Annotated in this window: 57 protein-coding genes and 1 pseudogene (2 of these 58 cut by a window edge); 24 read left to right on the top strand and 34 right to left on the bottom strand. The window is 68.8% G+C overall.

Annotated elements, in window-relative coordinates:
• The 12 genes from ACLJO0_RS20960 to ACLJO0_RS20905 form a co-directional block, all read right to left on the bottom strand.
• Nucleotides 1-210 carry the 5' portion of a ribonuclease HII gene (locus ACLJO0_RS20960; protein WP_410580326.1) on the bottom strand. The gene continues 570 nt to the left of window position 1, outside the view, so the window shows 210 of its 780 coding nt (coding positions 1-210); its start codon is at nt 208-210; its stop codon lies off the left edge, out of view.
• 58 nt (nt 211-268) lie between these two features.
• Nucleotides 269-1198, bottom strand: a complete 930-nt coding sequence (gene lepB / locus ACLJO0_RS20955; protein WP_125792732.1) for a signal peptidase I — start codon at nt 1196-1198, stop codon at nt 269-271.
• Between the two features lie 31 nt (nt 1199-1229).
• Nucleotides 1230-1598, bottom strand: coding sequence for a 50S ribosomal protein L19 (rplS, locus tag ACLJO0_RS20950; RefSeq protein ID WP_125792731.1), 369 nt, complete (start codon nt 1596-1598; stop codon nt 1230-1232).
• Between the two features lie 159 nt (nt 1599-1757).
• Complete coding sequence (trmD, locus tag ACLJO0_RS20945; RefSeq protein WP_125786506.1) at nt 1758-2522, bottom strand: tRNA (guanosine(37)-N1)-methyltransferase TrmD; 765 nt, start codon at nt 2520-2522, stop codon at nt 1758-1760.
• Nucleotides 2522-3034 carry a ribosome maturation factor RimM gene (gene rimM, locus ACLJO0_RS20940; protein WP_125792730.1) on the bottom strand — a complete coding sequence of 171 codons (513 nt, stop codon included), beginning with the start codon at nt 3032-3034 and terminating at the stop codon, nt 2522-2524. Before rimM ends, trmD begins: the two co-directional genes overlap by 1 nt.
• Nucleotides 3035-3050: 16 nt before the next feature.
• The gene (locus ACLJO0_RS20935; RefSeq protein WP_003103110.1) at nt 3051-3290 is read right to left on the bottom strand and encodes an RNA-binding protein; all 240 of its coding nucleotides are present in this window, start codon (nt 3288-3290) and stop codon (nt 3051-3053) included.
• Nucleotides 3287-3733 (bottom strand): 30S ribosomal protein S16, encoded by a 447-nt coding sequence (gene rpsP, locus ACLJO0_RS20930; protein ID WP_005154724.1) that lies wholly within the window; start codon nt 3731-3733, stop codon nt 3287-3289. Before rpsP ends, ACLJO0_RS20935 begins: the two co-directional genes overlap by 4 nt.
• A 158-nt stretch (nt 3734-3891) precedes the next feature.
• The gene (locus ACLJO0_RS20925; protein WP_410580141.1) at nt 3892-4698 is read right to left on the bottom strand and encodes a CPBP family intramembrane glutamic endopeptidase; all 807 of its coding nucleotides are present in this window, start codon (nt 4696-4698) and stop codon (nt 3892-3894) included.
• Nucleotides 4699-4755: 57 nt separating this feature from the next.
• Nucleotides 4756-5505 (bottom strand): CPBP family intramembrane glutamic endopeptidase, encoded by a 750-nt coding sequence (locus ACLJO0_RS20920; RefSeq protein ID WP_125786934.1) that lies wholly within the window; start codon nt 5503-5505, stop codon nt 4756-4758.
• A gap of 130 nt (nt 5506-5635) precedes the next feature.
• Nucleotides 5636-6709 carry an amidohydrolase family protein gene (locus tag ACLJO0_RS20915; RefSeq protein WP_410580140.1) on the bottom strand — a complete coding sequence of 358 codons (1074 nt, stop codon included), beginning with the start codon at nt 6707-6709 and terminating at the stop codon, nt 5636-5638.
• 3 nt (nt 6710-6712) lie between these two features.
• Entirely contained in the window at nt 6713-8260 is a 1548-nt protein-coding gene (gene ffh, locus ACLJO0_RS20910; RefSeq protein ID WP_410580139.1) for a signal recognition particle protein, read from the bottom strand.
• Nucleotides 8261-8371: 111 nt separating this feature from the next.
• Complete coding sequence (locus ACLJO0_RS20905) at nt 8372-8863, bottom strand: MarR family winged helix-turn-helix transcriptional regulator (protein ID WP_410580138.1); 492 nt, start codon at nt 8861-8863, stop codon at nt 8372-8374.
• Between the two features lie 70 nt (nt 8864-8933).
• Between ACLJO0_RS20905 and ACLJO0_RS20900 the strand changes: the two genes are divergently transcribed.
• Nucleotides 8934-9791 (top strand): NAD(P)H-binding protein, encoded by an 858-nt coding sequence (locus ACLJO0_RS20900; protein ID WP_410580137.1) that lies wholly within the window; start codon nt 8934-8936, stop codon nt 9789-9791.
• A gap of 243 nt (nt 9792-10034) precedes the next feature.
• Here ACLJO0_RS20900 and ACLJO0_RS20895 read toward each other — a convergent pair whose 3' ends face one another.
• The 6 genes from ACLJO0_RS20895 to ACLJO0_RS20870 form a co-directional block, all read right to left on the bottom strand.
• Complete coding sequence (locus ACLJO0_RS20895) at nt 10035-10895, bottom strand: Ku protein (protein WP_410580136.1); 861 nt, start codon at nt 10893-10895, stop codon at nt 10035-10037.
• Between the two features lie 50 nt (nt 10896-10945).
• Nucleotides 10946-11338: a hypothetical protein gene (locus ACLJO0_RS20890; RefSeq protein ID WP_125786515.1), complete on the bottom strand. Its 393-nt coding sequence runs from the start codon at nt 11336-11338 to the stop codon at nt 10946-10948.
• A gap of 90 nt (nt 11339-11428) precedes the next feature.
• Nucleotides 11429-12061: an EamA family transporter gene (locus tag ACLJO0_RS20885; protein WP_410580135.1), complete on the bottom strand. Its 633-nt coding sequence runs from the start codon at nt 12059-12061 to the stop codon at nt 11429-11431.
• Nucleotides 12062-12101: 40 nt separating this feature from the next.
• Nucleotides 12102-14411, bottom strand: a complete 2310-nt coding sequence (locus ACLJO0_RS20880) for a [protein-PII] uridylyltransferase (protein WP_410580134.1) — start codon at nt 14409-14411, stop codon at nt 12102-12104.
• A gap of 9 nt (nt 14412-14420) precedes the next feature.
• Nucleotides 14421-14759: a P-II family nitrogen regulator gene (locus tag ACLJO0_RS20875; protein WP_125786517.1), complete on the bottom strand. Its 339-nt coding sequence runs from the start codon at nt 14757-14759 to the stop codon at nt 14421-14423.
• Entirely contained in the window at nt 14756-16150 is a 1395-nt protein-coding gene (locus ACLJO0_RS20870) for an ammonium transporter (RefSeq protein WP_410580133.1), read from the bottom strand. The genes ACLJO0_RS20875 and ACLJO0_RS20870 overlap by 4 nt, the downstream gene beginning before the upstream one ends.
• Before the next feature lie 175 nt (nt 16151-16325).
• Here ACLJO0_RS20870 and ACLJO0_RS20865 point away from each other — a divergent pair, with 175 nt between their 5' ends.
• Nucleotides 16326-17186 (top strand): putative RNA methyltransferase, encoded by an 861-nt coding sequence (locus ACLJO0_RS20865; RefSeq protein WP_410580132.1) that lies wholly within the window; start codon nt 16326-16328, stop codon nt 17184-17186.
• Nucleotides 17186-17800: a (2Fe-2S)-binding protein gene (locus ACLJO0_RS20860; protein ID WP_410580131.1), complete on the top strand. Its 615-nt coding sequence runs from the start codon at nt 17186-17188 to the stop codon at nt 17798-17800. The genes ACLJO0_RS20865 and ACLJO0_RS20860 overlap by 1 nt, the downstream gene beginning before the upstream one ends.
• 535 nt (nt 17801-18335) lie before the next feature.
• On the opposite strand, the gene ACLJO0_RS20855 is transcribed toward ACLJO0_RS20860, so the two are convergent.
• Entirely contained in the window at nt 18336-18761 is a 426-nt protein-coding gene (locus tag ACLJO0_RS20855) for a response regulator transcription factor (protein ID WP_125786520.1), read from the bottom strand.
• A gap of 223 nt (nt 18762-18984) precedes the next feature.
• Here ACLJO0_RS20855 and ACLJO0_RS20850 point away from each other — a divergent pair, with 223 nt between their 5' ends.
• The 7 genes from ACLJO0_RS20850 (at nt 18985) to ACLJO0_RS20820 (ending at nt 26086) form a co-directional block, all read left to right on the top strand.
• Entirely contained in the window at nt 18985-19887 is a 903-nt protein-coding gene (locus tag ACLJO0_RS20850) for a hypothetical protein (RefSeq protein WP_410580130.1), read from the top strand.
• A complete protein-coding gene (locus ACLJO0_RS20845) occupies nt 19871-21214 on the top strand; it encodes a hypothetical protein (RefSeq protein WP_410580129.1) in 1344 nt (447 codons plus the stop codon). Before ACLJO0_RS20850 ends, ACLJO0_RS20845 begins: the two co-directional genes overlap by 17 nt.
• Nucleotides 21211-21675: a hypothetical protein gene (locus ACLJO0_RS20840; RefSeq protein WP_125792718.1), complete on the top strand. Its 465-nt coding sequence runs from the start codon at nt 21211-21213 to the stop codon at nt 21673-21675. Before ACLJO0_RS20845 ends, ACLJO0_RS20840 begins: the two co-directional genes overlap by 4 nt.
• Nucleotides 21672-23051, top strand: a complete 1380-nt coding sequence (locus ACLJO0_RS20835; protein WP_410580128.1) for a hypothetical protein — start codon at nt 21672-21674, stop codon at nt 23049-23051. Before ACLJO0_RS20840 ends, ACLJO0_RS20835 begins: the two co-directional genes overlap by 4 nt.
• A gap of 24 nt (nt 23052-23075) precedes the next feature.
• The gene (locus ACLJO0_RS20830; RefSeq protein WP_410580127.1) at nt 23076-24260 is read left to right on the top strand and encodes a hypothetical protein; all 1185 of its coding nucleotides are present in this window, start codon (nt 23076-23078) and stop codon (nt 24258-24260) included.
• A 63-nt stretch (nt 24261-24323) separates the two neighbouring features.
• On the top strand, nt 24324-25613 hold the full coding sequence (locus ACLJO0_RS20825; RefSeq protein ID WP_410580126.1) for an O-acetylhomoserine aminocarboxypropyltransferase/cysteine synthase family protein: 1290 nt from the start codon (nt 24324-24326) through the stop codon (nt 25611-25613).
• Entirely contained in the window at nt 25610-26086 is a 477-nt protein-coding gene (locus ACLJO0_RS20820; RefSeq protein WP_410580125.1) for a CoA-binding protein, read from the top strand. The genes ACLJO0_RS20825 and ACLJO0_RS20820 overlap by 4 nt, the downstream gene beginning before the upstream one ends.
• 4 nt (nt 26087-26090) lie before the next feature.
• Here the strand turns inward: ACLJO0_RS20820 and ACLJO0_RS20815 are convergent, their stop codons facing one another.
• Nucleotides 26091-28208 carry an RICIN domain-containing protein gene (locus ACLJO0_RS20815; RefSeq protein ID WP_410580124.1) on the bottom strand — a complete coding sequence of 706 codons (2118 nt, stop codon included), beginning with the start codon at nt 28206-28208 and terminating at the stop codon, nt 26091-26093.
• Between the two features lie 107 nt (nt 28209-28315).
• Here ACLJO0_RS20815 and ACLJO0_RS20810 point away from each other — a divergent pair, with 107 nt between their 5' ends.
• Nucleotides 28316-28492, top strand: coding sequence for a hypothetical protein (locus ACLJO0_RS20810; protein WP_199746417.1), 177 nt, complete (start codon nt 28316-28318; stop codon nt 28490-28492).
• A gap of 9 nt (nt 28493-28501) precedes the next feature.
• Here the strand turns inward: ACLJO0_RS20810 and alc are convergent, their stop codons facing one another.
• Nucleotides 28502-29518 (bottom strand): allantoicase, encoded by a 1017-nt coding sequence (gene alc / locus ACLJO0_RS20805; RefSeq protein WP_410580123.1) that lies wholly within the window; start codon nt 29516-29518, stop codon nt 28502-28504.
• Between the two features lies 1 nt (nt 29519).
• On the bottom strand, nt 29520-30848 hold the full coding sequence (gene allB, locus ACLJO0_RS20800) for an allantoinase AllB (RefSeq protein WP_410580122.1): 1329 nt from the start codon (nt 30846-30848) through the stop codon (nt 29520-29522).
• A gap of 105 nt (nt 30849-30953) precedes the next feature.
• Between allB and ACLJO0_RS20795 the strand changes: the two genes are divergently transcribed.
• From ACLJO0_RS20795 to pucL, 4 genes are read left to right on the top strand one after another with little or no spacing between them, the layout of a single operon-like run.
• Nucleotides 30954-31430 carry a helix-turn-helix domain-containing protein gene (locus ACLJO0_RS20795; RefSeq protein WP_125792711.1) on the top strand — a complete coding sequence of 159 codons (477 nt, stop codon included), beginning with the start codon at nt 30954-30956 and terminating at the stop codon, nt 31428-31430.
• Between the two features lie 58 nt (nt 31431-31488).
• The gene (gene uraD / locus ACLJO0_RS20790) at nt 31489-31980 is read left to right on the top strand and encodes a 2-oxo-4-hydroxy-4-carboxy-5-ureidoimidazoline decarboxylase (RefSeq protein ID WP_410580121.1); all 492 of its coding nucleotides are present in this window, start codon (nt 31489-31491) and stop codon (nt 31978-31980) included.
• Nucleotides 31977-32294, top strand: a complete 318-nt coding sequence (gene uraH, locus ACLJO0_RS20785; RefSeq protein ID WP_410580120.1) for a hydroxyisourate hydrolase — start codon at nt 31977-31979, stop codon at nt 32292-32294. Before uraD ends, uraH begins: the two co-directional genes overlap by 4 nt.
• A 6-nt stretch (nt 32295-32300) precedes the next feature.
• Complete coding sequence (gene pucL / locus ACLJO0_RS20780; protein ID WP_125792708.1) at nt 32301-33179, top strand: factor-independent urate hydroxylase; 879 nt, start codon at nt 32301-32303, stop codon at nt 33177-33179.
• On the opposite strand, the gene ACLJO0_RS20775 is transcribed toward pucL, so the two are convergent.
• Together ACLJO0_RS20775 and ACLJO0_RS20770 are read right to left on the bottom strand one after the other, a co-directional pair.
• A complete protein-coding gene (locus ACLJO0_RS20775) occupies nt 33176-34681 on the bottom strand; it encodes an alpha/beta hydrolase (RefSeq protein ID WP_410580119.1) in 1506 nt (501 codons plus the stop codon). The two genes, pucL and ACLJO0_RS20775, sit on opposite strands and share 4 nt — an antisense overlap.
• Nucleotides 34682-34795: 114 nt before the next feature.
• Complete coding sequence (locus ACLJO0_RS20770) at nt 34796-35794, bottom strand: SGNH/GDSL hydrolase family protein (protein WP_410580118.1); 999 nt, start codon at nt 35792-35794, stop codon at nt 34796-34798.
• A gap of 146 nt (nt 35795-35940) precedes the next feature.
• Between ACLJO0_RS20770 and ACLJO0_RS20765 the strand changes: the two genes are divergently transcribed.
• Together ACLJO0_RS20765 and ACLJO0_RS20760 are read left to right on the top strand one after the other, a co-directional pair.
• Complete coding sequence (locus ACLJO0_RS20765; RefSeq protein WP_410580325.1) at nt 35941-36492, top strand: TetR/AcrR family transcriptional regulator; 552 nt, start codon at nt 35941-35943, stop codon at nt 36490-36492.
• A gap of 102 nt (nt 36493-36594) precedes the next feature.
• Entirely contained in the window at nt 36595-37284 is a 690-nt protein-coding gene (locus tag ACLJO0_RS20760) for a hypothetical protein (RefSeq protein WP_410580117.1), read from the top strand.
• Nucleotides 37285-37345: 61 nt separating this feature from the next.
• Here ACLJO0_RS20760 and ACLJO0_RS20755 read toward each other — a convergent pair whose 3' ends face one another.
• The 7 genes from ACLJO0_RS20755 to ACLJO0_RS20725 are packed head-to-tail and all read right to left on the bottom strand — an operon-like array spanning nt 37346 to nt 44668.
• Entirely contained in the window at nt 37346-37717 is a 372-nt protein-coding gene (locus tag ACLJO0_RS20755; protein ID WP_125792704.1) for a gamma-glutamylcyclotransferase, read from the bottom strand.
• Nucleotides 37708-39150: an NCS2 family permease gene (locus ACLJO0_RS20750; protein ID WP_396564310.1), complete on the bottom strand. Its 1443-nt coding sequence runs from the start codon at nt 39148-39150 to the stop codon at nt 37708-37710. Before ACLJO0_RS20750 ends, ACLJO0_RS20755 begins: the two co-directional genes overlap by 10 nt.
• A gap of 34 nt (nt 39151-39184) precedes the next feature.
• Nucleotides 39185-39679 (bottom strand): nucleoside deaminase, encoded by a 495-nt coding sequence (locus tag ACLJO0_RS20745; protein ID WP_410580116.1) that lies wholly within the window; start codon nt 39677-39679, stop codon nt 39185-39187.
• A gap of 33 nt (nt 39680-39712) precedes the next feature.
• Entirely contained in the window at nt 39713-41995 is a 2283-nt protein-coding gene (pucD, locus tag ACLJO0_RS20740) for a xanthine dehydrogenase subunit D (protein ID WP_410580115.1), read from the bottom strand.
• A complete protein-coding gene (locus ACLJO0_RS20735; RefSeq protein ID WP_410580114.1) occupies nt 41992-43341 on the bottom strand; it encodes an 8-oxoguanine deaminase in 1350 nt (449 codons plus the stop codon). The genes pucD and ACLJO0_RS20735 overlap by 4 nt, the downstream gene beginning before the upstream one ends.
• Nucleotides 43338-43808 (bottom strand): (2Fe-2S)-binding protein, encoded by a 471-nt coding sequence (locus tag ACLJO0_RS20730; RefSeq protein ID WP_410580113.1) that lies wholly within the window; start codon nt 43806-43808, stop codon nt 43338-43340. The genes ACLJO0_RS20735 and ACLJO0_RS20730 overlap by 4 nt, the downstream gene beginning before the upstream one ends.
• A complete protein-coding gene (locus ACLJO0_RS20725) occupies nt 43799-44668 on the bottom strand; it encodes an FAD binding domain-containing protein (protein ID WP_410580112.1) in 870 nt (289 codons plus the stop codon). The genes ACLJO0_RS20730 and ACLJO0_RS20725 overlap by 10 nt, the downstream gene beginning before the upstream one ends.
• Nucleotides 44669-44804: 136 nt before the next feature.
• Between ACLJO0_RS20725 and ACLJO0_RS20720 the strand changes: the two genes are divergently transcribed.
• The 5 genes and pseudogenes from ACLJO0_RS20720 to ACLJO0_RS20700 all read left to right on the top strand — a co-directional run bounded on the left by ACLJO0_RS20720 (nt 44805) and on the right by ACLJO0_RS20700 (nt 49234).
• Nucleotides 44805-46226, top strand: coding sequence for a PucR family transcriptional regulator (locus tag ACLJO0_RS20720; RefSeq protein WP_410580111.1), 1422 nt, complete (start codon nt 44805-44807; stop codon nt 46224-46226).
• 1 nt (nt 46227) lies between these two features.
• A complete protein-coding gene (locus tag ACLJO0_RS20715) occupies nt 46228-46710 on the top strand; it encodes a MarR family winged helix-turn-helix transcriptional regulator (RefSeq protein ID WP_410580110.1) in 483 nt (160 codons plus the stop codon).
• Between the two features lie 36 nt (nt 46711-46746).
• Nucleotides 46747-47361, top strand: a complete 615-nt coding sequence (locus ACLJO0_RS20710) for a DsbA family protein (RefSeq protein ID WP_410580109.1) — start codon at nt 46747-46749, stop codon at nt 47359-47361.
• Nucleotides 47362-47371: 10 nt separating this feature from the next.
• Complete coding sequence (locus tag ACLJO0_RS20705; protein WP_410580108.1) at nt 47372-47851, top strand: GNAT family N-acetyltransferase; 480 nt, start codon at nt 47372-47374, stop codon at nt 47849-47851.
• Between the two features lie 130 nt (nt 47852-47981).
• Nucleotides 47982-49234: pseudogene (locus tag ACLJO0_RS20700) on the top strand (DUF222 domain-containing protein).
• Nucleotides 49235-49527: 293 nt separating this feature from the next.
• Here the strand turns inward: ACLJO0_RS20700 and ACLJO0_RS20695 are convergent.
• A complete protein-coding gene (locus tag ACLJO0_RS20695; protein ID WP_410580107.1) occupies nt 49528-50724 on the bottom strand; it encodes a DUF6986 family protein in 1197 nt (398 codons plus the stop codon).
• 4 nt (nt 50725-50728) lie between these two features.
• Nucleotides 50729-52315 carry a malate synthase A gene (aceB, locus tag ACLJO0_RS20690; protein ID WP_410580106.1) on the bottom strand — a complete coding sequence of 529 codons (1587 nt, stop codon included), beginning with the start codon at nt 52313-52315 and terminating at the stop codon, nt 50729-50731.
• Between the two features lie 105 nt (nt 52316-52420).
• Here aceB and ACLJO0_RS20685 point away from each other — a divergent pair, with 105 nt between their 5' ends.
• Complete coding sequence (locus ACLJO0_RS20685) at nt 52421-53197, top strand: IclR family transcriptional regulator (protein ID WP_125786550.1); 777 nt, start codon at nt 52421-52423, stop codon at nt 53195-53197.
• On the opposite strand, the gene ACLJO0_RS20680 is transcribed toward ACLJO0_RS20685, so the two are convergent.
• Entirely contained in the window at nt 53187-53918 is a 732-nt protein-coding gene (locus ACLJO0_RS20680; protein WP_410580105.1) for a TetR/AcrR family transcriptional regulator, read from the bottom strand. The two genes, ACLJO0_RS20685 and ACLJO0_RS20680, sit on opposite strands and share 11 nt — an antisense overlap.
• Nucleotides 53919-54025: 107 nt before the next feature.
• On the opposite strand from ACLJO0_RS20680, the gene ACLJO0_RS20675 reads away from it, so the two are divergent.
• On the top strand, nt 54026-55464 hold the 5' portion of the coding sequence (locus tag ACLJO0_RS20675; RefSeq protein WP_410580104.1) for an MFS transporter. The gene runs 61 nt beyond the window's last position; the window shows 1439 of its 1500 coding nt (coding positions 1-1439); its start codon is at nt 54026-54028; its stop codon lies beyond the right edge, outside the window.

Below are 55464 nucleotides of genomic sequence, written 5' to 3'. Positions count from 1 at the left end.
GTAAACCCGGTCGCGGGCCTTGGCCGTGAGCACCTTCGAATCGGTGAGCTCGGGCAGCCGCGCGGCATCGCCGGGGCGCAGCACACAGGCGGCCACGACGAGCGGGCCGGCGCAAGCACCGCGCCCTGCCTCGTCGACACCGGCGACGGGCCCGAGGCCCCGCCGGTCCAGCGCACCCTGCAACCCCCAGAAGAGGTCACCACGCACCACTGCCCGCGGCGGCCGAAGCGGCTCGGCCGGTGTGAGCGGAACAGGAACTCTCAAGGCCTTACCGCCTCCGGTCGACCGCCTTGCGCACTCCGGACGACATTCGCCTGCCGAGGAAGACCACGGGCCACGCCGCGGCGACACCGACACCCAGGGGAAGACCCTGCTGCCATGCGGGCGCGCCGAGCGCCAGCGGCTGGGCGTTCGCCTGCGGGTTGTGGTCCGAAACGCCACCCCAGCGGCCGGGCGGGAGCACGATGACGCGCGCCTTGCCGATGATGTTGTCGACCGGTACGGCGCCGTTGACGCCACCGCCGCCCTGGAAGCGGGAGTCGCTCGAGTTGTTGCGGTTGTCGCCCATCACCCAGACGTATCCGGCAGGCACCTTGACCGGCTCGAACGTCTTCTCGGTGGGCGCCATGCCCTCTTCCCAGTGGACGTACGGCTCGTCGAGTGCCTTGCCGTCCACGACCACGCGGTTGTTGTCGCAGCACTGCACCGTCTGGCCGCCGACCGCGATGATCCGCTTGACGAAGTCGCGCTCGTCCGGCGGGGCGAACCCGATCAGGGATCCCAGCGCGCGGAAGCCGCTGACGAAGATGTTACTGGACTCCGGCGTGTCGATCTCGCCCGCCCACGCCGGCGGTCCCTTGAAGACCACCACGTCGCCGGGGCCGGGATCGGTGAAGTCGTACGTGATCCGGTCGACCAGGATCCGGTCTCCCGTGCATCCCGCGCAGCCGTGCAGAGTGGACTCCATGGACCCCGAGGGGATCATGTAGACCTTGGCGAGGAACTGCTGGATCAAGATCGTCAGCACGAGCGCGACGACGATCAGGATCGGCAGTTCCTTCCAGAACGACCGCTTCTTGTTGACCTTGCCGAATTTCTTGGACCCGGACCGGCCCCGTCGGGAGGCCCTGGTCGGGCGCTCCTCTTCGGGGCGATCGGGCTCATCTTCGGACGTGTTCTGTGACACGGGTTCGACCACGACGCCAGGTTACCTGTAACCGCGAGGCTACTCAGGAAGCGGAGGTCTTCTCGCGGTTTTCGCGGCGTTCCTTGATCTTGGCGGCCTTGCCGCGCAGCTCGCGGAGGTAGTACAGCTTCGCCCGGCGGACGTCGCCGCGCTTGTAGACCTCGACCTCGGCGATGTTCGGCGAGTGCACCGGGAAGGTGCGCTCCACGCCGATGCCGAACGACACCTTGCGGACTGTGAAGGTCTCGCGGATGCCGCCGCCCTGGCGACGCAGCACGACGCCCTGGAAGATCTGGTTACGCTCGCGGTTGCCCTCGATGACGCGGACGTGAACCTTGAGCGTGTCGCCCGGTCGGAAGTCCGGGATGTCGGAACGCAGTGACTGCGCATCCAGCGCGTCCAGGGTGTTCATCGGTGGTCCGTCCTCGTCTTCGTATGGCTTACGTGCAGCTTGGGCGCGCAGTATCGGGACTGCGACCTACCCGGGGGCTGATGGCGTTCCGGTGTACGGCGCCGACTCGAAAGCCGCGCGTCCACTCACGCCAACCTGTCAAGTATTGCAGACCGGGACTCAGGTACTTGACCCGGCCTGGCCGGTGTCCTCGTGCAACCGCTCGAGGACCCCGAGATCGTGCTTGTCGAGACTACCTTCCGGCAGTTGCCCGATCAGTTCGGGCCTGCGCCGGACGGTGCGTTCCAGCGCCTGGTCACGGCGCCAGCGGTCGATCAGCGCGTGGTTCCCCGAGCGCAGGACGTCCGGCACGGCCAGGTCCCTCCAGACCTCCGGCCGGGTGTAGCTGGGGCCTTCGAGCAGGCCGTCGGAGAACGAGTCCTCCTCGGCGGAGCGGGCGTTGCCGAGGACGCCGGGCAGCAGCCGGACGACGGCCTCGACCATCACCAGCACCGCGGCCTCGCCGCCCACCAGCACGTAGTCGCCGATCGAGACCTCGTCGACGGGCATCCGCTTCGCGGCGTCGTCGATCACCCGCTGGTCGATGCCCTCGTAGCGGCCGCACGCGAACACTAGGTGCTCCTCGGCGGCGTACTGGTGGGCCATGGCCTGGGTGAACGGCCGCCCGGCCGGGGTGGGTACCACGAGGCGGGTGTTCTCGCCGCAGACGTCGTCCAGGGCGGGGCCCCAGATCTGCGGTTTCATCACCATTCCCGGCCCGCCGCCGTACGGCGCGTCGTCGACCGCGCGGTGGACGTCGTGCGTCCAGTTCCGCAGGTCGTGCACGCCGACCTCGATGAGGCCGCGGTCGATCGCGCGGCCGAGCAACGCGGCGCGGAGCGGGTCGAGGTATTCGGGGAAGATCGTGACGACGTCGAGGCGCATCAGGCGTCCAGCAGGCCTTCCGGCGGGTCGACGACCACACGGCCGCCCGGGACGTCCACCGCCGGGACGATCGCCTTCACGAACGGCACCAGCACCTCACGTCCGTCGTGTTCGATCGAAAGCAGTTCCCCGGCGGGCGAATGCACGATTTCGAGCACCTTGCCGAGGACGGTGCCATCGGCGAGTTCGGCCCGCAGTCCTTCGAGTTCGTGGTCGTAGAACTCGTCGGGGTCTTCGGTCGGCGGCAGCGTCGAGGTGTCGGCGATCAGCAGCGCGCCGCGGAGGGTTTCCGCGACGTCCCTGGTCGGCACCTCTTCGAAACGCACCAGCAGCCGCCCGCTGTGCTCGCGGGCGGCTGCGATGGTGAGGTTTCTGCTACTGCCGTCACGCAGCTTCGTCGTGACGGCCGAACCGACCGCGAATCGCTGTTCCGGCGAATCCGTGCGCACGTCCACCGCGAGTTCCCCGCGGATTCCGTGCGCCTTGGCGATCCGGCCTACTACGACGTCCATCCCGTTGTGTCCTTGGTCAGCGATCGGTGTCGACGACGTCCACACGGACGCCGCGGCCACCGATGCCGCCCATGACGGTGCGCAGGGCGGTCGCGGTACGACCGCCCCGGCCGATCACCTTGCCGAGATCGTCGGGGTGCACATGCACCTCGAGCGTGCGGCCACGGCGAGTGGTCAGCAGCTCGACCCGGACCTCGTCCGGGTTGTCGACGATCCCGCGCACCAGGTGCTCGAGGGAGTCAGCGAGGAAGCTCACGCCTCGGCCTTGTCACCCTCGGCGGCCTCGGCCTTGTCGGCTTCGGCCTTCTTCGGGGCGGACTTCTTCTTCGGCGTGGTGGCCTCGGCGGAGGCCGAGTCACCGGCGGCGGCGAGCGCGGCGTTGAACAGGTCCTGCTTCGACGGCTTCGGCTCGGCGACCTTCAGGGTGCCCTCGGCGCCCGGCAGGCCCTTGAACTTCTGCCAGTCTCCGGTGATCTCGAGGATGCGCTGGACCGGCTCGGTCGGCTGGGCGCCGACGGACAGCCAGTGCTGGGCACGCTCGGTGTCGACCTCGATGAAGCTGGGCTCTTCCTTCGGGTGGTACTTGCCGATCGTCTCGATGGCCTTGCCATCACGGCGAGTGCGCGCGTCGGCGACGATGATGCGGTAGTACGGCGCACGGATCTTGCCGAGACGCTGCAGCTTGATCTTGACGGCCACGGGTGTGGGTACTCCTCAGTTCTCTCTGATGCAGGTGGAAGGCGTGCGCCAGCCGAGTGGGGAACGGCTGCGCACACCCGAAGGTCCGAAGCTCGGGCGCGGTGAGAGGGTCCGGCCAAAGCAGGCAAGCGTACATTCTGCCAGACGCCGACCGGCCGTCAGAACGCGGCTATCCCGAGCGAGGCGAGCAGGATCGTCACGGCCGGGAGGAAGTTGTTCACCTGATGGGCGACGACGCTGCCGAGCAGCCGTCCGGTGAACACCCTGGCGAGCCCGATCGGGATCGCGATCACCAGCAGCAGCGTGGTGCGCAGCGGTTCGAGGTGGCTCGCCGCGAAAACGGCCGTGGAGACCAGGAACGCCGCGATCCTCCCCCAGCGTTCGGTGCGCCACGTCAGCCGTTCCACCGCTCCCCACAGCAGGCCGCGGTAGATGATCTCCTCGCAGATCGGCCCGACCAGCCACAGGTAGATGAACATGACGACGGCGGCCGAGACCGACATCCGCCGGTCTTCCACGAGCGCGCTGATCGCCGACGTCGCGTTCTCATTGCCGACGACCTGCGTCCAGACGTAGGCGGCGAGCGAGGTGAACCCGAGCCCGAGCACACCGAGCTTGAGCCCGATTTTGACGTCGGCCCAGCTCCAGCCGATCCGCAGGTCGACGAACGGGCCGTTGCCACGCAACCGGGTGATCAGCAGCGCGACCCCGGCGGCGATCATCGTCGGCACCATGGTGCCCAGCAGCACCATGCGCATCGGCAGTGGCTGGCCGGGCTGGACGTCGCCGAGCAGGACGCTGATGAACGCCGCCGACGCCAGGAGGACGGCTTCCACCAGGAGGAAGGCCCCGAATCCCCAGCGATGCGACGGTGGCGTGTCGAGCGCGGCCACCTCACCTCCGGCAGGTGGTTCGTCCGGCGGCGCGGCCTCGGGGATCGGCTCCCTGGGCTGAGATACGGTCACGCCGATCCTCCGGTGATCGTTCGGTTACTCAAAGACTCTAACCGCCTTGACGGGCGATCACCTCGCCGCGAAGAGCAATACAGCCGGTGGGAGGTTGTTGGCCGCGTGCGCGATGACGGACGCGCTCACCCTGCCGGAAAGATAGCGGGCGAGGCCGATGGCGATGCCTTGGCCGAACAGCGCGATCGTGCGCGCGGCTTCCCCGTGCAGCTGGGCGAAAACCAGCGCGGTGACCAGCAGGATCACCCACGAGGGCAGGCGGTGGAAACCCATCGCGTTCCACAGGGTGCCGCGGAAGAGCAGTTCTTCGGTGACCGGGGCGGCGAGGACGACGATGACCGCGGCCAGCACCAGCCAGACCGTGTCGCCTTCGGTGGTGCCGGACAGTTCGGTGATCGGGCCGGGCGAGACGTCGGAAAAGGTCCTGTCGTCGCTGTCGGTCCCGTAGACGGCGAGCAGGAGCAGGTTGAGGAGGTAGCCGGCGGCGAGCGCGGCCGCTCCGCAGGCGAGTCCGATCCGGACGTCGCGCCAGGTGGGCTTGAGCCCGAAGTCTTCGCGAAGCCCCTGTCCCCAGAGGCGGGAGCCGACCGCCGGGCCGAGACCGAGTACGAGGGTCGGCAGGAACGCGAGGATCAGCAGCGGGCCGACGTCACGGAGTTCGAGGGGGTCGTAGCCGCCGAAGCGGCCTGACATCACGAAGCTCATGACGAGCGTGACGAGGTGGTATCCGGCGATGCCCGCGAAGAACGCTACGAAGCCCCAGTGCGCTCCGAGCACCAGACGCTCGCGAGCCTGCCCGTCGTCCACCACGCCTCCACGCTAAGTGCCGCTCCGGTGACGGATGGAGTCGGGTCAGGGAGCTGAAGGACGCTTTACCCGCATGCCATGGGGGTAAAGCGCCCTTCACCTCGTGAGATGCGGGGAAAGTCCCCTTCAGCTAGGCGTAGATCTTGCCACGCAGGACGATATGGCTCGGATGCCGCAGCACCGCGAGATCCTCACGCGGGTCGGCCGGGTAGACGAGCAGATCGGCCGAAGCGCCGTCCACGATTCCGGGCACGCCCAGCCATTCGCGGGCCGCCCACGAAGCCGAAGCCAGCGCCTGCTCGGCGGACATGCCCGCCTTGTGGAGTGCCTCGATCTCGTCGACGAGCCTGCCGTGTTCGACCATGCCGCCCGCGTCGCTTCCGGCGTACACCCGCACGCCCGCCTCGATCGCCGTCGACACCATCTCCCCCACGCCGGCGTGCAGCGCCCGCATGTGGTCGGCGTACACCGGGTATTTGCCCGCCTTGTCGGCGATCCCGGGGAAGTTCTCGATGTTGATCAGGGTCGGCACGAGCGCGATCCCGCGTTCGGCGAGGACGTCCAGCTGGTCCGGGAGGAGTTCCGTGCCGTGTTCGAGGCAGTCGATCCCCGCGTCGATCAAGCCCGGCAACGCGGCCTGGCCGAACACGTGCGCCGTCACCTTGGCGCCCGCGGCGTGCGCGACGGCGATGGCCTCGGCGAGGACGTCGTCGGGCCACAGCGGCGCGAGATCGCCGACGCCGCGGTCGATCCAGTCGCCGACGAGTTTGACCCAGCCGTCGCCCTCGCGGGCCTGTTCGGCGACCGCCTTCGGCAGTTCGGCCGGGTCATCGAGTTCGATGCCGAGGCCGGGGATGTAGCGCTTGCGCAGGGCGAGATGCCGTCCGGCGCGGATGATCCGCGGCAGATCGGCACGCTCCTGCAGCGGCCGGACGTCGATCGGCAGCCCGCAGTCGCGGATCAGCAGCGTCCCGGCGTCGCGATCGGTGATCGCCTGTTCGGTGGCCTCTTCGAGGGTGGTCGCGCCGCCGACCCCGATGCCGGGGTGACAATGCGCGTCGACCAGTCCGGGGACCAGAAAGCCTTCCCGGACCACGGTTTCCGCTCCGGCGACCGGCTCGGTGGTGATCCGGCCGCCGGTGACCCACAGCTCACGGTGCTCGCCGTCCGGCAGGACGACGCCTGCCAGGTGCAGCGCCTCCACAGGCTATTTGTCCTTCGGCAGCTTGAACTTCTTCGGGTCGAACCCGGGTACGTCGTTCATGCCGCCGAGCTGGGAGAGGTCGGGCATCCCGCCGCCGCCGGCGCCGCCGGGCATCCCGCCCGGGGGCAGCATCGGCATGCCGCCGGGGAAGCCGCCGCGGACCTTGGGCTGCGTCGGACCGCGCCCCTTGCCCTTCTTCCCCTTCTTGCCCTTGCGGTTCTTGCTGCCGCCACCTCCGCCGCCGAAGCCGAAGCGGCCCGCCATCTGCGCCATCATCTTGCGCGCTTCGAAGAACCGGTTGACCAGGTCGTTGACGTCGCGGACGGCGACACCGGACCCCTTCGAGATCCGGACGCGGCGCGAGGCGTTGATGATCTTCGGGTCCGCCCGCTCGGCGGGGGTCATGCCGCGGATGATCGCCTGCAGCTTGTCGAGCTGCTTGTCGTCGACCTGCGCGAGCTGGTCCTTCATCTGCCCGGCGCCGGGCAGCATGCCGAGCAGGTTGCCGATCGGGCCCATCTTGCGGACCGCGAGCATCTGCTCGAGGAAGTCCTCGAGGGTGAGCTGCCCGCTGCCGAGTTTGGCCGCGGTCTGCTCGGCCTTCTCCTGGTCGAAGTGCTGCTCGGCCTGCTCGATGAGGCTGAGCACGTCGCCCATGCCGAGGATCCGGCTGGCCATCCGGTCCGGGTGGAAGAGGTCGAAGTCTTCGAGCTTCTCACCGTTCGAGGCGAACAGGATCGGCTGGCCGGTGACCTGGCGGACCGACAGCGCGGCACCACCGCGGGCGTCACCGTCGAGCTTGGTGAGCACGACACCGGTGAAGCCGACGCCGTCGCGGAACGCTTCGGCCGTGGTGACCGCGTCCTGACCGATCATCGCGTCGACGACGAACAGCGTCTCGTCCGGCGAAACGGCGTCGCGGATGTTCGCGGCCTGCTTCATGAGCTCTTCGTCGACGCCGAGGCGGCCGGCGGTGTCGACGAGGACGATGTCGTGCTGGGCGCGCTTGGCCTCGTCGATGGCGCGGCGGGCGACGTCGACCGGGTCGCCGACCCCGTTGCCGGGCTCGGGCGCGAAGACCGCGACCCCGGCCCGCTCGCCGACGACCTGCAGCTGCGTGACCGCGTTGGGGCGCTGGAGGTCACAGGCGACCAGCATCGGCGCGTGGCCCTGCTTCTTCAGCCACATCGCGAGCTTGCCCGCGAGCGTCGTCTTACCGGCACCCTGCAGACCCGCGAGCATGATGACCGTCGGCGGGTTCTTCGCGAACGTGAGCCGCCTGGTCTCGCCGCCGAGGATGGTGACGAGTTCCTCGTTGACGATCTTGATGACCTGCTGCGCCGGGTTCAGCGCGCCGTGCACCTCGGCACCCTTGGCGCGCTCCTTGATCCTGGCGATGAAGTCCTTGACCACCGACAGCGCGACATCCGCCTCGAGCAGCGCGATACGGATCTCACGCGCGGTGGCGTCGATGTCGGCGTCGGAGAGCCTGCCCTTGCGAGACAGGGTCTGCAGGGCGGACGTGAGCCGATCGGAGAGGGTGTCGAACACGGGTGTGCACGCTCCAGCTGGGGTCGTCGTGGCTTGCCGGTACGGACCGACGGCTTTCCAGAGTAGTCGGTGTCCGGGGCCGGCGTTTGACGCGGTTGCGGACGAGGCCGCCTATCCGGATTCCCCGGAGAGGTCCCCGGTTGCGTCTTTCCCCGCCATGGTGGTGCGCCGCAGGAAATCGGCGATCAGGTCCAGCTCCGCGTCGGTGTAGCCGGCGCAGACGTCGTCCATCTTCGCGTTCATCCCCGCCAGGTGCCGGTACACGTCACCGTCGCGATCGCCGGTCGCCGAGACGACGACCGCGCGGCGGTCGGCCGCGTCCGGCGGCCGGTCACGGGCGATCCATCCCGCGCGCTGCAAACGGTCCAGCACCCCGGTCATGGTGGCTGGATGCAGGCCCGCCTGCTTCGCCAGCGCGCTCGGGCTCAACGGTCCGTGCAGGTTCAGCAGCTCGAGGCAGTCGAAGTCCACCGGCTTGAGCGCGACCTTGGCGCTGACCTGGTGATTGAAGAGCGAGAGCTGGTTGTTCAGCGCGCGCAACGCCCGTTTGATCACCGCGACCTTCCGTCGCCGAGGCCTGCCCTCAGGTGTTACGGAAGTCATATCATCTCGTTTCCATGTCCCAAAGTGATACGGTTTTCATATTGTATGACACTCAGCAAAGGAGCGGGTCATGTACCTGATCACTGGGGCGAGCGGGACCGTCGGACGGCCGTTGATCGACAGCCTCACCGCGGCCGGCGCACGCGTCCGCGCCCTGACTCGCGACGCCAAAGCCGCGTCCGGCTGGCCTTCGGGAGTCGAAGTCGTCGAAGGGGATCCGTCGCGCCCCGACAGCATCGCTCCCTTCATGGCGGGCGTCACCGGGATCTTCCTGCATTCACGGGCCGCGGCCGCCGCACCCTCCGAAGTGCTCGCGCTGGCGAAAGACCACGGCGTGCGACGGGTTGTCGCGTTGTCCGCCACCAACGTCGACGAGCCCGCGGACCACCAGCCGTCGCGTTTCCAGGGCGACCGGAACAAAGAGGTCGAAGAGGCCGCCGTCGCCAGCGGCCTGGAGTGGGTGAGCCTGCGGGCGTCCTTCTTCGCGGCCAACACCCGGCTGACCTGGGCAGGCCAGATCAGCGCGGGCGATGTCGTCTTCGGTCCCTTCGCGGACTTCGCCGAAGCGCCGCTGCACGAGCGGGACCTGGCAGACGTCGCGGCCCGCGCCCTGCTGAGCGACGAGTTCACCGGGCGGAAACTCGAACTGACCGGCCAACGGTCGCTCACCCACGCGGAAATGGTGGAGGTGATCGGCACGGTGCTCGGCAAAACCTTGCGGTACCAAGAAGTTCCGGCCGACGTGGCCGCGAAGACGATGATCGCGCGAGGCTTCCCCGAAGCGTTCGTCGAGGCTTTGATGAACAGGTACCGGCGGCTCGCCGGCCAGCCCGGCCTCGTCACCGACGGAGTGGCGGAGGCACTCGGGCGCCCGCCGCGAAGCTACGCGGACTGGGTCGCGGACAACGCCTCGGCGTTCCGGGACTGACGCAGAACAGGGCTCCGGGACCGGCCGCCCCTCGCAGACCGGTACCGGAGCCCCTACGGAAGGCTCGCTCCCCGCGAGCCGACCGTAAGCACACTTGGCGAGTTTCGCGGGAACCGGTTTCGCCAGACCCCCAGTACCAGGCGATTCGCTCCCGCGCTCTCTCCGCGCGATGACATGAGAATGCCCGGTCACCGCGGGGTCACGGCAGCGTGAAGACCCCCAACTATCCCTGGGTAGAACTACTCAGCTGGTCTTGGCAGACGATGAGGCCTTCTTCGCCCGCGTACGCGCCTGGCGCGCCTTCGCCGCCGCTTCCTTGGCCTTCTCGACCGGAGCGCGATCGGCTTCGACCGCGCTCTGCTGCAAGGCCGCCAGCAGTCGCGTGACGCCCTCCGCCTGTTCGGCCGCGGTCGGCTGCAGGACGTCGTCCCCGTCCACCTTGGCCTGGATCAGCGCTTCGAGCGCCTCCCGGTAGCGATCGGTGTACCGGCCGGGTTCGAAATCCCGCGTGAGGTCCTCGATCAGCGAGACCGCGTTCCGCAGTTCCCCGCGCCGCAGGTCGACGTCCTCGTGCAGGAACGGGAAGTCGGGTCGCCGGATCTCGTCGGGCCACAGCATCATCTCGAGCACGATCACCTGATCCCGGACGCGCAGCGCGGCCAGCGTTTCGCGTTGCCGCAGCGTCACCTTCACGATCGCGATCCGCCCGGACTGCTGCAGTGCCTCGCTCAACAGCACGTACGGCTTGGTGCCCGCCGGCTCCGGTTCGAGGTAGTAACTGCGCGCGAAGTACATCGAGTCGACCTGTTCGGCCGGGGTGAAACCGACGACGTCCATCGACTGGGTGGTCGGCGCGATCAGCGACGCGAAGTCCGCGGAAGTCAGCAGGACGACGTCACCGTTGGGGACGGGATGCCCTTTGACGATCTCGGCCGCGGGCACCTCGGCGCCGTCGACCTCGCAGACCCATTTCACCCGCACCCGGCCGCCGTCGGGCTCGTGCACCTGGTGGAGGGGGATGTCGTGCTCTTCGGTCGCGCTGTACGCCTTCACCGGAATGGCATAGGTCCCGAAGCCGATCGTGCCTTTCCACACCGCGCGCATGGCCCACCTCCGCCTGGTCAGCGTATCCACGCGCCGAAGCGGCGGGACAGCTACAAACGGGTGTCAGGGGCGACTGAATCGCTCACACATTCGAATGACGGACGCGATTCGGCGAGTGCTTCGGCCGAACAGTCGACAGCGGTGGCCGCCGCCCGGAGTACTTCCGCGACGACCTCGACGTCGATCATCGGGGCGGTGGCCAGCGCACCCTGGCCGCCACCTTCGACCCGGCCCGCCATCCCTTCGAGCGCGATGGCGAGCGCCTGCTGGCCCGCGACGAGGTGCCGGACCACTTTGAGCAGTTCGGGCACGGTCGCCGCGGTGCCCGACGCGGTCAGGCTGACGGCGAGGTCGTCAGCGCATGCGCGCAGGTGGGAGGCGACCACGGTCGGCGGCAGCGTGATCCGCTGTGGCCCGGGCGAATTCGGCTCGTGACCGAGCACGTGATCACCGCCCTCCGGATCCTTCGGGTCTCGACGGCGGACATCCTGCCACCATTACCCTCCGCCACTCGCGCGACACCCTGGTCGAGGTCAGCCGAAGCCGAGCACGACCACCGCGGCCGCCGCTCCGGCGAGTCCGGTGGCCTGGATCCTTGACGGCCGTTCACGCAACGCCACGATGCCGAGCACCACGGACACGACCGGGTAGAACGACGCGAGGACGACGGCGATCGTGGTCAGTCCCTCCCGGGTGGCGAACAGGTAGAGCATCAGCGAAAGCGCCGCGAAGCACCCGTTCAGCGCGGAAAGTGCCGCCAGGCGTGGAGGAAGGCGAAGGCTGCTTCCGGACGGCAGTGCCATGGGCAGGACCGTCAGCGTCGCGGCGAGTCTGCTCGCCACCAACGGCCAGAGACCGGCTTGCGGCGCCGCCTGCGCGAGGGCGAGGTACTGGACGGCGAAACCCACGCTCGCGATGAGCGCGACGCGGGCGGCGGGCGTCGCCCCCGGCCCGTCGCCGTGGCCGGAACGCGACACCGCCCACAGCGCGCAGATCGCCAGCCCGATTCCGAACCAGGCCGGCGCCGAGGGACGTTCGCCGAGTAACGCCACCCCGGTGATCACCGGCAGGGTCACGCTCCCCACCGCGCTGACCGGCACCACGATGCTCAACGCGCCACTGGCCATCGCCCGGAACAGGAAGACCATGCCGAAGCCCGTGCCCACCCCGGAAGCCGCGCCCCAGCCGAGATAACGATCAGCGGGGTCAGGACGCGGCGGCCAGCAACGCGGCTTCGATCTTCGACCGCCACGCCTGGTCGACGCGACCCGTCCGTGGCGCGATGGCGAACGAGTCGACGACCGCGCCACCGAGGGTGGCCACCTTCGCCCAGCGCACCTCGGCCTCACACCGCCGCAACGCGCCCGCGACCCGGTACAGCAGCCCGATCCGGTTCGCGGCCCGCAGTTCGACGACGACCGTGTCGTGCCCGCTGGTCTCGTCGTCGAACCAGATCACCTTCACGTTCGCCGTGGGAGTCTCGCCGTAGTCCCGTTCCTTCGCCGCGAGCCGCTGGGTGAGCGGGAGCGTCCCGGCCACCGCCCGCGCGAACTGCTCACGCAGCAGGGTGACGTCGGGCAGCGAGCCGAACTTCGGCGACGCCGTGAACACGCCCGCCCGTCCCCCGTCGTGCCCGCGCAGCACCGCCGCGTGGACCTCGAGCGAGTTCAACGCGAGTACCCCGGCCGCGGGGGCCAGCAGTTCGGCGCGCGCCGGGACGGCGAGCACCACGGTCACGACCTTGCCGGCGGCCGTGATGCGCACCTCGCCACGGCCGGACGCGACGGCTTCGGCGACGAGCTCCCGTTGCTCGGCGCCCATCGGCTCCGGTGGTACGAAGCCCTTGCCGTGCAACGCTTCCTCGCAACCGGACACGAGTTCGGCGAGCAGCCGCGCCTTCCAGTCGGTCCACACGCCCAGCCCGGTGGCCAGCGAATCGGCCGTCGTCAACGCGTGCAGGAGTTCCAGCAGGACCAGGTTTTCGTCGAGCGTCTTCGTCACCCGCTGGATCGTGGCGGGATCGCTGATGTCCCGCCGCGTCGCGGTATGCGGCAACAACAAGTGATGCCGGACCATCGCCGACACCAGCGCGGAATCCGCGGGCGACAAGCCGAGCCGCGCCGCCACCTGGGCACTGATCTTCGCGCCGAGTTCGGAATGGTCCGCGTCGCGTCCCTTGCCGATGTCGTGCAGCAGCGCGCCGATCAGCAACAGATCCGGCCGCGAAACGGTGGTCGTCAGTTTCGACGCCTCGACGGCGGCACGCACGAGATGTCGGTCGACGGTCCACGAATGCACCGGCGACCTCGGCGGGAGATCCCGCACCGCACCCCATTCGGGGAACAATCGCGCCCACAGCCCGGTGCGGTCCAGCGCCTCCACGGCGTCGACGAGCCCCTCGCCCGCGCCGAGCAGCTCCACCAGCGCCTTGAGGGCATCGGCCGGCCATGGCGCACGCAGTTCCGGCGCGGTTTCGGCGAGCGCCCGCAAGGTACCGTGCGAAATGGGCTTCCGGATCCGGGCCGAAGCCGCGGCGACCCGCAGCAGCAGCGCCGGATCCTTGGCCGGTACCGCGTCCCGCGCCAGCGCGACCTCGTTCCCGTGCAGGACCACACCTTCGTCGAGCGGGGAACGCACCGGCCGCCGCCCGAACCGCGCTTTGGGTTGCTCCACAGTGGACTGAAGTGCCACGTCGACCGCGTACGCGATCGTCCGCCCGGCGCCGGAAAGCTTGCGCGCCAAGGTGAACCGGTCACCGAAGCCGAGTTCACCCGCGACCGTCTCGGCCTCCGGCGCGCTCAGGATGTCCCGCTCCCGGCGCAGTTCGCGACGCAACTCCGTCCGGACGTCCAGCAACAGACTCTTGGCCGCCAGCAGTTCCTCACCGGGCCTCGCCGTCAGCTGAGCCGCCGCCAACGCCTCCAGGATGGCGAAGTCGCGAAGCCCGCCTCGGCCGTGCTTGAGATCCGGCTCGGCGGACTGCGCGATCTCACCACTGCGAACCCAGCGCTGACGCACCGCGTCCGACAGTTCGCCGAGCCTTTTCCTGGCGGTCCGCCGCCACTGGTCCCGTGCCGCGGCGGCCAGCCTGGCGGTGATCTCGGCGTCCCCGGCGATAGGCCGGATGTCGAGCAGTCCCATCGCGGTCCGCAGATCCTCGGACGCCACCTTCAGCGCCTCACCCGGTGTGCGGACCGAGTGGTCGAGGCCGATCTTGGCGTCCCACAACGGATACCAGATCGCGTCGGCGATCTCGCCGACCTTCGAGTTGCCGTTGTGCAGCAACAAGAGGTCGAGATCGGAGAAGGGCACCAGTTCGCTGCGCCCGAGGCCACCGACGGCGGCCAGCGCGACACCGGGTTCAGCGGTGTCGACGCCGGCCGCCGCGGCGCCCTTGCCCAACCAGAATTCGTAGAGGTCGACCAGGGCCGCCCGCAAAGCGGACGCCCCCAGCCTCCCGTGCCTGCCCTCGAGCAAACGCTCGGTGGCCTTGACCAGTTCACCCCCGTCGGCCATCCGTGACGCCTATAGCGCGTCCGAGCCGCGTTCGCCGGTGCGTACCCGGATCACCGTCTCGACCGACGTCACCCAGATCTTGCCGTCGCCGATCTTGCCGGTGTGGGCGGCCGTGGTGATCGCGTCGAGGACCTTCTCCACGTTGGAATCGTCGGTGACGACCTCGACCCTCAGCTTCGCCACGAAGTCCACGGAGTACTCCGCACCCCGGTAGACCTCGGTGTGGCCCTTCTGCCTGCCGTAGCCCTGTACCTCGCTGACCGTCATGCCGAGCACACCCAGCTGCTCCAGCGCGGAACGGACGTCGTCGAGCGTGAACGGCTTGACGATCGCGGTGATCAGCTTCATGCCTTGCTCTCCTCGAGTTTCGTGGCCGCGTTGCCGGTGGACGACTTGACCGGGATGGAACTCGGCTGGCCGAGGCCACCGCCCGATCCGGTGAAGTCGTACGCGCTCTCCGCGTGCTGGGCCTCATCGATACCACTGACCTCGTCCTCCGCGCTGACGCGGAACCCGCCGAGCTTCTTGATCACCCAGCCGATGACGAAGGTGAGCACGAACGAGTACAAGAGGACCGCGGCCGCCGCGAGCGCCTGCTTGCCGAGCTGGCCGAGGCCGCCGCCGTAGAAGAGGCCGTCGACACCGAGCGAGTTGACGCTGGTGGTGCCGAAGAAACCGATGAGCAGCGTACCGACGAGACCACCCACGAGGTGGACGCCGACGACGTCGAGGGAGTCGTCGAAACCGAAGCGGAACTTGAGGCCGATCGCCAGTGCGCACAGGGCACCGGCGATGAGACCGATGGCGATGGCCCCCAGCGGGCTGACGAACCCGGCCGCCGGGGTGATCGCGACGAGACCCGCGACGGCACCGGAAGCGGCGCCGAGAGTCGTCGGCTTGCCGACCTTGATCTGCTCGATGATCAGCCAGCCGAGGATGGCGGCCGCGGTCGCGACGGTGGTGTTGGTGAACGCGACGGCGGCGAGATCGTTGGCGGCCAGCGCCGAACCGGCGTTGAAGCCGTACCAGCCGAACCACAGCAACGCCGCGCCCAGCAGCACGAACGGCACGTTGTGCGGACGTCCGGTGCCCTTCGGCCAGCCCTTGCGCTTGCCGAGCACGATCGCGAGCGCCAGGCCGGCCGCGCCGGCGTTGATGTGGACCGCGGTACCACCGGCGAAGTCGAGCGCCTTGAGCTGGTTGGCGATCCAGCCGCCGACCGAATCGGCGCTGATGAAGCCGTTGAACGAGAACACCCAGTGCGCGACCGGGAAGTACACGACCGTCACCCACACCGCGACGAACAGCGTCCAGCCCCAGAACTTGGCGCGGTCGGCGATGGCACCGGAGATCAGCGCGGGCGTGATGATCGCGAACATCAGCTGGAACATCACGAAGGCGAACAGCGGCAGCGCGTCCGCGCCGGGCCACGCGACCTCGGGCGTACTACTGGTCGCGGCGGTCGCGAATCCGGCGAGTTTGCCGGAAATGGTCGAGAGACCCGCGAAGTCGAAATTACCGAGCAACCCGCCGCCCACGTCGTTGCCGAACGCCATCGTGAAGCCGTAAAGCGTCCAGAGGACGCCGACCACGGCGAGCGCGATGAAGTTCATCATCAACATGTTCAGGACGCTCTTCGCGCGGACCATGCCGCCGTAGAAGAACGCCAATCCCGGTGTCATGAGCATGACCAGCGCGGCGCTGATCAGTACCCATGCCGTGTCTCCTGCGTTCAGCACAATCTTCCTCCCGTGCCTGGGGTGTACTGCGCAGGAATTTTTGGACCGCGGTGTTTCCTCGGGCGGCGATTCAGGTTTCACCCGCGTGAACTGTCGGTGCGGCGTTGTTACGTCCAGGTTTCCGGAGACCTGGTGCGTTCTGTCCGGTTGCGAAACCTCGTGGTCGAATAGGGCCATGAACGCACGTGTATCCGGCCATGACCCGCTGCCACCGGAGATCGTCCGGTCGTTGCGGTGTTCGGTCTGCGGTGACCCGGTCGGGGCAGTCGACCGCACGGTGCGTTGCGGGAGAGGCCACTCGTTCGACGTAGCGAAGCAGGGTTACGTCAACCTTCTGCACGCGCGCATCCCGGCCGGCACCGCGGACACGGCGCCGATGGTCGCGGCTCGCGTCGACCTCCTCTCTTCGGGTGCTTACCTGCCTCTCGCCGACGCCCTCGCGAAGGTGGCTTCGGACCACGTCGAGAGCGGGATGGTCATCGACGCGGGCGCGGGCACGGGGTACTACCTCGCGCACGTGCTCGACGCCGTCCCCGCCGCGTACGGACTGGCGCTCGACGTCTCGGCCGTCGCCCTGCGCCGGGCCGCTCGCGCACACACACGCGCGGGCGCGGCCGTGTGGAACCTGTGGGAACCCTGGCCGGTGGCGGACTCGAGCGCGTCACTGATCCTCAACGTCTTCGCGCCCCGTAACGCCCCGCAGTTCCACCGCGTCCTGACCGCGGACGGCCTGCTCGTCGTGGCGACGCCGAACCCAGGGCACCTCCGGGAACTGGGCGACCTGGTGATCTCCGTCGACGACGGCAAGGACGCGCGGCTGGAAGACACCCTCGGCGAGCACTTCACCCGGGTGGAAAGGCACGACGTCACCCAGCGGGTGACATTGTCGCCCGCGCGGATCCGCCAGGTCATCGAGATGGGCCCGAGCGCGCATCACCTCCACCGAGACGGACGCCGTGAACGGCTCGACGCGATCAGCGAGCCGGTCGACGTCACCACGTCGTTCAGCGTCACGCTGTACCGGCCGGTGCCCTGATGGAGGCGCCCGCGACCCTGCTCGCCGACACCGCGTGGGTCAGCGCCCGCATCGGCGGCGCGGCGAAGCTCTACGGCTGCTCCCGGCCCGAGGTGCTCGGCACGATCTGGTGGTACTCGCTGTCTTCCGTCCTCGTCGCCCCCTCCATCGAATCGCTCGTTCGTGGTGAACCGCTGGATCCTTCGCTTGACGCCGTCACCATCGATCTCGTCCCGGACGGGCGCTTCACCGGTGCCCGATCGTCACGGGTCCTCCCCGGCGGTCTTGCCGAACTCGGCGCCGCGTTCGCCGGAACGCTGGACACGGCGATCGGCACGATCTCGGCCGTCACCGGGGCGAATCCGCGCGCGCTGGGCGCGATCGCGACGGATTCGATCGGCAACCGCCTGCTGTGGACCGGCGACACCGAACGGGCGGTCGCGCTGGCGGCACCGCTCGTGGCCGCGATCGGACTCGGCATGCCGGAGCCGCGGTTCACCCGGATCGGGCGGAACACCGTGGTGCGACGTGCTTCCTGCTGCCTGATCTACGAGGCGGGCAACCCGAAGTGCACCAGTTGCCCCCGGCAGACCCCGGAAGAACGAGACCGGCGACTTCGCGGAGCCCTCGGCTAGGTGTGATGGCCGAGTTTCCTCGGCTGAGCCGAGGGAAGGGGTCCTTCACACTCAGCCGCCGTGACCACTGGTGCACGTGGGCGAACGTGGCGATGACCGAGTCCGAGATCAACCGCAGCCGGAACCACGAGTGAAGGCCTCCTTTCCTACTCTGACGGAGCGAAGGAGGCTTTCGCTACCGTCAGATGTGATCCCTGGTGACAGCGGGCAAGGCGTGACTCGCGTGTTTGGGGACGTGATTCGCGTGTTTGGGGACGTAACTCACGTGCCTGGATGCCGCACTCGGGAGTGCGGAGTCTGAACACGCGAGTGCGGTGTCGCGTCACCCAGCCCACCTTCTCGCCCGAGACACGACACGTTGCCTTATCCCTCACGACCACCCTGGAGAGCGGGCCTGGCCGCATCACGGTCCAGACAGCGCCCCGCGCACTTCCTCGCTCCGCGAAGGACGCCATTCCCGCATGCCATGCGACGAAAGCTCCCTTCACCACATCAGACGCGGGAAAGTCCCGTCCGGCCCGTATCGCGGTCCCTTTCACACCGCCGCGAGATTCTCCCCGGTCAATGCGGCCACCATCGCCGCACGAGTGCCGACCCCCAGTTTCGTGAAGATCCGCCGCATATGCGCGGAAACCGTGTTCAGGCTGATTTCCAGTACGCCGGCGATCTGCTTGTTCGTATAGCCCCGGCTCACCATGCGCGCCACTTCGTGCTCGCGCGGGCTGAGCAGGTCGTGCGCCTCCGGCGTCACCGGTACGAGCAGGCATCTGACGCCGTGCTCGGTGAGGTCGAGCAACGGTCTCCGCATCGCGGCGTCCCCGTCGCACAGTTCCGTGACCCGCCGGACGAGTGATCTCGCCAGGCTTCGCACGGTTTCGTCGTCCGAAACGACCTTCCTCCGCTGCCGCGCGAGATCGTGTATCGGTGCCGCAGGAAATCCCACCGCCGGGCTCGTGGACATAGACCGGCCTCCCCCCTCTTGGTTTCCCTCCCTCTCTAGCAAACCCCTCCGACAGGAAAAGCGCATCGTCGATTTGTGTGACAAGTCCGAACTAGTCGATTCATGTCACACAGGAACGTGTGACTACCGGTGTGCCCCGGTGTGCGGGCAGTGTCGGGTCCGTGCTCACCGACGCACCGCGCCGGGGACCGCGGGATTTTCACCGGAGCAGAGGAGAACGGTTATGAGCCGTGGCTATGCGGCAGTGGACGGCGAGTTGGAAGACGAGCTGAGCCGTGAGTTCGAGGACGAGTTCGAGGACGAGCTGGAGGGCGCGCTCGGCGAACTGGCCTATGAGCTGGAGGACGAGCTCGAAGACGAGGACGAAGCGCTCTACGAGTTCGAGGACGAAGACGAACTGGGTGAACTGGCCCAGGAGCTCGAAGACGAACTCGAAGACGAGGACGAAGCGCTCTACGAGTTCGAGTTCGAGGACGAAGCCGAATTCGAAGCGGAGTTCGAGAACCTGGTCCGCGAGCTGGAGGCGGAGTTCGAGTTCGAGGACGAGTTCGAAGGAGAGGACTTCGTCAATCCGCTGCGTCGCCTCTATCCCGACGCCGATCAGCTGGCCCGGCTGGCCTTCCAGGCGGAACAGGCCGAGACCGAGGAGGAGGCCGAGGCGTTCATCGGACCGCTGGCGGCGCTGGCCGTCCGCGCACTGCCCCGGCTCGCCCCGATCGTGCGCTCGGTGGCCCCGAAGATCGTCCGCGGCGCCGCGAGCCTCGGCCGCAAACTCTGGCGCAATCCCGGCACGCGGCACCTCGTCCGGCGTATTCCGCAGATCGTCAAGCGCACTGCGGGGAAGGTCAAGGCCGGCCTCCGCAAGGGCATGCAGATGACGCCCGGCTGGCTGTCGAACGCGTTGATCGGTGGCGCTGTCAGCTTCGGCGCCGACAAGCTGCTGAAGCGGCCGAAGAAGAAGAGCACGCGCCGCAAGCAGCCCGCTCGACGGCGTGCGGCGGCACAGCGGCCGGGAGCACAGCGTCACCGGACCGCGCGGCGTGTCCCGGCGCGGACCGCGGCGCAGCGCAACCGGCGTCGTGCCGCACAGAGCAAGCGGGCGCGCGGCCGTGCGCGCCGCCGTTAGGGTGCTCCCCGCGGCATCCGGTGCCCCGGTCCCTCCCGCCGGAGCGCGGCGGGCGAGGCCATCCGGCGGGAGGGAACTGGAGGCGTGGGTCCTCTCCCAGGCCACCAACGTGGGGCGGCATCTGGACGCGTTGCGGCCATTCCGCTGGTCGGAGTTCGGCGATCCGGCGACCGGGCCGAGCCGGGCCCATCTGGCGGCGGTCAACCGCATGATGGCGACCCTGCGGGGACCGTTGTCCACCGCGACCCGCGTGGCCCGCAAGAGCGCGCAGGAGGCGGTGGAGCGGCCGGAACAGGCCGAGCTCGCCCGGCTCCTGCTGGCGAAGTCCCGCGCCCAGCGCTGGGTCCGGAGCACCGAACGGGTCTGGGACTTCTACCTCGACCTGTTCAACCAGCGGCAGGGCGCGTTCGCCCCGTGGCTGGTGGCCTGCGACCGGGTGGCGCTCGACTGCTATCAGTACGCGTACCTCGGGATCGGGCACTGGCGGTCGATCCCGACGCCGCCACCGTTCTGCTACCTGCGCACCGGCTCCGGCCCGGCCACCTCGCGCCGCGGGATCCCCTTGCGGCGGCTGGGAAACCGACTGAACCCGTTCCCGCTGATCCAGCTTCCGTACCACCGGCTGGTGAACCCGTGGACGCTCGGCGCGGTCCTGCACGAGGTGAGCCACAACCTGCAGAACGACCTTGGCCTCGCCAGGGCGATCCCGCTGCAGGTCGCGGCGAGACTCGTCGAGGCGGGGGTGCCACGGGCGGTGACCGGTACCTGGGTCAGGTGGAACCGCGAGACCTTCGCCGACCTGTCCGCGCTGTTGCTGGGCGGTCCGGCGGTCGTCGGTTCGCTGTTCGACGTCATCGGCCGCACCGAACTCGAAACGACGGTGTTCTCCTCACGCGCGGTGCATCCAGTGCCGTACCTGCGGGCGAAGATCTCGGTGGAGTTGTTGCACCGCATGGGTTTCACCCGGCACGCGGAAGCCTACGCGGCGCTGTGGCGGAAGCTGTACCCGAGGGCGAAGCTGATCAACGCACCGCCGGCACTGCTGAAAACGGCGGACAAGGCGATCCCCGTGGTGGTGGACGCGATGTGCTTCACCTCGTTCCCCTCGCTGGGCCATCGCCCCCTCGCGAAGGCGCTGCGGTTCGAAGCCAAGGAACAGGCGATGATCGAGGAAGCGGCGGAAAGGCTGGCCGACGGCGTGTCCCCGGGTGTGGTGCCGGAACGGTTCCTGATCGGCGCGGTCCGGTTCGCGCTCGAAGAGGGAATGGCCCCGCCGAAGCGGCTTTCCGGTTTCTTCATGGAAGAGCTCGGCAGGAGGTCGAGATGACCATCCACACCGAATTCTCCCGGCTGGGCAAGGAAGTGAACCAAGTGGCCGCGTGCTGGCGGGCGCTGGAGATCAGCGTCTCCGAGGACAGGCCCGACGGCGTCGGACTCGCCGCGGCGGATCACCTCGCCGAGGTCGTCCTCGACGGCACCGGTGAGGTCGAAGCGGCCACACGTGCCACTCAGCGCCCGGTGAGCGCCGAGTCGTTGCACACCACGGCGTCGTCGCTGCTGAAACTCCGGCGGCGGGTGGACGGGCAGTGCCGTTCGCACCACGCGGTTTCCGGGCTGCTGCGCGCGGTGCACGGACGGGAACAGGAATGGCGGGGCTGGGCGAAGAGCTTCCACGCCGGGGTGGACCAATGCGCCATCGCCTTGTCCTCGGCGGAGGACGTGATGGTGCGGTGCTGGCGTGAAGCAGTGGAACTGGCCGAATTCAAGGGATGTGGGGCGACCCGATGACGATCAACGACGACCGCGGCGCGACATTGCCGCGTGCACAGGACATCGACAGCGCGTATCCGCTGTCGACCGGGCAGTACCCACCGCCGTCGGCGGCACCCGGCGCACTCGCCGCACAGACGATCAGCGACATGCTCGGCTGGAAGTGGCGCGAGGGTGACACGAAAGGGTTCGTGGCGGCGCTGACCGGCAGCTTCGAGCTGAAAGAAGTCCAAGGGCGGACCGAGGCCAAGTGGACACCGCGCGGGTACGCGATCCAAGCCGACCTCGGCGCCGTCACCGGCGGACAGGCCTCGCTCGCGGCGAGGGCCCGGAGCGCGGTCAAGGACTCGCTCGCGCTGCTCGACTCGCTCCGTCCACTGAGGACGGATTCGGACCCCGAGAACGCCGAAGGCTTCCGTGCGCTCGTACGGCACGATCTCGAACAGATCCGGCAGGAGCTGGAGAGCCCGCTGCTCCGCGTGGCGCGGGTCGATCAGCTCTTCCTGCTGCTGCTCGGAGACGGGACGCGAGGGCACCTCGGCCAGTTGCGGGACGAGCTCGGCCTGGTCTCGGGCAAGGTCAACACGATCGAGGAAGAACGGATCCAGACCTCCTTCATCACGCTGACGGATTGGGTGGTCTCGTTGTTCCGGGGCTGGCAGGACGCACGCGACAAGATCGATCCGTTCTCGCAGCCGGCAGGCGGTCAGCCGTTCTTCGGTCCCGCTGTGGTCGCCCTTTCCCGGCTGCTGTCCGCGGCGGCGTCCCAGGTCGACGAGGTCGTCGCGATGCTGCGATCGGTGTTCATCCAGCAGGAAGACCTGGAAGTACTCCGTGTCCCGGACCCGGAGGGCGGGACCATGTCGCTCGGCGGGCTGCTGCGCTGGATCCGTGAATTCGCCACCTTCGAGGGCGGCAAGCTGATCGAGTCGGCGGGCAAGGAAGGTGTCGGCACGTCGTTCATCCAGATCGCGAGGCGACTTCAGCGCATCGTGGCGAACCTGCCCCGGCAGAGCATCGGGGGCCCCAACGGGGACATCCCCGGCAACTTCCGCGCGTCACTTCCCCCGGGCTTCTTCAGCTCCCGTGTGCAACGGGCCATCGACGAGCTCGACGACCATCTGCAGGAGGTCGTCCGGATCGCCGAACCGATCGGGCGGCCCGGGACGCCGTCGTCGTCCGACCCGAATCCACCGGCCCCGCCCACGCCGCAGCTCATGCCGCAGCCGACGCCCCCTCCGCCTCCGCTGCCCCCGCCGTCGTCCGGGCGGACGCCGTCGGTGCCATCGGTCGCCGAGCTGCGTGAAGGGCACGCCCTCCAGGAAGAGCAGACACCACCCGAGGCGGAGGAACCGCCGAAACCCCGGACCACGCGCAAGCGGACCGGGCAGTAGCCGGACCCGTACGGGAGGAAGACGATGGGCACGGAAAAGGAATACCGGGAACTCTTCGACCGGGTCGCGGCACTGCGCGGCCAGGTCGCCGGGAAGCTCGCCAACGAACTGGGCAGCGATCCGAAGCTCGGCGACGCGGTCCTCAAACAGCTGGACGACATGCTCACCGCGGTCGAGGCCGAACAGCGGGGCAGGCCAGGTCCGGCGGACGGCGGGATCGCGCAGCTCGTCGGTCTCGGCGACGGTTCGGCCGCGGACCTCGGGGCGACGGCGATGCCGCCGGGCGTCGACGCCTACGACGAGACGGTCGCTTCGGAGCGGGTCATCGCGGTCGGCGACCTGTACTACCTGTACCAGCACGAGCGGATCGGCGTGTTCCGCGTGGTGCAGAAACTGCAGGAGCTGTTCCAGGGCGGCGCCATCCGGCTTTCCGACGGCCCCGGTGCCTTCGGCCTGTACCGGTTCGACCGGCGGGACGTGCTGCGTTACACCCGGCGGGACCGCATCAGCGCGTACCGGCGAGTGCTCGGCTACGGCAAGGGGCTCGGCTCGGCGAACTCTCGGCCGAACACCGACTTCCACCAGCTGTTCACGCAGTTCGGCAACCAGGTGGCGTTGTTCTGGCGGGACAAGCGGATCTCCGACGTCGTCCGGGAGCGCGCGTACGACCCGAGCTTCGGCAGTGTCGCCGTCGTCCGGCGCAGCGGGCTGGACCTGCGGAACAACCTGAAGTTCACCTCGTACGGCCACCTGAACGTACTGCGGGTCGAGGTCATGCAGCTGTTGACGGAGGCGTTCAAGATCCTCGGCTCGGAGGATGTGCTGGATCTGTTCGGCGCCGCCAACGCGTGGGACACCGTGGACGAGGTGCTGATCCGCCACTTCGACCAGCGACTGGTGTCCTCGCCTCGGCAGCGGATGGCGGTCACCGGACGTCAGGTGCTGCGCTGGCTCGCGGCGCCGCACATCCTCGAGACCACCCGGTCGGAGTTCGAGGCTTTGCTGCTCGAGATCGCCGAGCCCGCCGAAGAGTGGCTGACCTCGGCGCAGTCCCTGCGGCTGGCGGACCGGACGAACTCGCGCGAGGTGCTGCCCGCCGACCGGCAGCGGCCGGCCGGGGTCGCGGTGTCCCGCGCCGAATCGCGGCCGGTCACCCCGCGACGGAACGGTCACCGCCCTGGCACGGTGATCACCCTCGACCGCCAGTAGGACGCGTGGCCACGGGATGGGAACGATGGTCACCGAGTGGGACGCGAGGTAGCGTCGGCCGCGATGAGTGAACGCACCTGGGGCTTCCGCACCCGCGCCCTGCACGCGGGCGGGACGCCCGACCCGGCGACCGGTGCCCGCGCCGTGCCCATCTACCAGACCACGAGCTTCGTCTTCGAGGACGCGGCCGACGCGGCGAACCTGTTCGCGCTGCAGAAGTACGGCAACATCTACAGCCGCATCGGCAATCCGACGGTCGCGGCCTTCGAGGAACGCTTGGCCAGCCTCGAAGGCGCGATCGGCGGGGTCGCGACCAGCAGTGGCCAGGCGGCCGAGTTCCTGACCTTCTCCGCCCTCGCCGAGGCGGGAGACCACATCGTCTCCGCCGGTGGGCTCTACGGCGGGACGGTCACGCAACTCACCGGGACGCTGCGCCGCTTCGGGATCGAGACCACCTTCGTCAGCGGTGACCGCATCGAGGACTACGCGGCCGCCGTCACCGAGCAAACGAAGCTGATCTTCACCGAGGTCATCGGCAATCCCGGCGGCGGGATCGCCGACCTCGCCGGGCTGGCCGAGCTCGCGCACGCGCACGACATCCCGCTGGTCGTCGACGCCACCCTGGCCACGCCGTACCTGTGCCGCCCGATCGAACACGGCGCCGACATCGTGCTGCATTCGGCCACGAAATTCCTCGGCGGGCACGGCACCACGCTGGGCGGGGTGGTCGTCGAATCCGGGAAGTTCGATTGGGGGAACGGAAAGTTCCCGCGGATGACGGAGACCGTCGAAAGCTACGGCGGCCTGAAGTACTGGGAGAACTTCGGCGAGTACGCCTTCTGTACCCGGCTCCGTGCCGAGCAGTTGCGCGACATCGGCGCCGTCCTCTCCCCGCACTCGGCCTTCCTCCTGCTGCAAGGCGTCGAGACGCTGCCGCAGCGGATGGACGCCCACGTCGCCAACGCGCGAGCCGTCGCGGAGTACCTCGCGAACGACAGCAGGGTGGCCTGGGTGAACTACGCGGGCCTGCCGGAGCATCCGCACCACGACCGCGCGAAGAAGTACCTCCCCGCCGGGCCGGGCGCCGTGTTCTCCTTCGGTGTCGACGGCGGCCGGGCGGCCGGGGAGACGTTCGTGAACTCCGTCGAACTGCTGTCGCATCTGGCGAACGTCGGGGACGCGCGGACGCTGGTCATCCATCCGGCGTCCACCACCCACCAGCAGCTTTCGGAGGACCAGTTGCGCGCGGCGGGTGTCGGCCCGGACCTGATCCGCCTGTCGGTCGGGCTGGAGGACGTCGACGACATCCTGTGGGATCTCGATCAGGCACTCGGCAAGGCGGTGGCGGGATGAGCCACGACGTCGGCGCGGTCGAGCGCCGCCGCATCCTTTCGCGGACGAAATCGGTGACCATCGTCGGCGCCTCGAACAACCCGGCGCGGCCGAGTTACTTCGTCGCGACATACCTGCTCTCCTCCAGCAAGTACCAGGTCAACTTCGTGAACCCGCGGCTGGACGAACTCCTCGGACAGCCGGTGTACCCGTCGCTGGCCGACGTTCCCGGCGAAGTCGACCTGGTCAGCGTGTTCCGCAAGCACGACGACCTCCCCGGCGTCGCCGAGGAGGTCGTCAAGGCCGGAGCGCGCACGCTCTGGCTGCAGCTGGGCCTGTGGCACGAACCCGTCGCCGACAGGGCCCTGGAGGCCGGACTGGACGTGGTGATGAACCGCTGCGTCAAGATCGAGCACGCCCGGTTCGCCGGTGGGCTCCACCTCGCCGGTTTCAACACCGGCGTGATCAGCTCACGACGCCAGTCCGCCCCCTGAGGCGTTACTCCGCCGCGGTGTTCACCGTGAACGGCAGCCACTGCACGGTGACCCCGTTGGCAGGCGAAACCGGCATCCGCCAGTTCTGGCAGCCGCGACCGGGGATCCGGTCCCAGATGAACAGCGGTGCTCCTTGGCCCGCGGTGCAGCCCTGGTCCAGCAGCTTGCCCGCGTTCTGGACGGCGTACCGGTACACCCCCGTGCCGACCGTCTGCGGTTCGATCGTCCACTTCTGGCACGCGCCCGCGACGCGGTCGTAGGTGGTCACCGGGTTCCCGCTGGCCGTATGGCAACCGGTGTTGTCCAAGACCTGCCCGGAATGCTTGGCACGGAACTGGTAGTAGCCGTCACCGGTGCCCCACGGGAAGAACTTCTGGCAGTCCGCGCCGTTCGACGGCCACTGCTGCACCTTGGTCCCGTTGTTCCAGCCGCAAGCGGCGACATCGGCGTAGAGCCCGCTCGACACCGCCTGCAGTGAGACCCAGGCGTCGTCGGCGAACTCTTCACCGGGGTCGAACGTGGTGGCCCGGAACCGGTAGCTGTGGTTCTCCTGCAACAGTCCCGGCGGCACCGTCCAGGTCGCGGCGGTCCCGGAAGGGACGTCCCACTTCCAGTAGTCCCCGATCATCGTTTCGCCTTCGTAGACGTAGAAGACCGCGGTGACGTTGCCACCATCGGGGTCCGTCGGCGTGAAACGCAGCGTCGGGGTGAGGGACTTCGTGTGGGTGACGCCGCCGATGTCGACGCGGTCCGAGATGTCGTGCCCGGCGGCGGGATTCGGCCGCTGGTTCCGGTAGGTCACCTCGATGTACGGCGACTTGCCGCCCTCGCCGGACGAGAACTTCTTCCAGCCGAAGGAATCCGACTCGTTCTCCGCCTTCAGCACCATCGAACCGGTGGTGACCCCCGAACCGGCCCAGGCACCGATCAGGTTCCCGATCGGGGTCCGGACCCAGTCGGCCGCGCAGGCCGCGCTGTAGCCACGGGTCGCGTTCGTCGTCGCCCATCGTGTACGGGGCGGCGGCTGGTTCGACCAGCGAGTGCCCGTGTCGGCGGGCAGAGAGTCCCAGATCTCCCAGTTGCGCGGCGAGCAGGAGTAGGAATGGTTGCCCCACAACGACAACGTGGCCGACTCGATCGCGGCGCCGCGGAACCGCGCCACGTCGAAGTGGAGATACGACCGGGCCTTCGTCGCTCCGCCGTCATAGGTGCCGATGCGGAGTTCGGTGGCACCCGACTGGTCGGTGGTCGCGATGTTCGACTGCGTGAAGGTGTCGAAGTTCGTCCACACCGACACACCCGGATCGACGATGACCGGATAGGACCGCGCCGGGTCGGCGAAGTAGCCCGCGTCCGGCGTCACGTTCAAGCCGAGTGTTCCGCGTTCCTTGGCGGACACCACTTTCCCGACCTTCACCTTGGCGACGGGGTCGCCACTGCGCTGGTCGATCCGCGAGTCCCACATCTCGGCGGCGGGCACGCTGCCCACCACCGCGCCGGACGCCGTGACCAGCTGCGTGTTCCCGTCCGCGTCGGTGCGCGGCGTGAGCCCGGTCGCCCGCAGCGGGAGTGCGAACGTCAGCGCGCGATCGGGACGGCGCTTGACCACGAAGAACTGCTCGAAACCGGTCCGCGTGGCCTTGACCTGCAGGTCGACGCCGGGCTGGATCTCCGGGTAGGTGGCGGTCTCGCCGGCCAGCACCGGCTCGGGCAGCGCGCCAGGGTACTGCAGGGCGACCTTCCCGTCCCGGCTCTGCACGGTGGCGAGATCACCGCTCTTGGCGCTCGCGCCTGCCAGCACGAGTTCGCGTGGATGCGCCTTCGGCCGGACGAGCCCGTCGGCGCTCTTCTCCAGTGTCAGGTCGACAGGCACCCAGTCACCACCGCGGCGGACGTGGACCGGACCGCCGTGCACCTGGGTGGTGCGGGAACCGTCGGGATTGGCGAACGTGGACGAGTTCTCGGTGCGTTCCGAGCGCATCTCGACCGGCTTCTGCTGCGAACGCGCCACGGTTTCGGGCGACGTCGCTTGCGCGGGGGCGGCGAACACGGCGCTCCCGGCCAGGCAAGCGGCGAAAAGCACGAGGCCCCGCCGCGGAATTCTTCGGGTTTCGGCTTGCACTTCGGTCTCCCCGGCAAGTGGATGAAGTTGACATGTCGGTTACGCATGTCACACCCGTGGGGTTGCCCGCCGCTCGAAAAAATCCGGACGCGTGAGAAGGTGGCGGTATGGCCAAACCGACGCCGCTGCAGATCAGGAACATCGTCATGGCACTGCTCATGGCGGGTGCCCTGGTGTGGAACCTGTCCATCGGCGGCGCTTGGTGGCTCACCGCGATCTTCTCGGTCGGGATCGTCCTCTCGCTGTTCTCCGCCTACCTGAACCGGCCGGGCGCCCGTCCCTGACCCCGCGTTTCAGGAGCGCGCGGCCTCGAAGCGCGCAGTCAGGTCATCGCGGCCCCGATCGGTCAGCGCGCCGAAGAGACGCAGGCGCGCCATCCCGCCGTCGGGATAGATGTCGAGACGCACTTCGGTCACCTCAGGTCCCTCAGCGAGCGCGAACCGGTGCCGCGTGTCCGGTTGCAGACGCGTCTTCGGCAGCAGCTCGACCCACTCGCCGTCGCCGTCCCGGCCGCTCAGCGCCGCCCAGCCCGGCGCGTTGCCCTTGAGGTTGCTGTTGTCCAGTTCGGCGAACCGGACGACGCCCGCGCCGGCGAGCCGCACCGTGACCCAGTCGTTCCCGTCGTCCCGGCGCCGCGCGGTCTCCCAGCCTTCGGCCTGATGCGCGGCGAGCCCTGGCGAGAAGAGGTTGTTGGGCGAGGAATAGAACATGTCGCTGCATCCGGTGACCACCGCGCCGTTCTCCAGCGCGGTGAGGTCGAGCGCGCCGGGATCGAGCAGACGAGGGTCCGGGATCGGCGTGCCGTGCACGCGCAGCCGGGCAACGCCGCCGTCCGGATGCATGGTCAGCCGGACGTGCGTGTAGCGCTTGCTCCCGCCGATTTCGAAGAAGTTCTCCGTGTGCCCCGCCGCCGCGCCGCGTTTCACCAGCACGTCCCAGTCCACTTCGGACAGTTCGGCGGCGTTGGGATAGCCGTCGACGGCGCACGCCTCGACCGAGACGAACGGCGGGTAGTTGCCCTTGAAGAACGCGGTGTCCACGATGACGCCGGTGATCGCACCCGCCATGCCGAGCCGGACGACGGCCTGGTCGTCGCCGGGCTCACGGTGCCGCCGGGTCTCCCAGCCGTCGTAGACCTGCCCCTTGGGCCCGAAGGTCTCCGTCTGGTGCGCGGGCACCCAGGGGTTGACCAGGTTCTCCTTCTCGGCGAACAACTCGTCCGTCGCCCACATCACCGTCCCGCCGAACTTGCGCGAGGCCAGATCGGGCAGGGCTGTCCACTCAGGACGGTCGTTCACGGCATCCTCCATCTCAGCAGTCACCCCGGGTCAGCAGAACGCCTGCCGGGTCTTCGCCGGTGATCTCCTCGCCCCGCAGCCACGTGCTCCGGACGAGACCGGCGAGCGGCCGTCCGTGGTAGGCGCTGACCGGGTTGCGGTGCTTCAACTTCGCGACGTCGACGACGAAGGCCTCGTCGGGTGCGAACACGCTGAAATCGGCGTCGTAGCCCGGCGCGAGATGACCTTTGCGACGCATGCCCGCCTGCGCGGCCGGATGCTCGGCCATCCAGCGGACGACGTCGGTGAGGGCGAACCCGCGCTGCCGCGCCTGCGTCCAGACAGCGGGCAAGCCGAGTTGCAGACCGGCGATCCCGCCCCAGGCGAGCCCGAAATCGCCGCTGTCGAAGCGTTTCAGCTCCGGGGTGCACGGCGAATGGTCGGTCACCACGCAGTCGATGACGCCGTCCGCGAGGCCCTGCCACAACAGTTCGCGGTTCCCGGCCTCGCGGATCGGCGGGCAGCACTTGAACTGCGTGGCGCCGTCGCCGATCTCCTCCGCGGTGAAACTCAGGTAGTGCGGACAGGTCTCGGCGGTCAGCCGGACACCGTCGCGCCGCGCGCTCTCGACCATCGGCAGCGCGTCCGAAGAGGACAGATGCAGGATGTGCGCGCGGACCCCGGTCTTCCTCGCGAGCTCGATGACCTGCGCGATCGCCACGTTCTCCGCGCCGCGCGGACGCGAGTGCAGGAAGTCTTCGTACTTCTCGCCGTGCGGGTCTGGCGCGTGATCGATCGCGTCGGAGTCCTCCGCGTGCACGATGATCATGCCGTCGAAGGTCCGCAGTTCGGTCATCGCTTCTTCGAGTCCGCGCGCGTCCAGCGGCGGGAACTCGTCCACTCCGGAATGCAGCAGGAAGGACTTGAAACCGAACACCCCGGCCTCGTGCAGGCCGCGCAGCTCCGCGAGGTTGCCGGGGATCGCACCACCCCAGAACCCGACGTCGACGTGCACCCGGCCCTCGGCGGTCTTGCGCTTCACCTCCAGCGCCGCGACGTCGACCGTCGGCGGCAGGCTGTTCAGCGGCATGTCCACGATCGTGGTGACCCCGCCCGCCGCGGCGGCGCGCGTCGCCGAAGCGAAACCCTCCCATTCGGTGCGGCCCGGGTCGTTGACGTGCACGTGGGTGTCCACGAGCCCCGGCAGCAGGACGACGTCCTCGCCGAGTTCGAGCACCCGATCGCCGTCCAGATCGGCTCCGGCGGGTTCGACCGCGACGATGCGGCCGTCGTCGACACCGAGGGTCGCGGGTACCTCTCCGGCGGCCGTCACGGCTCGCGCGGCCTTGATCACCAAGTCCATCTAAAGCCCTCCAACTTCCACTGAGTGGAATCGAGGTTTCGCACTCCGACATTAACTCCGGCCACCCTGCTCGTCAACGAGCCCTGGCGGCGCTACCTTCGCTGGGTGCAGTTAGAAGCCGAGTTCACCAGCGAACCGTTCCACGGCGAGGGCCCGCCACCCGAGCATGCCGTCAAAGCCCGCGACACGGCGGAAGACGCGGGCCTGTCGACCGACTTCGGCCCGCTCGGCACTCTCGTCCGCGGCGACGCCGACGCCCTGCTCGACGCGCTTCCCGCCATCGCCAGGGCGGCGCTGAACGGCGGCGCGACCCGCGTGACCCTCCAGCTCCGCCAGGTCGGCGACGACTCGACCGAACCCGCCGTCGAACTGCACAGCGCGCTGTCCCGGCTCATCGGCGACGTCGAACGCGAACTCGGCGGCAAACTCGACACCCTCGACCGCGCCACCAAGCAGCGTGCGGTGCGGCTGCTCAAGGAACGCGGCGCGTTCGGCCTCCGCAAATCGGTGTCGACCGTCGCCGAGGCTCTGGGGGTCACGAGGTTCACGGTCTACAACTACCTCAACCGAGACCAAGAATGAAGAGCTGTTTCAACAAAATGTTGACGACAGCGGAAGCGTCGCCGTACCGTCGGTTCCCGTGCCGCTCACCATTCGAGAGTTCAACCAGGCTCCCGCTCAGGACGTCCGGCCGGCGCTGACCGCCTGCCTCGACGTCCCGCGCTGGGTGGAAACCCTGCTGGCCAGGCGTCCGTACGCCGACCTCGCCGCGCTACTCGCCACGGCGGAGACGCTCACCCCGTTGCGTCCCGAAGAGGTCCGGCGCGCCATGGCCGCCCATCCCCGGATCGGGGAGAAAGCGGGGGGCGCGAGCACCGAGGCCGGCTGGTCACGCTCGGAACAGTCCGGTGTGGACGGTGACGCGGCGCGCGAGTTCGCCGCGGCCAACGCCGAGTACGAAGCGAGGTTCGGGCATGTCTTCCTGGTCTGCGCGAGCGGCCGGAGCGGCGCCGAACTGCTGGAAAACCTGCGTTCGAGGCTCTCGAACGACCCCGAGAAGGAACTCGAAGTGGCCGGCCAAGAGCTGGCAAGGATCGCCGCGCTGCGGCTGGAGAAGGCGGTGACGGCATGAGCCTCGTGACCACACACATCCTCGACACCGCCGCGGGACGACCCGCGGCCGGCGTCGGGGTCCGCCTCGAAACCGGCGCGGGCGAACCCGTCGCCGAAGGGCGGACCGACGCCGACGGCCGGATCCGCGACCTGGGCCCGGAAACCCTGGAACCCGGGGTGTACCGGCTGGTCTTCGACACCGGCGCCCACCTCGGCCCGGACTGTTTCTTCCCCGAAGTCACCCTGACCTTCCGCATCGCCGACGGGACCGAGCACCACCACGTGCCGTTGCTGCTGAGCCCGTTCGCCTATTCCACCTATCGAGGGAGCTGATCGCCCGTGGCCATCACCCTGGGCCCCAACCAGTACGGCAAGGCCGAAGTCCGGCTCGTCACCGTCCGGCGCGAAGGCACCGTCCACCACCTCAAGGACCTCACCGTTTCGACGTCGCTGCGCGGCGACCTCGCGGCCACCCACCTCACCGGCGACAACGCCGACGTCGTCGCGACCGACACCCAGAAGAACACCGTGTACGCCTTCGCCAAGGAGGCGCCCGTCGGCGAGATCGAGGACTTCGCGCTGCGGCTCGGGCGGCATTTCGTCGGCTCGTTCGAGCACATCACCGGCGCCCGGATCCTGATCGATGAACACGGCTGGAACCGCATCTCCGGCCACGACCACGCGTTCTCCCAGGCGGGCAGCGAAAAACGCACGACCGCGGTCACCGTTCAGGGTGACCAGGCCTGGGTGGTGTCCGGTTTGGACGATCTCGTGGTCCTCAAGTCGACCGGCTCGGAATTCCACGGCTTCCCTCGCGACGAGTACACGACGCTGGCCGAGACGAACGACCGGATCCTCGCCACCGCCGTGACCGCGCGCTGGCGCTACCAGGGCGACGGGATCGACTGGGCCACGAGCCATGCCGAAGTGCGGCGGATCCTGCTGGAGACCTTCGCGGACAAGCACAGCCTCTCCCTGCAGCAAACGCTGTACGCGATGGGAGAGGCTGTGCTCAAGGAACGCGAAGAGGTCGCCGAAGTCCGGCTTTCACTGCCGAACAAACACCACTTCCTGGTGGACCTGTCGCCGTTCGGGCTGAAGAACGACAACGAGGTCTTCTACGCCGCCGACCGCCCGTACGGCCTCATCGAGGGTGTCGTCCTCCGCGATGACGCGGAGGACGCAGGCCTGGCCTGGCACACCCTCGCCGCTTTCTAGGGCACGGGCAGCGGCATACCGGGGACGCTCTGGTCGGCGGGGACGATCCCGTCGACCAGGTACGCGTTCACGATCTCGTCCACCGCGGGGTTCCCGTCGGCGTAGAGCCCGTGGTCGCCTTCACCGGTCACGGTCAGCATCCGCGAGTTCGCGAACTTCGCGTGTGCCCGCCTGGCGCCTTCGATCGTGGTGGCCGGGTCGTGTTCCGAGTGGACGATCAGCACCGGCGGCACTCCCTTGCCGTCCAGCTTCGGCAGCGGCCGCGGTTCCTTGTCCCAGAACATGCAGACCGAGGCGTTCAGGATGCCACCACCGGCCAGGAGCAGACCGCGATCGAGGTTCCGCTGTGACTCCCGGATCCGTGACTCGCGGGTGCCGATGAACTTCCCTTCACCACAGACCGTGTTCCAGAACGTGGCGTCCTGCGCGTCGGAGAAGTCACCCGCCGCCTCGACGGCGGCCTTGGCCTCGGCCTTCGCCGCCGGGTTCTCCATCGCGTCCCGCACCTTGACCAGCAGGTCGGCCAATGCCGGGAAGGTCGCCTTCTTGTACAGCATGTAGACGATGACGAACTCCAGCTGCATCGGCCCCTTCCCGTCCATCGGGTTGCGGGACAAGGCATAGCGGACCCGTTCGTAGGTCTGCCGGGCCTCTTCGCCGCTGGTGCCGAAGTGGTACTTGGCGTCGTAACGCGCCAGCCACGGCAGGAAATCCTGTCGCCAGCGCCGCTCGAAGCCGACCGCCTGCTGATCGAACGTCTTCTGCCAGTCCGTGGTGAACTCCGTCGAGGAGTCCAGCACGAACCGTCCCGTCCGCTGGGGGAACTGCTGCGCGTAGTGCGCCCCCAGCCAGGTGCCGCCCGAATACCCCACCCAGTTGATCTTCTCCCTGCCGAGCAGCGCGCGGAGCAGGTCGAAGTCCCTGATCGTCTGGTAGGTGGTGATCAGCGACCCGAGTTCGCCGCCGGCGCTCTGGCAGGACTTGGCCGCGTGCTCGGTGGTGGCCAGGATCTGGTCCAGGTTGCGCGGGTCGCGGTCACGCGGGTCCAGTTGCCGGATGGCGTCGACGGCGCCCCGGCAGGTGACGTTGGTGCTCTTGCCGGTGCCGCGCACGTCGATGCCGATGATGTCCTGGTGTTCGCGCAGCTTCTGCTGCCCGCGGAACATCGTCGGCTGCCAGCGGCCGGGACCGCCCGGCCCGCCCGGGTTGGTGAGCAGCGAGGCCGTCGACGGCCCGGTCGCTTTCAGCCTGCTGACCGCGATGGTCAGATCCTGCCGCTCGTGCGGACGATCCCAGTCGCGCGGTGTGCGGTAGGTCGCGCATTCGAGTCCGCTGATGTCGGTGCCCGGCGGCAACGAGATCAGCTCCTCCGCGGCGCAGGGATGCCACGCCAGCTTCTGCTCGGCGTAGTGCGCCGGGACGCCCGCCGAAGCCGGTGTGGCTCCGGCGAGCAGCCCGCCCACGATCACCGGGAGCATCCCGGCGGCCAAGAGCCGTTTCATCTACTTCCCCCTTCTTCCCTGGATTCCCAACGGCTCACGACGCTAGGGCCGGGCGTACCGAGCGAACATCGACCGCAGGTAGCGCCGGAAGGTGAACCAAGGATCAAGGGGCGGCTAGGACCGAGGCACAAGTCCCGCCGCGGCGGCCTTGCGCTGGAGTTCGTCCGCGGTGGTCGCGTTGCGCGCATCCGGCGCCTTCGTGGACACCGCGGTGGTCCCGCCCAGTGCCTTGAAGATCAGGTCGGCTTCCGCCTTCATGCCCGCCGCGTACGGGTGATAAGCCACCGCCCGGAACAGATCGGTGGTCTTGCCGCTCACCCAGGCCGCGTCACCCGAACAGGCGTCGTGCCCGAGGCTCGGCCCGTAGGTGTCGACGTAGCGGGCGCCCTGTTTGCGGGCGGCCGTCGACACGGCCTTGTTGAGCGCGCGCTCGACCTCGTCGGCCCAGGCGTAGTCACCGTCGGCGAACGGGACCACGCTGGGGCAGTAACCCGTCGGCGGCACGATCCGCGGATAGCCGACCAGCACGATCGTGGCGGCGGGCGAACGCTCCCGGACGCCCTTGACGACGCGTTCGAGGTTCCGCCGGGTGTTCTCGATCGCCGCGAGCAGGGTGTCGGTCCCGTTGATCGTGAAGTGGTCCTTGCACGGTGAGCCGGTCGGATCGCTGTCGCGCAGCTCGGGACAGGTGCCGATCAGGCTGCCGAAGACGCCGTAGTCGTTGCCGCCGATGCCGATGGTCACCAGGTCGGTGTCCAGCGTCAGCGCGTCGAACTGCGGCGGCGCACTGGCCAGGGCCAGGCTCGGCGAGGGCACCGTCTGCGGTTTCGTCATGTTCGTGGTGTCCGCCGACGAGCAGCTGACGTCGGTGAAGGCGCCCGCTTTGTAGTAGAGCCCGAGCTTGGTGGCGAGCCAGGCCGGATAGTTGTTGTTCGACCGGAAGCACCAGCTCGCCTGCTGCCACGGGATCAGCGGGCCCGCGGTGTAGGAGTCGCCGAGGGCGACGTACTTGCGGAAGGACGGGGTCTCGGCGGCGTTCGCCGGTGTCCCCAAACTCGCTAGAGAGAGGACAGCCACCAGGGTGGCGAGGACAAGTCGGGCGGTACGGCGCATGGCGACCTCGTGATCCGTCGTTGGACTACCGGCCGATCCTGGCAAGTTCCTCCCGTGATCCACAATAGATGTGAGCATCTTTCACGTTTCAGGGGTTAGATAGAACGCTCTATCATGGAGACGTGACTGGAACGCGGGAACGCATCGTGAACGCCGGCGCCGAACTGCTCCGCCGGAACGGGTACACCGGCACCGGGGTGAAGCAGATCGTCGAAGCCGCGAAAGCGCCCTTCGGCTCGCTCTACCACTTCTTCCCCGGCGGCAAGGAACAGCTCGGCGAGGAGGTCATCCGCACCTCGGGGATGATGTACCTCGCGCTGTTCGAGATCTTCTTCGCCGACGAACCGGACCTCGTCCACGGCATCGAGGCATGCTTCGCCAGCGCGGCCGAGACGCTGAAAGCGACCGACTACGCCGACGCGTGCCCCATCGCGACGGTCGCGCTCGAGGTCGCCAGCACCAACGAGAAGCTGCGCATTGCGACGGCCGACGTGTTCACTGCGTGGATCGAGACCGGCGCCGAGAAGCTGGGCAAGTACGGCCTCGAACCCGCGGCCGCGCGGCAGCTCACGATCGCTTTGGTGAACAGCCTCGAAGGAGCGTTCGTGCTGAGCCGATCGCTGCGTAACACCGAAGCGCTCGAGGTCGCGGGGCTGTCGTCCGTCGCCTTGGCGCGCACGCTGCTGCCGGCTGCGTGAAGCACCGACGGCGGACTGCTGAACACCGGGTTCTTTCCGCAACGGGCAACGACTTCCGGCCGACCTAGCGGTCACAGAAGCCGAAATCCGTTTGGGGAGCACATGATCATCAGGAAGCTCGTGATCGGCACCATCGCCGCCGCCGCACTGCTCACCGCGGGCGCAGTACCCGCGTCCGCCACCGAAGCCCAGCCGTCCACCCTCACCACGACCACCGGCAGCACGCGGATCGACGCCGGGCAGAGCGTCACGATCTCCGGCAAGCTCACGAAGGCCGACGCCACGCCGATCGCGGGCGCCGAAGTGGGGATCTCGTTCTGCTTCAACGGCTTCTGCGGCGAAGCTCAGGCCAAGCCGGTCACCGACGCCACCGGCGTCTACAGCGCGACGCTGACCCCGATCCGCACCGGCAGCTACCACGCCGACTTCTTCTCCACCGACCCGTCGATCGCGAACTCGCGCGCCGACACCCCGAAGATCGTCGTGCTCCACCCCGCGGCGATCACGTCGTTCGCGGCGGGCCGCGGCGCGGACAAGGCCGTGACCGCGTCCGGCACGATCGAGTTCCCCGGCCGCTACACCGCGAACCCGATCCCGGTCGAACTCCAGTACTTCTCACTCGGCACCTACCGTTGGACCACCGCGGCGACGGTCGACGCCACCTGGAACGGCACCACCTGGGCCTTCGCGGCTTCGGCCGAGCACCGCAAGCCCGGTGTCTGGCGGGCCTTCTACGCGGGCGCACCCGAGATGTTCCACCCGGCGGCGAGCAACCTCGTCTTCGTGCTCTGACGTTCCGTGAAGGCCTCCTTGAGGGACTCTGGGTCTCTCAAGGAGGCCTTCGCGAGTGTCGCTAGCGGGACGCGAGATACGCCCGCCAGTCCCCCACCGCGGAGATGTCCGTCAGCTCAGCGGAGTCCACAAAGGACGATCGCAGGACGGTCGCGAGACAGGCCGCGCCGTCCTCCAGTTCGACGACGCCGAGCTCCAGTTCCGGTGGTTCGGCGGGGACCAGGTGGTCCCGCAACACCGAAAGCGGCAGGTCGTAGACCTCGCCGACCACGGAGGCGGAGCCGCCTTCGTACATCGCCGGGAACCGGTCGCCCACGGAGAAGTAGCGGTACTTGGGCGCGGACCGGGCCACGCAGCACAACGGCGCGCCCTGCAACTGTTCGTGCAGCGGTCCGCCACGCATCCCGCCGCCGTTGAGGAACATCAGAACCACGACATGATCCCTTCGATCCCGAAGTACACCCCGAACACCGCGGCCAGGATCCCGAGGATCCAGCCGATCTCGCGGATCTTGCCCTTGCAGATCTTGATCAGCACGTACGCGACCAGTCCGGCGCCGATCCCGTTGGTGATCGAGTAGGTGAACGGGATCAACGCGATGGTCAGGAACACCGGGATCGCGAAATCCAGGTCCTGCCAAGGGATCCGGCGGCATTGCGCCATCATCATGCCGCCGATGACCACCAGCGCGGGTGCCGCGGCCTGCGCCGGGACGACGGCCGCGATCGGCGTCAGGAACAGCGTGGCGGTGAACAGCCCGCCGGTGACGATGCTCGCCAGCCCGGTCCGCGCGCCCTCGCCGACACCGGCGGCCGATTCGAGGAACACCGTGTTCGGCGCCGATCCGGTGACGCCGCCGGCGAGCGCGCCCGCTCCGTCGACCAGCAGGATGCGGCCCATCCCCTCGACCTTGCCGTCCTTGACCAGTCCCGCCTCCTCCGAGACAGAGGTGATCGTGCCCATCGCGTCGAAGAACCCGGAAAGCACCAGCGTGAACAGGAACACCGCCGCCGTCACCGCGCCCGCCGACCCGAAGCCGCCGAAGAGATCGATGTCGCCCAGCAGGCTGAAATCGGGATGCGCCACGACCTGGTCGGGCACCTTGGGTTCGACCAGTCCCCAGCCCTCGACGTGGAACACGCTGTTGACCAGCACCGCGAGCCCGGTCGCGACCGCGATGCTGATCAGCACCGCGCCCGGCACCCCGCGGCTCACGAGCACGATCATCAGCAGCAGCCCGAGGCAGAAGATCGCGATCGGCCAGCCCTCCAGATGGCCGGCGATCCCCATCCGCACCGGCACCGTCGACTGGGCGGCGTCCGGTGTCCTGGTCACGAAGCCGGCGCTGACCAGGCCGACCAGCGCGATGTAGAGCCCGATGCCGACGGTGATCGCGACCTTGAGCGCCATCGGGATCGCGTTGATGATCCGTTCCCGGATGCCGGAAACGGCCATCAACACGATGCAGAAGCCTTCGAGGACGACGAGCCCGAAGGCCTGCGCCCAGGTCATGGCGGGCGCCATCTGGAAGGCGACGACCCCGTTGACGCCGAGGCCAGCCGCGAGAGCCAGCGGCGCGTTGCCGACCAGTCCCATCAGGATCGTGGTGACCCCTGCCGCCAGCGCGGTCGCGGTCGTGATCGCCTCGGTGCTCAGCCGGGCGCCGGTGATGTCGGCCGACGCGCCGAGGATGAGCGGGTTGAGCAACACGATGTAGCACATCGCGACGAAAGTGGTGATCCCGCCGCGCACCTCGCGGCCGATCGTGCTGCCGCGGTGGGAGATCTTGAACCAGCGGTCGAGCCCGGACAGCCGCCCCGGTTCGGGCGAGGGCAGCGGGGGACGCTCTGTACCTAATTGGGTCATGCCTACTCCACAACGTTGTGGGGCGGGAAGAGAACTAGTAGGCCTTCTTGTCGGGTTTCGACAGCCAGGCCTGGAAAGGCGCGAAAGAGTCCGGAAGGGACAGTTGGCCGACGGGTAGTGACCAGGTCTCGCGCGGGCGGGAAAAGAGGTCGTAGAACTCGCGGTCGTCGAAGCCCGCCTCGGCCGCGTCGTGGCGGTCCGCGGCGTAGACGACCTTGCCGACACGCGCCCAGAGCGCGGCGGAAAGGCAGAGCGGGCAGGGCTCGCAGGAGGTCACGAGGACACAGCCGTCGAGTTTGTAGTCGCCGATCGCCTGGCACGCCGCGCGGATCGCGACCACCTCGGCGTGTGCCGTCGGGTCCAGCGTCGGCGTCACCTGGTTGGTGCCGGTGGCCAGCACCGAACCGTCACGGACGATCATCGCGCCGAACGGGCCGCCGCCGCGTTCGACGTTCGTGGTGGCCAGCTGGACGGCTTCGGCGAGCCATTTCTGCTCGTCGGACTCCGAAATGGACAGATGGGTACCCACGGATGTGCTCCTAGCTCGAAAAAGTACGGATTGTCAGGTGCCGGTGAGGTGTTCCGGGCGCACCGGAACGCGGGGCAGCGCCAGCCCGGTGGCCGCGCGGATGGCCGCGACGATCGCCGGGGTGGACGAGATCGTCGGCGGTTCACCGACCCCGCGCAGACCATACGGTGCGTTGGGGTCGGGCCGTTCCAGCACGTCGATGTCCATCGGCGGCATGTCCAGCACGGTCGGGATCAGGTAGTCGGTGAACGACGGGTTGCGGATCTTCCCGCCGTCGATCTGGATCTCCTCCATCACCGCGAGCCCGAGCCCCTGCGCGGAGCCGCCCTGGATCTGGCCGAGCACCGCCTGCGGGTTGAGCGCCTTGCCGACGTCCTGCGCGCAGTCGAGCGCGACGACCTTGATCAGCCCGAGTTCGGTGTCGACGTCCACGACCGCGCGGTGTGCCGCGAAACCGTACTGGACGTGCGCGTTCCCTTGTCCTGTCTCGGGATCGATGGGCACGGTCGGACGGTGGCGCCATTCCACGGTCTCGTCGAACACCTCGTCGCCGAGGACGTCGGCGAGGTCCGCGAGCACACTGCCGTCGGCCGAGACGACCTTGTTCCCGACGACGTTCAGCTTCCCGTTCGCGTCGAGCCTGCCCGCGAGATGCTTGTGCAGCCCGGATCGCACCGCGACGCAAGCGGCTTGGACGGCGCCGCCGGTGACGTAACTCTGCCGGGAGGCCGACGTCGAACCGCCGTTGCCGATGGTGGTGTCCATCGGCAGGATCGTCACCTGTTCGATGCCGAGTTCGGTCCGCACGATCTGCTGCATGATGGTGACCAGGCCCTGACCGACCTCGCAGGCCGCGGTGTGCACGGTCGCCGCGGGTTCGCCGCCGACGAGTTGCAGCCGGACGCGAGCCGTCGAGTAGTCGTCGAAGCCCTCGGAGAAGCAGATGTTCTTGATGCCGACCGCATATCCGACGCCGCGGACGACACCCTCACCGTGCGTGGTGTTGGAGACGCCACCGGGCATGCGGCGCAGGTCGAGCTCCTCGTGCGTGACCGGCAACGGCTTGGCGCGCAGGCGTTCCAGCAGTTCGGCGACCGGGGCGGCCGAGTCGACGATCTGACCGGTCGGCATGACACTGCCTTCGGCCATCGCGTTGCGGATCCGGATGTCGACCGGGTCGAGGCCGCAGGCTTCGGCGAGCTTGTCCATCTGGGACTCGTAGGCGAAACCCGCTTGCACCGCGCCGAATCCACGCATCGCGCCACAAGGCGGGTTGTTGGTGTACACACCCCAGCAGTCGACCGACGCACTGTCCACATTGTACGGACCGACGCCGAGCGTGGCGGCGTTCGCCACCACCGCACCGGTGGACGAGGCGTATGCGCCGCCGTCCAGGTACAGCTTCGCCTTGACGTAGACGAGACGGCCGTCCTTGTCCGCGCCGTGCTCGTAGTACATCTTCGCCGGGTGGCGGTGCACGTGGCCGTAGAAGGATTCCTCGCGGTTGTAGACCATCTTGACCGGCTTGCCGGTGTGCAGCGCCAGCAGACACGCGTGGACCTGGATCGAGAGGTCCTCGCGGCCACCGAACGCGCCGCCGACCCCGCCGAGCGTCAGCCGCACCTTGTCCTTTGGCAGCCCCAGTGCGGCCACGATCTGCTGCTGGTCGACGTGAAGCCATTGCGTGGCAACGTAAAGGTCGACACCGCCTTCGGTGTCCGGGATCGCCATACCGGACTCGGGGCCGAGGAAGGCCTGGTCCTGCATGCCGACCTCGTAGACACCGGACACCACGACGTCGGCCTTCACCGACTGGTCGCCGTGCCGGATCTTCGCGTACCGCACGACGTTCCCGCCGGGGTGCAGCTCGGCGCCCTCGCCGGCGGCGGCCTTCTCGGAATCCGTCACCGGTTCGAGGACCTCGTAGGAGACCTTGATCCGCTTCATCGCTCGGCGAGCGGTCTCGGGGTGATCGGCGGCGACGAGCGCGACGGGTTCACCCTGGTAGCGCACGACGTCGACGGCGAGCACCGGCTGGTCGGAGTGCTCCAGGCCGTACTTGTTCACGCCGGGTACGTCTTCATGGGTCAGCACCGCGTAGACACCTTGTACGGCAAGGGCTTCGGTGATGTCGATCCCGGTGATCCGCGCGTACGGATGCGGGCTGCGCAGCGTCGCGCCCCACAGCATGTCCTCGTGCCAAAGATCCGAGGAGTAGGCGAATTCGCCGCGCACCTTGACCGTGCCGTCGGGCCGCTGCGGGCTCGTACCCACTCCGTTGCCGGTGGTCTGCTTGGAGACTTCAGTGGTGGTCATACCGTCTCCCTCAGCCGCGCACTGGCCACGGCCAGCTCACGGGCGATCTCGTCTTCGGATTCCTCGCGCAGCGTTCCACCGTCGACGACGGTCGCGCCGCCGACGTACAGCCGCTCGATCGGCGGGGTGGCGCCGAGCACCAAGGCGGCGACCGGGTCGGTGATCCCGGCGTAGTTCAAGCCGTTCAGGTTCCAGACGGCGAGGTCGGCGAGCTTGCCGGTCTCGATCGAGCCCAAGTCCTTCTCGCGGCCCAGGCAGCGCGCGCCGCCCATCGTGCCCATCCACAGCGCCTCGCGTGTGGTCAGCGCACGCGGTCCGCCGCGCTGGCGCGCCTGCAGCAGCGACTGGTGCAGTTCCTCGCCGAGGCCACCGGATTCGTTGGACGCGGCGCCGTCGACACCCAGCCCGACCGCGACCCCGGCGTCGAGCAGCTGCCGGACCGGGGCGATCCCGGCGCCGATCCGCCCGTTCGACGTCGGGCAGTGCGCCGCGCCGGTGCCGGTGGCGCCCAGCCGCCGGATCGCTTCCGGAGCGAGGTGGATCGAGTGCGCGAGCCAGACGTCCTGAGCGAGCCAGCCGAGTTCGTCGGCGTACTCCGCGGGCGTGCAGCCGACTTCGGCGAGGCACTGCTTCTCCTCGTCGACCGTCTCGGCGAGGTGCGTGTGGAGCCGGACTCCCTTGCGTCGCGCCAATTCCGCCGCGCCGGTCATCAGCCGCTCGCTCACCGAGAACGGCGAGCACGGACCGGCCGCGATCTGCAGATGCGCGCCGGCCGAGCTGTCGTGGAACCGGTCGATCGCGGCTTCGGTGCCGAGCAGCGCGGCCTCGGTCTCCTCGACGAGGTTGTCCGGCGGGAGCCCGCCCTGGGACTCGCCCCGGTCCATCGAGCCGCGCACGACGTGCAGCCGCACCCCGACGCGGATCCGGGCGGCGGCGAGGGCTTCGACCTGGTCGCCGCCGTCTCGCGGGAAGACGTAGTGGTGGTCGGCGACGGTCGTGCAACCGGTGGTCGCGAGCCGCGTGAGGCCTGCCGTGGCGGCGGCGTGCGTGATCTCGGCGTCGAGCCTGCCCCAGATCGGGTACAGCGCGACGAGCCATTCGAAGAGGGTGTGGTCGGCGGCTAGGCCGCGCGTGGCCCACTGGTAGAGGTGATGATGGGTGTTGATCAGACCGGGCGTGACCAGGCATCCGGAGCCGTCGACACGTTCGTCGTACTCGCCGTCGGGCGCCTTCCCCGCGCCGACCGCCGCGATGCGGTCGTTCTCGATGACGACGTGGCCCGTGGCGTGCTCGGTGCCAGCTCCGTCGACGGTGGCGATCGCGGCGTTCTCGATGACGGTCTTCACGTGGTCTCTCCCCTGGTCGCGGCGAGCCGGACGGCGTCGAGGATCTTCTCGTAGCCGGTACACCGGCAGAGGTTCCCCGCCAGCGCCTCCCGAATCTCCTCATCCGCGGGGTTGTCGACGCGGTTGAGCAGATCGTGCGCGGCCACCACGAGGCCGGGCGTGCAGAAACCACATTGGACGGCCCCCGCGTCCACAAAGGACTGCTGGACGCGGTCGAGCTTGTCGCCGTCGGCGAGCCCTTCGACCGTGCGGACCTCGCGGCCCTCGACCTGACCGGCCGCGACCAGGCACGAACACACCGGAACGTCGTCGAGGTACACCGTGCAGGAACCGCATTCGCCCTGTTCACAGGCGTTCTTGGAGCCCGGGAGCCCGAGCCGCTCGCGGAGCACGTAAAGCAGGCTTTCGCCCTCCCAGACGTCGTCGGCCTGGCGGGACTCACCGTTGATCGTCACGTTCACGCGCACTCGCGTTCACCCTTCTGGAAGTCGTTCCACGCCCAGGTCAGCGTTCGCCGCGCCAGGACGGACAGCGCGTGTTTGCGGTAGTCGGCGCTGCCGCGGACGTCGTCGATCGGCGACGACGCCTGTGAGACCAGCTCACCGAACCGGCGTTTGACCGAATCCGAGAGGGAAGCCTTGGTGGACCAGGGAAGTTCGGCGGTGAGGAACTCCTCGGCGGCAGTCGCGCGGCGCGGTGTCGGCGCCGCCGAACCGACGGCGGCGCGGATCTCGCGGGAGTCGAGGTGCAGCGCCAGCGCGAACGAGCAGACCGCGATGACCATCGCGTTGCGCGTCCCGACCTTGGCGAACTGCTGCGGGCCGACCTCGGCGGGCAGATGCACCGCGGTGATCAGCTCGTCGGGTTCGAGGGCGTTGCGTTTGACGCCGAGGTAGAACTCCTCCGCCGGGATCCTCCGCGTGCCGCGCACCGACGCGGCCTCGACCTCGGCGCCGAGCACGAGCAGCACGGGATGGGTGTCACCGGCGGGCGAGGCGGCCCCCAGGTTGCCGCCGACGGTGCCTCGGTTGCGGATCTGCGGCGAGCCGACAGTGCGCGAGGCCATGGCCAGCGCGGGCAGAACTTCACCCAGCTCAGCGATCACCCGGACGTAGGGCACCGAGGCGCCGAGGCGGATCCTGCCGTCGGTCTCGGTCCACTCGGCGAGTTCGGTGACGCGGTTGAGGTCGAGCAGCGCGCCGGGGCGGCGGTGGTCGAAGTTGAGCTCCACCATGACGTCCGTGCCGCCCGCGATGGGCACCGCGTCGGGTCGCTCGGCCTTGACGGCGAGCGCCTCGGTCAGCGAGCTGGGGCGCAGGAAATCCACTCTCGGGCTCCTCGGTTCGGCGGTGTTCTGTGACGGCTGCCTCAGTAGACGCCCTGCGCCCGTATGGCGGCAACGGTGCCGAAGCATGAAATCTCCCCTGCACACACCTGTCGTTTTGTGCTTTCCTACAAACCTGATGACGACCGTGAAAACTCTGCTCGCGCTCCCCGGGCTGCGCTTGCGCGTCCGCGCCGGGACGGCTTTGCTCGACCGTCCGGTGTCCCGGATCTACGTCACGGAACTGCCCGACCCCGGGCGGTACGTGTCGGCGGGCGAGTTCGTCCTGAGCGGGTTGCTGTGGTGGCGCGGGCCGGGTGATTCCGAGGCTTTCGTCGCCGCGCTGGCGAAGGCCGGGGCGGCGGCGCTCGCGGCTTCCGGAGCCGATTCCGACGGAATTCCCGAAGACCTCGTCGAAGCCTGTACGCGGCACGGGATTCCGTTGCTGGAGGTGCCGGCGGACCTGTCTTTCTCCGTGGTCACCGAACGGGTGGTGCTGGCGTTGGCCGCGGCCGCGGACGGCGCTCGCAAACGTTTGCTTTCAGCGGCGACGGAAGACGCGTCGGTGGAAACGCTGCTGGAGCGGGCACACGCGGAGATCGGCCTCCCGTGCCGGGTGGTGCCCGCGGGGACGCCGTCGGATCTGGTGCGGCGGTTCGTCGCGGCGGGCGGACGCTCCCTGGAGGCGGACGACGTCACCGTGCGGCCGATCGGCGGCAGGCACGCGCTGCCGTGGCTGCTCGCGATCGGCGGGCCGCTGACCGCCGCACAGGCGGAGATCGCCGAGGAACTCGCCGGGCTGATCGGGCTCGCGCGCACGCGGGCGGACGAGGTCCGCGCGGTCACCGACAGGGTGCTCGAACCGTTGCTCGCCGCACTCGACGAGGGAAGCGATCCGCACGCGGCGCTGACCGCGACCGGGCTGCGCGGCGATCTGCGCGTCGTCGTCGCACGCACCGAGGGATCCGAAGCGGCACGCGGGATCCTCACCGAACTACTGCCGCCGGGCGCCCTCGTCGGGCCCGCGGGGGAAACGACCTGGGCCGTGGCCGAGGACGACGGCGAATGGCCGGAGGACTGGCCCGCGACGGTGACCGCCACCCTCGAAGGAGTGGCGTCACTGCTGCCGTGCCGCCGGGTGCTGATCGGGATCAGCGACCGTTCCCCGGTCTCCGTGCTGCGAGGCGCGAAGGAGGTCGCGCGCTACGCGTTGGCCGTCGCGACGGAACGCTCCGGCACGATCGAAGTCGTCCCCGGCGGCGAGATCGGCATGCACCGGCTGCTGCTGGCGGGCGCGCCCGACGAACTCCGGGCGGCGTTGCGGCGACGGGTACTGGGCCCGCTGCTGGGCTACGACGCCGAACAGGGCACCGATCTGGTGCACACCCTGCGCGTCTTCCTGGAATGCTCCGGCTCCCCGACGCGGGCCGCGCGGGCGCTGCACGTCCACGTCAACACCTTGCGGTACCGGATCGGCCGGGCGAGCGAACTGCTCGGCACCGACCTGACCGAGTTCACCGAACAGCTCGACGTCTATTTGGCCTTGTCGGCAGGGAGCTGAAATGGGCATCACCACGGCGAAAGAAGCCGCCTACGACCCGCGTGTCGTCGCCTTCGGGCGGATGATGGGCGCGGCGAACCGGCTCGAATACCTGCTCGGCCGCGCACTGGAGGCCGAATGCGGGATCTCGCACCTGATGTTCGAAGTCCTGCTGATCGTCGGCAGGTCGGGCGAGGCGGGGATGAGCATGCGCGCGATCGCGCAGGAGCAGGTGCTGACCACCGGCGGCGCGACCCGGCTGGTCGACCGGATGACGACGCTCGGCCTGGTCTTGCGTTCTTCCGATCCCCAGGACCGACGAGTGCAACTCGTTCGGCTGACCGCGCAAGGCGAGGAGACGACCGTGCGGGCCGCGCGGGTGCACGTCGAGAACATCCAGCGGCAGTTCCTCGACCCACTGCCCGCCGACCATCGCGAACGGTTCGCGCAGGATCTGCGGGCGCTGAGCCACTCGGCACGTGACGCACTCCCCAAGCTCCGGTAGGAATATCTGACTGGTCAGACATCGTTGGAGCTCGACATGAGGCTCATCTATGTCTTCGACGCGTACTGCGGCTGGTCCTACGGCTTCGCCAGGACCATGGCCGACGTCGCGCACCGGCATCCGGACCTGCCGGTCGAAGTGGTTTCCGGCGGCCTGTTCCTCGGCGGGCGCCGTGTTCCGATCCGGCAGTTCGGTCACGTCCAAGGAGCCAACGCCGAGATCACCCGCCGGACCGGCGCGCCGTTCGGGGAAAGCTACGAACGGCTCATCGCGGACGGCGATTTCGTCATGGACTCCGAGGCCGCCGCCTGCGGGATGGCGGCACTGCGCGAGGTCGCGCCGGACCGCGCCGTGCGGCTCGCGGCCTTGCTACAGGAGGCTTTCTACCTCGACGGCCTGAGCCTGTCCGAAGTCTCGACCTACCGCGTGGTCGCGCAGCGGGCGGGCCTGGACGGCGACGCCGTCGAGGCCGCGCTGGACCGGGTCTCCGCGGCGGACGATTTCCGGCGGGCGCGGGAACTGGGTGTCACCGGATACCCGACCTTGCTCGCCGCCTTGCCCGTCGAGGATGGGGAACGGGTCGTGACGCTGGTCGCCGGAAACGCGAGCGCGGACGAGGTGGAGCGGCGGATCGGCGCGCTGGTCTCCTAAACTCGTCGCCATGTCCATGACGCTTCGACCGGCTACATCCGCGGACGCCGACGCCGTCGCGAAGGTCTGGTACCACGGCTGGCAGGACGGCCATCTCGGCAACGTGCCCGATTCACTCGTCCGGATCCGCACCCGCGATTCGTTCTGGACCCGGGCCGCGGACCGCGTCGGCGACACGACCGTCGCCGTGCTCGGCGACGCGGTGGCGGGTTTCGTGATGGTCGTCGGCGACGAGGTCGAACAGGTCTACGTTTCGTCGGACCATCGCGGGAGCGGCGTGGCCGGCTTGCTGCTCGCGGAAGCCGAACGGCTGGTGCGCGTGTCTGGACATTCCCGCGCTTGGCTCGCCGTTGCGCCGGGGAACACGCGGGCGCGGCGGTTTTACGAGCGGTGCGGGTGGAGTGACGAGGGCGAGTTCGACAACCGTGTCCCCGGCCCGGATGGCCTGATTTCGGCGCCCTGTCGGCGTTATGTGAAGACGGTTGCTTGAGTTTCGCAATTAGGTGACTAATTGCGCCGGGCCGTGTCCTGGCTATTCACCCTTCAGTGGTAAATGTGTCGCTTCGGCGGTTGCTTAAAATTACGAACGCTTGTTCGATTGTTTGGGGTATTCTTGTGGGGTGTCCGAGACCGTCTTTCCCGAGTTGCCGCAGGAGTTGTGGCGCGCCGGCAAGCTGGAGCTTGCCCATGGCGTGCAGCAATCTTTGCAGGTGATCAGGATGGCCACCGCCGGTTTGGGGCGGTTCTTGGCGGAGATCGAGTCTCGGGGCGTCAAAGACTTGTACGGCTATGGCCGTACGGCGAACTGGTTCGCTGATATAGCGGGATTGTCGGTCAGTGAGGCGAGTGCGGTGGTGAACCGGGCCATCGCCCTGAACTCCACGCGCGCGTTGGACGGCACCGAAGTGCCCGCGATCGCGCCCGCCACGGCTGCTGTCGCCGCCGAGGGGTTGGTCGGGGATGAGCGGATCGACCAGATCCTGGACATCTTGAAGAAGCTCCCCGCCGACACCTCCGTCGAGGACCGAGCCAGTGCGGAGAAGATCCTCGCCGACCTCGCCCGCGACGCCGGACCCCGCCAACTCGCCGACGCCGAAGCGAACCTGCTCGCCTGGCTCGACCCCGACGGCAACGAACCGAAAGACCCCGAACCCAAGGAACCGCGCCGCGAGATCACCCTGGAGCGCCGCAAAGACGGCTACTGGAAACTCACCGGCCTCCTCGACGACGAAACCGGCGCCCGAACCGCGGCGGCTCTGGAGGCCTACGCGCAACCACGCCCGGTCGACGAATTCGGCCAAGCCGATCTCCGGATGAAATGCGAACGCATGGGCGACGCCTGGGTCGACATCCTCGACCTCGCGATCGCCTGCCCCGACCAACCCGGCACCAACGGCTACCGCACCCTCCTGCAGGTCACCATCGGCCTCGACGAGTTGAAATCCGGCCTGGGCAACGCGTGTCTCGATTTCGTCGGGACCATGACGGCTCGCGAGGCCCGGCTGGCGGCCTGCGACTGTCTGATGCTCCCGGTCGTCATGAGCGCCGCCGGAGAACCCCTCGACGTGGGACGGCTGCGACGGTTCGTCACCCCCGGCCAGCGACGAGCGTTGAACATCCGGGATGGCGGCTGCGCCTTCCCGGATGCCATCGGCGGCCGAAGAACTGTCACGCACACCACATTCATCACTGGGCAGACGGAGGCCCTACGGATCTCCGGAATCTCGTTCTGCTGTGCGGTTTCCACCACCGGCTGATCCACCACGGCGACTGGGAAGTCCGGATGGCGGCCGATGGATTACCGGAGTTCATCCCACCCCAATACCGAGACCCGCTCCGAAAACCCCGACGCAACACCCTCCACCACATGTGACCCGAGGAGCCCGCCAGCCACACCGGCGACGGGCCCCTCGCCATGCCCAGCTCGAAGTACATGAAGGACCCCTTCCTTGCGCCTAGGTACAGGAAGGGGTCCTTCATGTACTCAGGACCGCGTGAAGGGCCCCTTCACGCGCTCAAGTTGCGACCGCCGGTGCCACCGAGATTTCCCGAGCCAGCAGAAAGCCCCGACCGAAGCAACCCACGTGACCGGACCGATCACGCACCACCGTGTGGATTTCTGGTCATCCAACGCACCAAAATCCACACAGTCCGCTCACCTCCGCGTCACACGGCTCGCCGCGCGTAACCGTCCAATTCGGACCGGGTGAACGAAAGCTCCCCCGCGTCCAAGGCTCCGCAATCCAGCCCGCGCAACAGGAAGTTCGCCAGAGCCTGCGCCGTCGCCGGTTCGTCCAGTACCCCGCGCCCGGTCTGGTCCGCGTAGTCCCGCAACCGGCCCAGTGCCGCCGGGAAACCCTCGCGGAAGAACGCGTAGGTGGCGGCGAACCGGGTCGGCAGCTGGTGCGGATGCAGATCCCAGCCCTGATAGAAACCCCGCTCCAGCGAGCGTCGCACCAGCCGCAGATGCTCGCGCCAGGCGGGGAGGATCGCGTCGCCGACGGGCAGCTTGTTCGTCGAGCCGTCCGAGAGCCGGACGCCGGTCCCCGCGGCCGAGACCTGCATGAGCTGCTTGGCGAAATCGGCGGCCGGATGCTCCATGCTCTGGTACTCGGCGCTGATCCCGAGTCCGGCGCTGTAGTCGTAGGTCCCGTAGTGCAGGCCCGAACAGCGGCCGCGCGCGGCTTCGATGATCCGCGGCACCGCGACCGACCCATCGAGGTCCACAATGGACTGAGCGGTCTCGATCTGGACTTCGAACCGCAGCGTGCCGTCGGGCAGGCCGTACGCGGATTCGAGGCGCTCCAAGATATCCGCCGCCACTTCGACCTGCTCGACAGCGGTCACCTTCGGCAGCGTGACGACGAAACCGTCCGGTAGCGGCCCGCTTTCCAGCAATCCGGCCAGGAAGAGGTCGAGCGTGCGGATGCCGCGGCGGCGGGTCGCCTGCTCGAAGCTCTTGAACCGGATGCCGACGAACGGCGTCCCGCCCGTGACGGCGAGGGTCCGCCCCGCGGCGAGCGCGGTGGCGTCCTCCTCGTCGTCGCCCGGCCTGCCGAGGCCGTCCTCGAAGTCGATCCGCAGATCCTCGATCGGCTCGGTCAGGAGTTTGGTCCGGACCCGGTCGGCGATGTCCGCGTCCAGGTTCAGCTGATCGGCGTGCTCGCCGAAGACCCGCAGGGCCTGCTTGCCCCAGTCCGCCACGAGCCGCGTCTTGTACTGCGACGCCGGCACGTACACGGTGTGCACGGGCTGGCGGCCGGGCGGCTCACCGGGATATTTGGCCGCGACGCGCGCATCGGCCTCGGCCAGACGCGCGTCAGCGGCGATGTAAACGTCCTCGGTGAGCCGCCCGTTCCCCATCTGTCTACTTGATCCGTTCGTAGGCGGGCAGGGTCAGGAAGTCCGGGAACTCGTCGGCGAGCGCGACCTGCTCGAACAACTCGACGGCGGGCTCCAGCAGCTCCGGCTTGATCTCAGCGGCGAGTTCGCCGCGGACCTCGGCCAGCACGCCTCGCACCAGCTCCTCGGTGACCTTGTCGCCGGTGTCGAGCTGGGTGCCGTTGCGCACCCACTGCCACACCTGCGAACGCGAGATCTCCGCGGTCGCCGCGTCCTCCATCAGGTTGTGGATGGCCGCCGCGCCGTTGCCGCCCAGCCAGGAGGCGATGTAGCGGATGCCGACGTCGACGGCGGCACGCAGCCCGGCCGCGGTGGCGCCACCCGGCGTCGAAGCCGCGTCGAGCAGCTGGTCGGCGGTGACGGACACCTCGTCGCGGGTGCGGTCGAGCTGGTTCGGCTTGTCGCCGAGGACCTTGTCGAACTCCTCGCGGCAGATGTCCACCATGCCGGGGTGCGCGACCCAGGAACCGTCGAAGCCGTCGCCCGCTTCACGGCTCTTGTCGGCGCGAACCTTGTCGAGCGCGGCCGCGGTGACCTCCGGGTCCTTGCGGTTCGGGATGAACGCGGCCATGCCGCCGATCGCGAACGCGCCCCGCTTGTGGCAGGTGCGCACCAGCAGTTCGGTGTACGCGCGCATGAACGGCGCGGTCATGGTGACCGAGTTGCGGTCCGGCAGCACGAACTTCTCGCCCGCGTCGCGGAAGTACTTGATGACGCTGAACAGGTAGTCCCAGCGGCCGGCGTTCAGGCCGGAGGCGTGCTCGCGCAGTTCGTAGAGGATCTCCTCCATCTCGAACGCGGCCGGGATGGTCTCGATCAGCACGGTCGCGCGGACGGTGCCGTGTTCGATGCCGAGCGTCTTCTCCGCGTGGGTGAAGACGTCGTTCCAGAGCCGCGCTTCGAGGTGGCTCTCCATCTTCGGCAGGTAGAAGTACGGGCCCTTGCCGCGGTTGAGCAGCTCCTGCGCGTTGTGGAAGAAGTACAGGCCGAAGTCGACCAGCGCGCCGACGGCCTGGCGTCCGCCGAAGGACAGGCCACGCTCGTCGAGGTGCCAGCCGCGCGGGCGGACGACGATGGTCGCGCGCCCTGTGCCCGACACGTCGTCCTTCAGCGAGTAGCTCTTGCCGCCGCTTTCCAGCGTGATGGTCTCGCGGACCGCGTCGTACAGGTTGACCTGGCCGGAGACGACGTTCGCCCAGTGCGGCGTGTTGGCGTCCTCGAGGTCGGCGAGCCAGACCTTGGCGCCGGAGTTCAGCGCGTTGATGGTCATCTTGCGGTCGGTCGGACCGGTGATCTCGACGCGGCGGTCGCGCAGCGCGGGCGGGGCCTCGGCCACCTTCCAGTCGCCCTCGCGGATCTCCTTGGTCTCGGGCAGGAAATCGAGTTTGCCGGTGGTCCTGGCCTCCTCGCGGCGCTTGCCCCTGGCCTGCAGCAGCTCGTCGCGGCGGGCGGCGAAGGCCTCGTGCAGGCCGGCGAGGAAGGCGAGTGCCTCCGGCGTGAGGATTTCGTCCCCGCGCTCGACCGGATCGCCGAGCACCTGAGCTTCAGACATGAGTAACACCCCGAGTTCGGATAAAGATAACGTCCCTACGGTTTTACATGACGGACTATAGTTTCTGCATAGCGGAACATCAACGCAGACGTAAGGAGTACCACGGTGGCAGCGGAGAAGAACGGGCGCGACGGTGGCGTCCAGTCCCTTCAGCGGGCCTTCGAGCTCCTCGAGCATCTCGCGGACACCGGCGGCGAGGCCAGCCTTTCGGAGCTGGCGACGCTGTCCGGGCTGCCGATGCCGACCATCCACCGGCTGATCAGGACGCTGGTGGACCTGGGCTACGTCCGGCAGAACACCAACCGCCGGTACGCGCTGGGCGCCCGGCTCATCCGGCTGGGTGAAAACGCCAGCATGCAGTTCGGCTCGTGGGCCCGGCCGCTGCTCGCGGAACTCGTCGACGAGGTCGGCGAGACCGCGAACCTCGCCGTCCTGGAGCGCGACGAGGTCGTCTACGTCGCCCAGGTGCCCTCGAAGCACTCGATGCGGATGTTCACCGAGGTCGGACGGCGTCTCCTGCCGCACGGCACCGGCGTCGGGAAGGCGATGCTCGCGCATCTGCCGTCCGACGACGTCACGGCGCTGCTCGCCAGGACCGGCATGCCCTCCTACACCGAGCACACCTTCACCGACCAGGACGCGCTCCTGCGTGAGCTGGCGAAAATCGCCCAGCAGGGTTACGCGCTCGACGAAGCGGAGCAGGAACTGGGCGTCCGTTGCGTGGCCGTCGCGGTCCCGGGCGCGCCGGTGCCGGCGGCGGTTTCGGTGTCCGGGCCTTCGGGGCGGCTCACGATGGAGGCCGTCGAGCGGATCGCGCCGGTCGTCCAGCGGATCGCGAACTCGCTCGGCTCGACCCTTTCGCGGGACGGGGTCACCGTTTGAGCCTGGTCTCCAAACCGTCGAGCATCCTTTCCAGCCCGTAGCGGAACTTCTCGTCGCGAAGCCGCTCCGGGTCGGCCTCCGCGTCGTTCCGCACGAGCATCTCCCGTTGGCGCGGGTGATCCCGTGCCGCTTCCTCGACGGCGGGACGCAGTCGCTGCGCCCACTCTCGCTCGCTCTGGCCGCTCTTCGCGACCGTCGTGAGCCATGCCGCCTCGGTCGTCCCCATGCCGATGACGTACGAGATCACCGCGCTGATCGCCTGATCCGCCTCGTCGCCGGGGAAGCCCGCGGCCACGAAGACGGCCAGCAGCCGCTCGTTGAGCCGCATGACGTTCGGCCCGAGGTACGACAGGCCGACCGAGCCGAGCAGTGAAGCGACCCACGGGTGCCGCAGGATCATCGCGCGGACGCTCTGCGCCCCGACGACGGCCGCCTCCCGCCACCGAGCCGGATCCTCACCGTCCGGCACGGTGATCTCGCCGTAGACCTCGTCGACGACCAGCTCGATCAGCTCGTCGCGGTTCGCCACGTGCCGGTAAAGCGAGGTCGCGCCCGCGTTCAGCGCGGTGCCGAGCCTGCGCATGCTCAGCGCGTCGACGCCTTCGACATCCAGGAGCCGGACGGCCTCGGCCACGATCTGCGCCTGACTCAGCGCGGGTTGATCCCGCTTCCGGCGAGGACGGGTCCACACCGACTGGATCGGCTGTTCATCCACTGACATGCCGCCACCTTAGCGCACGACGTGCCCCCTTGCGTACGCCGTTTCGTTATGCGTACAGTGTGCGCAACAACGGAACAACGTACGCACACTCTTCTGGGGGTATCCCGATGAACGCATCACCCGCACGCGATCCACGCCGCTGGTGGATCCTGATCGTGCTGTGCCTGAGCACGCTCGTGCTGGTCGTGGACAACATGGTGCTGACGGTCGCCGTGCCGCCGCTGGCCGAAGACCTCGGGGCGAGCGCCCAGGACACGCAGTGGATCCTGGACTCCTACATCCTCGTGTTCGCCGGCCTGCTGCTCACCTCGGGAAGCCTCGGGGACCGGTTCGGGCGCCGGAAGGTGATGCTCATCGGGCTCGTCCTGTTCGGGGCGGCCTCACTCGTCGCCGCGTTCGCCGCGAACCCGCTCGAACTGATCGTGTCGCGTGCGGTGATGGGTGTCGGCGGCGCGTTGATCATGCCGAGCACCCTGTCGATCCTGATCACCGTCTTCGACGACGAGGAGCGCCGCAAGGCGATGGCGGCGTGGAGCGCGGTCGCGATGCTCGGCATGATCGGCGGCCCGGTGCTGGGCGGTGTGCTGATCGCGTGGTTCTGGTGGGGCGCGGTGTTCCTGATCAACGTGCCGATCGTCGTCATCGCGGTGATCGCCGCGCTCACGCTGATGCCGGAGTCCAAGGGTCCGTGGCAGAAGCCGGACCCGCTCGGCGCGATCCTTTCCGCCGTCGGCATGACGGCGCTGGTCTGGACGATCATCGAACTGCCCAAGCACGGCATCACCGAGGCCGGAACCCTCGTCCCGCTGACGATCGCGGTGGTGAGCCTGATCGGCTTCCTGCTCTGGGAGCGGCACACGCCGTCGCCGATGGTCCCGCTCAAGCTGTTCCGCAAGCGCAACTTCAGTGGCGGCAGCCTGTCGCTCACGCTGGTGCAGATCGGCAACGGCGGGCTGCTGCTGCTCCTGACCCAGTACCTGCAGTTCGTGCTCGGCTACACACCGACTCAGGCGGGCCTCGCCTTCATCCCGATGGCCGTCGCGTCGCTGCTCTGCAACACCCTCGGCGCCACGCTGGGCCAGAAGATCGGCAACCGCGCGCTGGCCACCGCCGGGATGACCGTGATGGCCGCCGGATTCGGCATGCTCGCGACGCTGTCGGCGAACGAGGGGTTCCTGCTGCCGGCGGCCGCGCTCTTCCTGCTCGGCGCGGGCGGCGGGCTGGCGATGCCGGCGGCGATCGCGGCGCTGATGGGCGAGGTCCCGGAGGAGCAGGCGGGGGTCGGCTCCGCACTCAACGACACCATCCAGCAACTGGGCGCGGCGCTCGGCATCGCGATCCTGGGCAGCGTCGTGGCCGGCCTGTTCACCGCGCAGATGCCCGAGTCCGCCCCCGCGCAGGCGCGGCTTTCGATCGGTGACGCCTTCGCCACCGGTGACGGCGGGCTCATCACCGCGGCCCGTGAGTCGTTCACCTCGGCGATGTCGACGACGTTCCTCGTGAGTGCCGTGGGCGTGCTGGCCGCGGCGGTGGTCGCGTTCCTGGT

This window comes from Amycolatopsis sp. lyj-108 (assembly GCF_046549005.1).
Lineage (GTDB): Bacteria > Actinomycetota > Actinomycetes > Mycobacteriales > Pseudonocardiaceae > Amycolatopsis.
The sequence above is the reverse complement of the archived record's forward strand: the minus strand, read 5'-3'. Positions and strand labels throughout refer to the sequence as shown.

Excerpts from the sequence above, each read along its gene's own strand:
- rplS (WP_125792731.1), bottom strand. The coding sequence starts at position 1,598 with ATGAACACCCTGGACGCGCTGGATGCGCAGTCACTGCGTTCCGACATC.
- trmD (WP_125786506.1), bottom strand. The coding sequence starts at position 2,522 with ATGCGCCTCGACGTCGTCACGATCTTCCCCGAATACCTCGACCCGCTC.
- rimM (WP_125792730.1), bottom strand. The coding sequence starts at position 3,034 with ATGGACGTCGTAGTAGGCCGGATCGCCAAGGCGCACGGAATCCGCGGG.
- ACLJO0_RS20905 (WP_410580138.1), bottom strand. The coding sequence starts at position 8,863 with ATGACTTCCGTAACACCTGAGGGCAGGCCTCGGCGACGGAAGGTCGCG.
- ACLJO0_RS20900 (WP_410580137.1), top strand. The coding sequence starts at position 8,934 with ATGTACCTGATCACTGGGGCGAGCGGGACCGTCGGACGGCCGTTGATC.
- ACLJO0_RS20895 (WP_410580136.1), bottom strand. The coding sequence starts at position 10,895 with ATGCGCGCGGTGTGGAAAGGCACGATCGGCTTCGGGACCTATGCCATT.
- ACLJO0_RS20880 (WP_410580134.1), bottom strand. The coding sequence starts at position 14,411 with ATGGCCGACGGGGGTGAACTGGTCAAGGCCACCGAGCGTTTGCTCGAG.
- ACLJO0_RS20875 (WP_125786517.1), bottom strand. The coding sequence starts at position 14,759 with ATGAAGCTGATCACCGCGATCGTCAAGCCGTTCACGCTCGACGACGTC.
- ACLJO0_RS20865 (WP_410580132.1), top strand. The coding sequence starts at position 16,326 with ATGAACGCACGTGTATCCGGCCATGACCCGCTGCCACCGGAGATCGTC.
- ACLJO0_RS20860 (WP_410580131.1), top strand. The coding sequence starts at position 17,186 with ATGGAGGCGCCCGCGACCCTGCTCGCCGACACCGCGTGGGTCAGCGCC.
- ACLJO0_RS20855 (WP_125786520.1), bottom strand. The coding sequence starts at position 18,761 with ATGTCCACGAGCCCGGCGGTGGGATTTCCTGCGGCACCGATACACGAT.
- ACLJO0_RS20850 (WP_410580130.1), top strand. The coding sequence starts at position 18,985 with ATGAGCCGTGGCTATGCGGCAGTGGACGGCGAGTTGGAAGACGAGCTG.
- ACLJO0_RS20840 (WP_125792718.1), top strand. The coding sequence starts at position 21,211 with ATGACCATCCACACCGAATTCTCCCGGCTGGGCAAGGAAGTGAACCAA.
- ACLJO0_RS20835 (WP_410580128.1), top strand. The coding sequence starts at position 21,672 with ATGACGATCAACGACGACCGCGGCGCGACATTGCCGCGTGCACAGGAC.
- ACLJO0_RS20830 (WP_410580127.1), top strand. The coding sequence starts at position 23,076 with ATGGGCACGGAAAAGGAATACCGGGAACTCTTCGACCGGGTCGCGGCA.
- ACLJO0_RS20825 (WP_410580126.1), top strand. The coding sequence starts at position 24,324 with ATGAGTGAACGCACCTGGGGCTTCCGCACCCGCGCCCTGCACGCGGGC.
- ACLJO0_RS20820 (WP_410580125.1), top strand. The coding sequence starts at position 25,610 with ATGAGCCACGACGTCGGCGCGGTCGAGCGCCGCCGCATCCTTTCGCGG.
- ACLJO0_RS20810 (WP_199746417.1), top strand. The coding sequence starts at position 28,316 with ATGGCCAAACCGACGCCGCTGCAGATCAGGAACATCGTCATGGCACTG.
- alc (WP_410580123.1), bottom strand. The coding sequence starts at position 29,518 with ATGGAGGATGCCGTGAACGACCGTCCTGAGTGGACAGCCCTGCCCGAT.
- allB (WP_410580122.1), bottom strand. The coding sequence starts at position 30,848 with ATGGACTTGGTGATCAAGGCCGCGCGAGCCGTGACGGCCGCCGGAGAG.
- uraH (WP_410580120.1), top strand. The coding sequence starts at position 31,977 with ATGAGCCTCGTGACCACACACATCCTCGACACCGCCGCGGGACGACCC.
- ACLJO0_RS20775 (WP_410580119.1), bottom strand. The coding sequence starts at position 34,681 with ATGAAACGGCTCTTGGCCGCCGGGATGCTCCCGGTGATCGTGGGCGGG.
- ACLJO0_RS20770 (WP_410580118.1), bottom strand. The coding sequence starts at position 35,794 with ATGCGCCGTACCGCCCGACTTGTCCTCGCCACCCTGGTGGCTGTCCTC.
- ACLJO0_RS20760 (WP_410580117.1), top strand. The coding sequence starts at position 36,595 with ATGATCATCAGGAAGCTCGTGATCGGCACCATCGCCGCCGCCGCACTG.
- ACLJO0_RS20750 (WP_396564310.1), bottom strand. The coding sequence starts at position 39,150 with ATGACCCAATTAGGTACAGAGCGTCCCCCGCTGCCCTCGCCCGAACCG.
- pucD (WP_410580115.1), bottom strand. The coding sequence starts at position 41,995 with ATGACCACCACTGAAGTCTCCAAGCAGACCACCGGCAACGGAGTGGGT.
- ACLJO0_RS20720 (WP_410580111.1), top strand. The coding sequence starts at position 44,805 with ATGACGACCGTGAAAACTCTGCTCGCGCTCCCCGGGCTGCGCTTGCGC.
- ACLJO0_RS20715 (WP_410580110.1), top strand. The coding sequence starts at position 46,228 with ATGGGCATCACCACGGCGAAAGAAGCCGCCTACGACCCGCGTGTCGTC.
- ACLJO0_RS20710 (WP_410580109.1), top strand. The coding sequence starts at position 46,747 with ATGAGGCTCATCTATGTCTTCGACGCGTACTGCGGCTGGTCCTACGGC.
- ACLJO0_RS20705 (WP_410580108.1), top strand. The coding sequence starts at position 47,372 with ATGTCCATGACGCTTCGACCGGCTACATCCGCGGACGCCGACGCCGTC.
- ACLJO0_RS20695 (WP_410580107.1), bottom strand. The coding sequence starts at position 50,724 with ATGGGGAACGGGCGGCTCACCGAGGACGTTTACATCGCCGCTGACGCG.
- aceB (WP_410580106.1), bottom strand. The coding sequence starts at position 52,315 with ATGTCTGAAGCTCAGGTGCTCGGCGATCCGGTCGAGCGCGGGGACGAA.
- ACLJO0_RS20680 (WP_410580105.1), bottom strand. The coding sequence starts at position 53,918 with ATGTCAGTGGATGAACAGCCGATCCAGTCGGTGTGGACCCGTCCTCGC.